The organism is Bradyrhizobium sp. LB11.1, from assembly GCF_040549385.1.
Taxonomy (GTDB): Bacteria; Pseudomonadota; Alphaproteobacteria; order Rhizobiales; family Xanthobacteraceae; genus Bradyrhizobium.
Genome location: NZ_JBEPTH010000015.1, coordinates 1 through 55,422 on the forward strand (window position 1 = coordinate 1; position 55,422 = coordinate 55,422).

The window sequence follows — 55,422 nt, forward strand, 5'->3', positions numbered from 1 at the left end:
TACGCATGGCTCCGCGCGCCGCCCTCGCATCGTCAAACCCTGACCCAGACCTACGCAAGAGCCTTGACTCAAAATGCCCCATATGAGGGTGGGCAAAGCGGAGCGTGCCCACGGCTTCTCTCGCAATCACGGACAGATGGTGGGCACGGCGCTTCGCGCCTTTGCCCACCCTACGAGATAAGCGCCTGCTGCCCTACTGCCCCACCAAGCGATCTGCAAAATACCCGATGGTCTTGCGATAAATCACCGCCCTGTTCCACTCGCGCATGGCATCGAAATTGGCCGAGCCTTCGTCATAGGGCTGGCCCATCTTGAAGCCGTTCGAGTGCAGCAGGTTTGCGGTCGAGGCGAGCACGTCGGCGACGCTGTGGCGGAGGTCGACATGGCCGTCGCCGTCGAAATCGACGCCATATTTGATGTAGGACGACGGCAGGAACTGGGTTTGGCCGATCTCGCCGGCATAGGCGCCGATGAGGTCGCGCAGCGGCAGGTCGCCGCGCTGCACGATCTTAAGCGCGGCAAGCAGCTCGCCCTGGAACAGCTCAGTGCGGCGGCAATCATGCGCGAGGGTGGCAAGCGTACGGATCACCGGCAGCTTGCCGATGTCGCCCTTGCCGAAATCGCTCTCCAGGCCCCAGATCGCGACCAGTATCTGCCGGGGCACGCCGAACTGCTGCTCGATGCGCGAGAGCAGCGCGGCATGACGCTGCAGCAGCGCGCGACCGCCATTGATGCGGCCGGCGCCGACGCGGGTCGAGACGTACTGCTCAAAACTCTTGTTGAAAGTGTAGCGCTGGCGCCGGTCGAAGGCGAGCACGGCGCCATCCTGGGTGATGCCGCTGAACGCTGCGCTGGTCGTGCCCGCCGAGACGCCGGCGGCCTGCGCTTCCGCCGTCATGCTGGCGACAAAACTGTTGAAGTCGCCGCCGCAACGCGCGGCCTCGGCCGACCCGCCGGCCAGACAGAGGATGGAAGCGACGGCGAGAGCGTATCTCAACATGCGGGAAAATCCTTGGGAATGCGCGGAAGGCGGCGCGCGATCATGCCCGGGAACTGGATTCGCGTCAAAGCGGCAAAACCACGCCAGAACCGATCACGCACTACCAGCGACTAAACAGCAGCGCTCACCCCGTCCCTGTCAGATCGAGATGACCATGCCTCTTCCCCGCCGGATGTTTGCTGTCCTCGCGTTGCTCTCGCTTCACACAATGGCCGCCGCCGCGCAGACGCGCGACGTCGCGGGCAGCCGCGACTATCCCGGCATTGGACGCTTCACCGGCAGCGTCATCACCGGTTACGTCGTCAAGGATTTCGACGCGACACGGATGCAGGCCGCCGCCTTCAGGGACGGACAGCCCACCGATGCGCGGCGGCTCGAGGGCCGCATTGTCCGCATCGCCTACCGAACCAATCCCGGCCCCTCGATCCTGGAAGTGTCGCGCAACTTCGAGACGCAGCTTGCCAAAGCCGGCTACGAGACCCTGCTGGCCTGCGACACCGACGCCTGCGGCGCGATTCCCTTTACCGAGGCGATCGACACGCTGCCGGTCCCCCAGATGTGGGTCGACGGCTTCAACTACCGCTATTTTGCAGGCCGCAAGACCGAGGGCGGTCGCGAGACCTATGCCAGCGTCATCGTCAGCCAGAACAACCAGGACATCACTGCGCAGGTCACCGTCGCGGAATTGGGCGCGATCGCCAACAAGATGGTCGACGCCACCGCGATGGCGAAAGGACTTGGCGAGACCGGTCACATCGCGCTCTACGGCATCTATTTCGACACCGACAAGGCAGCGCTCAAGCCGGAGAGCCGCCCGACGCTGGAGCAGATCGCAAAGCTGCTGACGAGCCAACCGCAGCTCAACGTCTTCATCGTCGGCCACACTGACAGCCAGGGCGCCTATGACTACAATCTCGATCTCTCGAAGCGGCGCGCGGAGGCGGTTGCAGCCGAGCTGGTGAAGAGTTTCCGGATTGCGCAAGTACGGCTGCGCGCCGCCGGCGTCGGACTGCTGGCGCCGGTCGGCTCGAATGCGACAGACGCAGGCCGTGCGCTGAACCGGCGCGTCGAGCTGGTGGCGCCGTGAGGTTTGATCCGTTGTTCCGACGCGCGACGAATGTGATGTGTGCAACGCACGAACGACATTGATCTGCGTGCGCTGGAGGGGATCTCGCGTGCATACAACGGAGCAGAAATGCCAGGTCATCATCTTCGCGCGCACGCGCTCGCGCTGCATTGCGAGAGCGTTGCGGGATGAACAAAGTATTTCGACTATCCAAGCATCTGCTTCGCGATATTGCGGGAACCCGCGATGACGTTCGCCGCATATCTGATGCGCCCGCTGCGACATCAACCCTACGACAATTCATCTTGCCATCGCAGAGCGCAAGTTATAGCCTTCTATCTCAGGTTGTTGCCCTGCCAGCCCCGGGCGACGCTGAAGACCAAAAATAAACGGCGGGCTTTATCGGCCCGCCGTTTATTGAGGTGATGGGCCGCGGCAGGGGCCAGGCCGCCCCTCCTCCGCAGAAATTGCAATCAAAACAGTCGCTCTGCCGGTGAGGCGACCGCTCCGGCTGGGCGCCGATGTCAACAAACCACCGAAGTCATTTGACTGCGGGCCCCTGATCGACGACAAGCCGCCATGGCCAAAAAACCCGGAACCAATCCCAAGGGCGAGTTCGCCTTCTTTAATGTCTTTTATGAAGACGATTCCCAGCGCTCCAACCGTCGCGTGCCCTCGGAATTGCTCGGCGGCCTCGACGGCGACGAACCCGCGCGCAGCTTCATCATGGAGCAGGACCGCGAGATCGCCGAAAAGTCCGGCCGCCCGGCGCTCGAGATCAAGCGGCTCGAGCGGGTCGGCACGAAGAAGAAGTAGGCTGCGCGAAATTCTCGTCTCGTCAGCGTAAACAAAAGCGGCGGGCCTCGGCCCGCCGCTTTCGTTTCGATGGACGCTTGGATCAATTATCCAGGAACGACCGCAGCTTCCTCGACCGCGACGGATGCTTCAGCTTGCGCAGCGCCTTGGCTTCGATCTGACGAATACGCTCTCTCGTCACCGAGAACTGTTGCCCCACTTCTTCCAGCGTGTGGTCGGTGTTCATGCCGATGCCGAAGCGCATGCGCAGCACGCGCTCTTCGCGCGGGGTGAGCGAGGCGAGGACGCGCGTGGTGGTCTCGCGCAGGTTCGACTGGATCGCGGCATCGATCGGCAGGATCGCGTTCTTGTCCTCTATGAAATCGCCGAGATGTGAATCCTCTTCGTCACCGACCGGCGTTTCGAGCGAGAGCGGCTCTTTCGCGATCTTGAGGACCTTGCGGACCTTCTCCAAGGGCATGCCGAGCTTCTCGGCGAGCTCTTCCGGGGTCGGCTCGCGGCCGATCTCGTTGAGCATCTGGCGCGAGGTGCGCACGATCTTGTTGATCGTCTCGATCATGTGCACGGGGATGCGGATGGTGCGGGCCTGGTCCGCAATGCTGCGGGTGATCGCCTGACGGATCCACCACGTGGCGTAGGTCGAGAACTTGTAGCCGCGGCGATACTCGAACTTATCGACAGCCTTCATCAGGCCGATGTTGCCTTCCTGGATCAGGTCGAGGAACTGCAGCCCGCGGTTGGTATACTTCTTCGCAATCGAAATCACGAGACGGAGGTTGGCTTCCACCATCTCCTTCTTGGCCTGGCGGGCTTCGCGCTCGCCCTTCTGCACGGAGTGCACGATCTTGCGGAACTCGACGATCTCGAGGCCGGTCAGCGCAGCAAGCTGATGCACCTCGTGACGGAGGTCCTTGATGCGGTCCTTCTCGTGGTGGACGAAATTCTTCCAGCCCTTGGCGGAAAGCTTCGAGACACGGTTGAGCCAGCGCGGATCGAGCTCCGAACCGGTGTAGTTGCGCAGAAAATCCTCGCGCGCGACGCCGTGGCTGTCGGCGAGACGCATCAGGCGGCCCTCATGCGAGACGAGGCGCTTGTTGATGTCGTAGAGTTGCTCGACGAGTGAATCGATACGGGCCTGGTTCAGGCGCAGCGACTTCACCTCGACGATGATCTCGTCTTTCAGCTTCTTGTACTTGCGCTCCTGGTGCGGCGAGAGCGACTCGTTCTGGAGCTGGTTCTGGATGTCCTGTTCCTGAAGCTTGCGCAGCTTCTTGTAGCTGTCGGCGATCTTGTCGAAGATCTCGACGACCTTCGGCTTGAGCTCGGCCTCGATGGCCGCAAGCGACATCTGGTTCTCGAACTCGTCGTCCTCGTCCATGTCGGCTTCGGCCGCAGCCTCGCCCGGATCCTTGTTGGCCTCGGCGCCATTGCCGGGGGCGGGCTGCGCGGCGCGGAACGGGGTCGGCGACGGAGGAGCTGCGGGCGGGGCGACATGCGCGGGCGCACCAGCGGCGGCAGGCTGACTGCCTTCGGCCGGCGCTTCGCCGTTCGGACCTGCGATCATGGCATTGTTCATGCCGGCCTTGGCGTCGGGACCGGCATAGGTCGCTTCGAGATCGATGATGTCGCGAAGGAATATCTTTCCTTCGTTCAATTCGTCGCGCCAGATGATGATGGCCTGGAAGGTCAGCGGGCTTTCGCAGAGGCCCGCGATCATCGCCTCGCGGCCGGCCTCGATGCGCTTGGCAATCGCGATTTCGCCTTCGCGGGAGAGCAGTTCGACCGTGCCCATCTCGCGCAGATACATGCGCACGGGATCGTCGGTGCGTTCGCCCGGCTCGCTCTTCTTGACCTCGGTGACGGCCTTCTGGGTGACCTCGACGAGCTCGTTGTCGGTCTCGTCCTCGCCGCCCTCGTCCTTGTCTTCCTCGCCTTCAGAGTCGTCGGCTTCGGTGACGTTGATGCCCATGTCCGAGAGCATGGACATGATGTCCTCGATCTGCTCGGGCGAGGTCTGGTCGGACGGCAAAACTTCATTGAGCTGATCGAAGGTCACGAAGCCGCGCTTCTTGGCCTGCTTGATCATCTTCTTCACTGCCGCGTCGGACAGATCGAGCAAGGGAGACGGCGCGTCCTGGGAGTCCTTCTCCGGCGCGTCCGCTGCCTTGTCGTCTTTTTCCTTGTCCTTCGCCTGCAGCGTCTTTGCCTTGGTGGCCATCCATTGCTCCTAAACGCGCTTCATGCGGAAGGCACATCGGCCCGCCCGCGCGAATTCACTTGAACCTGTTGCTCGACGCTCTCGCTTCGTCAGATCTCGACATGGAAAGGGCGGCGCGAACATCTGATCGCCACCCCGACCTTTCTCTCGCCGGATTTGCCTAACGCTTCGTGAGCCTCTTTGTCGCAGCGGACGCAGGTGAAGTGCCAACAGCTATTGCGCGGATTCATTCCTGACGCGTCTGTTCTGCCTGCGGCCGCCTGGGGGCCAAAGTGCTACAAGACCGTTAAGCCTCGATTAACCCTGTTTTTGCCGCCAAACCTTGGATTTGGCGAGTCTTTTAGCGGTTCCGGTCCCGGCCGTCCGCATGATTCTTTCATCACACGCTCTTCTGGAACCGGCCCGATAGCTCGCCAAAACCCTCGATCAGGGCCTCGGTGCCGTCGACTTCGCCAATCCGAGCCTTGACGTCACGCAGCCACGCCAAATTGGCCTCGCTGGGGTCTTCCCCCAAGGCCAGCTCGGCGTCCTTCAACTCTCTAAGTAGTGAATGGTACTGCCGATGCAAGGCAACGAGCTGATGCCAAGTCGCAAGAACGTCGTCCCGCGCCGCGCCCTCGCGAGCGCCCCACACGGCCGCCGTGGTGATACCGCCTTCAACTCTTTGAAGAAGCTGAGAGAATCCACCCTTTTCGATATCGGCCCGCATCTTCTCGGCCTGCTCGCCGGGGTCTGGCGAATGGTGATGATCGTTGGCGAAAGCAGCGATAATGCCGGCCCTGAGCTTGTGGGCCTCGGGATGGGCCAGCTCCAAGGCGGCGACCTCCTCAAGATGGTCGTGCAGTAGCCAGGGGTGGTTGATCAGGATTTGCAGAATCAGGGCTTCGCGCCGGGAGATGGCGCTTCTCTGTCCGCGCATGATTGGACTGGCCGCGAGCTGGGGGCTTGCCGCCTGGTAGGGGCCGGACGGAAGCACGGTCGGACCGGGGGCGCCGCGGCGGCCCTGGCTGGCGAACCCCTGGCCACCGAATCGATTCGGCTGGCCCGCACCGCGGGGCTGGAACGGGCGACCGCCCGCACCGGGGCGGAAATTGCCACGGCCGACAAAGCCGCCGCGTCCGCCTTCCGGTGCAAAGGTGCGCTGAAGCCGCTCCGCGAGATCCTGGCGATAGTAGCGCCGAACGACCTCATCGCGGATGCCGTTGGACAATTCCTTGATGCGTGCTTCCAGCGCCGCGCGGCGCTCGGGCGTTGCAAAGTTGCCGCCTTCGAGCTCGCGCGACCAGATCATGTCGGCGAGCGGGCGTGCTGCTGCGATCACCTCTTCGATCGCGCCGCGGCCGCCGGAGCGCGCGAGATCGTCGGGGTCCTGCCCTTCCGGCAGCAGCGCAAAGCGCAGGCTTTTGCCCGGCGCGAGAAAAGGCAGCGCGAGGTCGGCGGCACGATAGGCGGCCTTCTGTCCAGCGCGGTCGCCGTCGAAGCAGAGGATCGGCTCGTCCGCCATCTTCCAGAGCAGCGCGAGCTGGTTTTCGGTCAGCGCAGTGCCGAGCGGCGCGACGGCGCCGGGAAAGCCTGATGTGACCATGGCGATGACGTCGACATAGCCTTCGACCACGATCAGCGCGCTGCCGTCATGGGTGGCTTTGCGCGCGGTCTGGTGATTGTAGAGATTGTCGCCCTTGTGGAAGAGCGGCGTCTCCGGCGAGTTCAGATACTTTGCCGGAACGTCCTTCTCCAGCGCGCGCCCGCCGAAGGCGATGACGCGGCCGCGCATATCCGTGATCGGAAACATGACGCGATCGCGGAAGCGATCGTACGGCACGGGGATGTCGTCGCCGGCAACGAGGAGACCTGTCTCGATCATGTCGTCGACGGAGACGCCGAGCTTGCCCAGATGCTCCTTCAGCGCGAAACGCTCGGGCGGCGGCGGCGCATAGCCGAGACGGAACTGCAATTGTGTCGCGGGCGAAATCGCGCGGTCGGCAAGATAGCCGCGCGCTTTTGCACCGACGCGCGAGGCCAGCGTTTCCGCAAAAAACTTCGCGGCGAGCTCCATGACGTCATGCAGGGTGCGACGGCGCTGCTCCTGCCGCGCGGAATCCGGCGTCACCGCCGGCAGCGGCAGGCCGGCCATGCTGGCGAGGCGCTCGACGGCCTCGGCAAAAGGCAGGCCGTCGGTCTCCATCACGAAGGTGATGATGTCGCCGTGCTTGCCGGAAGAGAAGTCGTGGTAAAAACCCTTCTGATCGTTGACGTAGAAGGATGGTGTCTTCTCCTGCTGGAACGGCGACAGCCCCTTCCACTCCCGCCCCGCCTTCTTCAGCTTGACGCGCTTGCCCACGACTTCGGAGACCGACAGCCGGGCACGCAGCTCGTCGAGGAATTGGGGCGTGAAGCGCATGGCCATTGTCTAGCGCGAACCAGGGTGAGTCGGGCGAAGGATCAGGGATATAGGTGCGGCCGACCGAAAAGTCAGGTTTGTCAGGATTATACGCGCTGTTCACAGCCCTTTCCGTCATTCCGGGGCGCGCGGAGCGCGAACCCGGAATCCATTTCTCCCGGCGTTCCCGTGGCCTGATGGATTCCGGGCTCGCGCCAAGAGGCGCGCCCCGGAATGACGGGAAAAGCTTGAACCCCGCCCGGTTCCACGCTTCCATAGGCCATGTTCAGGACCTTTCGGGGTGGCCATAGCGGGGGCTGGCGCGTGACCTCGCTGTCATCAGTGATGGGCGAGTCCCTGCCCTTCATGCCGGCGCTGTCGGTAACCGACGGCGACGCCGTCTCGTTGCCGCTGGTGCCCTCGCGCAATGCGTGGCGGCTGGTCGGGGCGCCAAGCAGCTTGCGCTACACCGAGCGCGCGGAGAAGCAGCAGCTCGAGAACGTGCAGGCCGGCCTCGGCAGGTTGGAGGCAACCAGCGCGGCGCTGATCCCGATCCGCAAGTCGGCCGCCTGGTGGGAGCTGACGCAGGAAGAGCGACGCGAGATTTTTGAAGACAAGTCGCACCACATCGCGAGCAGTCTTCGTTTTCTGCCTGCCATCGCGCGCCAGCTCTATCACTGCCGCGACCTCGGCGAGCCCTTTGATTTCCTGACCTGGTTCGAGTTCGCGCCCGCGCATGCCTCGCTGTTCGAGGAGCTGGTCGGCATGCTCAGGCAAACCGAGGAATGGACCTATGTCGAGCGCGAGGTCGACGTCCGCGTGGTGAAGGAAGTGCTGTCGGCTTAGCGATCCAGGAAGCGCCCGGACTCGATGAAGGTGCGCTCCCTCGCCCCGTTCTTACGGGGAGAGGGTTGGGGTGAGGGGCCTCTCTCCGCACGCGAGGTCGTTGTGAGACCTGTACCCCCTCACCCGGTTTGCATCTTCGATGCAATCCGACCTCTCACCGCAAGCGGGGCGAGGTAAGGTAAGCACAGGTATCAATGATCCAGGAAGCGACCGGACTTGATGTGCGGCAGATCGGTGACGGGCCAGTTGTAGACATAGGTCCAGGCCGGCGCGGCCGTGCCATCCGGCAGCGTCACGTCGATCAGCTGCCGCAGATATTCGGTCGGCTCCAGAAAGCCCTCACCGCAGGCCTCATACATGTCGAGCTCGCGCAGGAGCTCGTCGCCTGCACGCAAGTGGAAGAGCTCACCGTGCACGACATCCGACGGCGCGTCGGACAGCAGCAGCCCCGGATAGTGCTTCACGAGAACGAGCCGACCGCGGCAGGTCCCCTCGCCCAGAAAATCCGCATGCTGCGCCAGCATCCGCGCCATCGGATGGTCGAAGCCGCGCATCAGGGTGCCGTAGACGAAGAGACGATCGGAGGTCATGGGGCTCTATAGACTCTCCACGCCGTCATTGCGAGGAGCTCTTGCGACGAAGCAATCCAGACTATTGAGCCTCCCCTAAATCGGTGGACACCTATAGCTTAGACAGCGAGAGGTGTCAGATGGCGAAACGGCAGGGACGGTCCTATTCGGACGAGTACAAGCGGCAGGCAGTTGATCTGGTTCTATCAAGCGGCCGCTCGGCGAAGTCGGTATCGAAGGAACTCGGGCTTGACGGCTCCGTACTGAGCCGATGGGTGGCGGAGCGGGACACGGTGGGAGCCGGCGGCAGCGCCGCAGCTCCCACATCGCAGGCGGTGCTGCCGTCGGCGGACCAGGCTGACGTGATTGCGCGGTTGCAGCGGGAAAATGAACAGCTGCGCATGGAGCGCGACATTTTAAAAAAGTCGATCGCGATCTTTGCTGGACCCCGGACATGAGATTCCGCTTCATCGAAGATCGCCGCGCGGACTATCCGGTCCGGATCATGTGCCGTGTGCTCGGCGTCTCGCCGGCGGGCTACTATGCCTGGCGGTCGCGCCCGGAAAGCCCCCGAGCCGCGGCCAATCGAGAGCTGCTGGAAGGCATCAAGCGGGTTCATCGCGACAGTCATGGCCGCTATGGCAGCCCGCGCATTCATGTCGAACTCAAGACACAGGGACACCATGCAAGCCGTGGCCGGATCGAGCGGCAGATGCGCTACCATGGCGTTCGAGCCATCTCGGCCGGGCCGCGACGATGCCGCACCACCGATAGATGGCTTCCCGATCGCGCCCAACTTGGTCGGCCGGAACTTCTCGGCTGCCATGCGCAATCAGGTCTGGCTCGCCGACATCACCTATATCTGGACCGGCCAGGGATGGTTGTACCTGGCGGCCATTATGGATCTGTACAGCCGCCGCATCGTGGGCTGGGCGATGGACGACCATCTGCGCGCCGAATTGCCGCTCGCCGCATTGCGAATGGCGATCAAGGGACAAAGGCCGGGCGCCGGCCTGATCCATCATTCCGATCGCGGCGTCCAATATGCTTCAACCGAGTATCGCCAATTGCTGCAAGCCACCGGCTTCCGACCTTCCATGAGCCGCAGAGCCGACTGCTACGACAACGCCCCGATGGAAAGCTTCTTCCACACGCTCAAGACTGAACTGATCCATCACCGCCAATATGCAACCCGCGATGAAGCAGAGCGCGACATCTTCGCCTACATCGAGGGCTTCTACAACCAACACCGCAGACACTCGGCCATCGGCTATATCAGCCCAGTCGAGATGGAGCTAAAATCGGCTTGAACCCTGTCCACTTTTTTAGGGGAAGATCAGTCCCTCCGCGGATGCATTTCTGGATTGCTTCGCTTCGCTCGCAATGACGAAGGAGACAGCTCTATTCACAAAGCCTCCGCTGTCAGCTCCACGCGGCTGCGTTCCTCGTCCGAAACCACCTTGATACTCACGTCCATGACGTCGAAGGCGTCCTGGGTACCGATATAGATGCCGTGCAGCGGGATTGCCTGGCGCGGGTCGCGGGCGACCGCGACGCGGATGAGGTCGCGGGTGCCGACGATGCCGTTGGTCGGATCGAACTCGATCCAGCCTGCGCTCGGCAGATAGACTTGAACCCATGCATGAGTCGCGCCGCCGCCGACATGGTGCTGCGCGATGTCTCCGGGCACGAAGATGTAGCCGGAGACGAAGCGCGCGGCGATGCCGAGACGGCGCAGCGCCTCGATCATGAACAGCGCATAGTCGCGGCAGGTGCCGGTGCCCCACTGCAAGGTATCGAACGGGGCTTGCGTGCCGGGCTCGTGACGCCTGCGGTATTTGAACTGCTTGCGGATGGCGTGCGTGATGCGGCTCAGAATCTCAAACGTCGGCGATAGCACATCGTCGTCGAGAAAGCCGCGCACCCATTCCGCGATCTTGCCCTCGGGATCGGGGTATTGCGGCGTGATGTACTGGACGAGATCGGGCAATTCCGCGTCGTCATAGACAAAGGGATAGAAGTAAGCTGGATCATCCGGCGTCAGCGCAAAGTCTTCCACCGGATTGTGTTCGACGGTGACGTGCCAGTCGAAGACCAGCCTATCCGCGCGCGCATCGAAATCGGCGATCGCGACCGAATTGCCGAAAACGTCGTGGATCCAGCGCAGTGACATCGGCTCAGGCGAGATCTTGAGCTTGCTGTCGAGCACGCGCAGATCATGACCGTCGCTTGGACGCAGCATGAATCTGTGCTCACCGAAGGCCACGGGACGATTGTAGCGATATTCGGTCTTGTGATGAACCGTCAGCAGCGGCATCGTCGGCAGATCATGGTGATTTTGGGCAGACCCATTGTTAACGATTCTTTGCCCAATCTCCGGGGCGACTGCTTTTTCCATAGGCAATCAATGGCTTTCAACACAGTCGAGGCGACGGATCAACTCCTTGGCGAGGGCGACATTCCGCCAGTGCATGAGGTGAATGCGGCTGGCACATCGCCCTTCCTGCTCACATCGGACCATTACGGCCGCATTTTGCCGCGTTCGCTCGGCGATCTCGGTGTCGCCGAGAGCGAATTGACGCGGCACATCGCCTGGGACATCGGCATCGCCGGCGTTGCCGACCGGATGGCGGAGATGCTGGATGCCCATCTCGTCGCGCAGCGATATTCGCGCCTCGTGATCGACTGCAATCGCTCACCCGGCGTGGCGAGCTCGATCCCTGTGATATCAGAGGCGACAACGATCCCGCGCAACGAGAGCATTTCGGAAGGCGACCGCGCGGCACGGCGGCGCGAGATCTTTGAGCCTTACCATCACCGCATCGACGCGGTGATCGACAGCCGGATACACACAAAGCGACCGACGGTCCTGGTGTCGCTGCATAGTTTCACGCCTGTTTATGCCGGCGTCGCGCGGCCGTGGCACATTGGCGCGCTCTACAATCGCGACATCGTGCTACCGAAGCTCCTGCTGAGACATCTGCGCGCGGAGGGCGATCTCGTCGTCGGCGACAACGAGCCCTATGCGGTGAGCGATCTCAGCGACTACACCATTCCCGTGCACGGCGAGGCCCGCGGCCTCGTCAACACCGGCATCGAAATCCGCCAGGATCTGATCGCAGATCAATCCGGCCAGCAGCAATGGGCGGAGCGGCTGGCGCGGATTTTTGCGGCGATCGAGGTCGAGCTGAAGCCGGAGCTGTTGGTCGACTAGCCACCACGTGTCGCCACGAACAGCGCGAGCACGGCAAAGATCGCGGCGATACCCCACAGCACATAGGCGATGCGGCCCTCGCCGCGGGCATCGAGCGTCGCCTCGGCGGGATTGTCGGGATTGACATGAACGTCGACGGAAGCACCATCCTGATAGCGCGACATCAGCTTCTCCAGCATTTTGTTGGAGGCCTGTGGCGTGCCGGCCGCGACCCGCGCGCATTCATTGGTGTAGCGAACGTTCTGGTAGCTGCAGGTGTAGGTCACGCGCTTGCCGAACATCTCGACGCCGCGCGCCTCGCCGGGCTCACTCGCCTCGTGATATTCCTCCATCTCCGACAGCTTGATGGTGCCCGGCATCACCGGCCAGCGCGCCGCCATCGAGGCCTGCCGCCGCACCGCCCAGCCCATCAGCGCAATGACGAGGCCGAACGCGCCGAAGCCCACGACCATGCCCGCCAGATCGGGCCGGCCGACGTGATGCGCGAGCCAGTTGTAACTCTGGTTGAGCCCGAACGCTGAGCCGAAGATGATGGCGACGACGATCGCCGAGCCGATGCCGAGGCAACCCCACAGGCCCTTGGGCAGGTCGCGCTCCAGCACGGCCTGATCGGGATGGCGCGGGTTGTAGTAGACCGTGACGATGCTGCCGGCAGGATATTTCGCGAGCTTCTCGGCGACCTGGAAATTGCCGAGGTCCTCGCCGATCGAGATGCGGTTACAGCTCAGTTTCCGGCCGCTCACCGAATATTCGTAAGCGACATTGGCGAAGTTGCGGCTTTCCATCCGGTAGCCGTCCTCGCGCTCGTCGTCGGACACCCTGACCTCGCGCAGTTCGGCGACTGACGTGACGACCTTGCCTGATACCTGCGGCCAGCTCCGCGCCTCACGCGTCTGCCAAGTCTTCACGATGGCGGCAATCAGGATCAGCGCGAGCGGCGCAAGCAGCATCGCGTAAACCAGCGGAGGCAAATTGGGCACGGCAAAACCCTTCGTCAGCGGCAATGCTTCCTTGGACGCACCGCAGCGGACGAAGGTTCAACCGGCCAGCTCGCTTCCTTAAGTCGTGCTCATTTGGCCCGGATCAGCGCCAGCCAGACGCCGCCGCCGATCATGAAGCCGCCGGACACGCGCGATATCATGCGGGTGCGGCGCGCCGAGAAAAAGCCGCGGACCTGACCGGCAAGCAGCGCGTAGATTCCGTCGGTCAGGCCGGCAAGCACCATGAAGGTGATTCCGAGCAGCAGGACCTGCGGCAGGTGATCCTTGCTCATGTCCATGAACTGCGGAATGAACGCGCCGAAGAACACCAGCAGCTTCGGGTTCGACAACGCGACCACAAAGCCCTGCAAGAGAAAGCCGCCGCGCGGGGGAGGCGGTGGCGCGTCGGCGTCGACGCCCTCAACCGGGGAGCGGATCAGCTTGATGCCGAGCCAGACCAGATAGGCCGCGCCGGCAAAGCGCACCCAGTTGAACCAGTAGCCCATCGTCGCCATCAGCGTGGTGAGGCCGACCGCAAGGACACCAATCACGATCAGCAGCCCCATCTGCACGCCGAGAATGTTGGTCAGCGCCGCGCGGGTGCCGTGGCGCAGGCCGTTGGCGATGACGAGGGTGACGATCGGGCCCGGCAACAGCGCGAGCGCAATGCAGGCAGCGACGAAGGCGAGATAGGCTTGCATGGACATCATGGGGAGGACTCGGCTTGGGGCATTTGTGGGTATTAATGCATGGCACTTACTTGCCGTCCAGCGCCGCGGCCACCCACGCTTTCATCTCCTGCGTCTCCAGGAACGCGAGCGCAGCATGCTGCATCGCGTTGGCATCGCCCCGCCCCTGCGCCGCGGCGACGAAGAGATCGCAGCGCCGCGAGACGGCAACGCCGACCGCGGCGTGGCTCGCACCGGCATAAATCGCAAGATCATAGCGCCGCGCACGACCGCGCATCTCGCCGACATGTACCACCTCGCCCGGCGCGCTCGCCGCAAAGCGCGGGGTGATCAGATCGATATCGGCGACGCGATCGACCTCGTCATCATCGGCAACGCCGCTGTCGCAATTGCAGAAGCCGCGCTTGGCGCGGACATAGAGCTCGGCGCCGTCGCAGGTGCCGCCCTCGCAGCGAAAGGCGCGGCCCGCCGGCCAGCCGTCGCGCGGGAACGGCCAGGCAAGCTCGCGCCAATGCACTGAAGTCGGCGTGGCCTGCGGCGCAAGCTGATACGCGCCGACGCCGGAGGCGCCAAGCACGATCGCCGCCACCGCTATTGTCACCGCCCGCCGCATCGTCAGTTCTTCGGCAGGCCGGCGGCGGCGCGTGCCGGACCGGTCAGCTCGAGAATATGCAGGCCAGTGTTGGCGCGGTCGACGATATAGATGTAGCCGCGGTCGTCGGTTTCGACATTGTTGGTCTGGATCGCGACCCTGCAACGCTCGCCGCCCTCGACGGGAATGCAGCGCTTGTCGGTGGCCTGCGTGATCGCCGGTATGAAATAGCCGACTTCCTTGGGATGATAGGGATCGCGAATGTCGAGCGCGCGCACGCCCGCATTGAAGAAGGCGATGAAGGCCATCTTCTTGTAGTAGATCGGCGCCATGCTCTCGTTCGAGGAATGCGAACCGAAGCGGCCGCCGCGCTGGCAGAACTGCCCGCTCGCCTCCGGGACGGTGTAGCTCGAGATCATCATCGGCCGCGTCTCGGTGGTGACGTCGGCGAACCACACCATCTGCCGCGCCTCGCCGCATTCGTTCAAAATCGCTTCGTCGACGATCATGACGATGTCGCGGGTCTTGCCGTCCTTGTCCTCGGCGAATTCCGCAACCGGCATGTCGAGCATCGGGAAGGTGGTGTGCGCGCCGTTGAACGCCGACATCGGCATCCGCGAGATTTCGGGATAGCGCAGATTGTCCGGCGTCGGCTCCTTCGGTCCGTTCAGGAGCTTGTCGCGATCGACGATCTGCAAAATGCCGCCCTTGTTGGTGCCGTAACCGAAATAGACCCGGTTGCCGTTGGGCCCGGTTGAGATCGGCCCATGCAGCTCGGTCGGTACCGCTCCGGTCGATCCAGGCTCTTGGCCGGGCAGACCGAAGTCGCGGATTTTCTGCGGGTGCGCGGGATCGCTGAGATCATAGACCTGCGTCATGCGGCGCGTGCGCCAGTCCGGCGCGCCAGACACGAGATAAGCAATGCCGGTGTCGCATTCCCACCAGCTCTTGTGCGTGTCCTTCAACCCACCGATGCGGGTGATCAGCGCGGGATTGGCGGGATCGGCGACGTTCCAGATTTCATGCGCCTCGCTGCCGAAGGTGCGCAGCATGTAGACCGCGTTGGGATCGCCCTTCGGCAAGGTCTTGCCGTCGCAGACCCGCACCATCTGCGCGCCACCCGATTCATACTTGCCTTCCTGACCAGGCAAATGCCTGAGATATTTGGGATGCGTGGGATCGGTGACATCGACGATCGAGGTGCCGTTCGGCTCCGCCTTGCCCGTCATCGGATTGATAGGAGCCGGCACGTCATCAGTGCCGCCGTGATGGCCGATATAGGCGATCCAGCGGTCGCCCTGGTGATGGATGGTCGGCTGATAGGCGCTACGCGCCTGAAGATCGTTGGTGCCCACCAGCTTCATGTTGGACGCCTCGGGCGGCGCGCCTATGGTCTGCTTCTGGGCGTGGACAACAGTGCTGCCAGCGAAAAGGACGAGGGCGGCAGCAGTCAGGACGCAACGAAACATCAAAGTCCTCCCGGAACCAATCTGCGTTGGCTGAGCTTCAAAGCTAACACAGCCGCTCGCACGCGCCAAAGACATCATCTTGACATGCAACCATTTGGTTGCCTATTATCGCCGCCATGGATGAGGTCTTCAAAGCGCTCGCCGATGCGTCGCGACGGTCGCTGTTGGACAGGCTCCACGCCATGAACGGCCAGACATTGAACGAGCTTTGCGAAGGCCTGGAGATGACGCGCCAGGCGGTGACAAAACACCTGGTCATTCTGGAAGAGGCCAATCTGGTCACGACCATCAAGCATGGTCGCGAGAAGCTGCACTATCTCAATCCGGTGCCGATCCACCAGATCGGCGAGCGCTGGATCAGGAAATTCGAGCACGGCAAGCTCGCCGCACTCAGCGAGTTGAAACGCCAGTTGGAGAAGCGCGATGAGTAAGCCGCAATTCGTCTATGTCACCTACATCGAGACCGCACCGGAAAAGCTGTGGGAAGCGCTGACGTCGAGCGAGTTCACCAGGCAATATTGGTTCGGCGCAGAAGTCCGCTCCGACTGGAAGATCGGCTCGCCCTTCGCGCTCACGCTCGACGGCGAGGTCACCGATTCCGGCGAGATTTTGGAAACCGATCCGCCGCGGCGCCTGTCCTACAGCTTCAAGCATTTGAAATACGCGGAGCTGCGCGGCGAGCCGATCTCGCGCGTCGTCTTCACCATCGAACCCTTCGGCTCGCTCGTGCGTTTAACCGTGTTGCATGACGGCTTTGTCGAGGGCGGCAAATATCTCGGCGCCGTCTCCAATGGCTGGCCGGCGATCCTGTCCGGGCTGAAGAGCCTGCTGGAGCGAGGCCAGGTGCTCGCCATCCCGCGCACGGCGCTCAACAAGGGATTCGATGCAAAATGAATCTCGACAAGTTCAAGCCGCTGACGGTCTACACAATCTACATCACCTCCACGCCTGAGAAGGTGTGGGAGGCGCTGACCTCGGCCAAGTTCAGCCGAGAATATTTTTCCGGCTTTGAGGTCGAGATGCAGCCGAAGCTCGGCGGCAGCTTCATCGTGCGCGCACCCGACGGTTCCGAGCACATCTCCGGCGAAGTGTTCGAATACGATCCGCCGAGGAAGCTGACGGTGACATGGAATGTCAATGGCCCGACCTCGTCGCAAAGCTCGGCACCACGCTCGTCACCTACGAGATCGAGCAAGCCGGCGAAGCCGTCCGCCTCACGATGAGCGAACGCCACGACCGCGAGCTCAGCGACGACATCCTCTCCGGCGGCCGCACCGGCTGGCCCGCGATCCTGTCGGGATTGAAGAGCCTGTTGGAAACGGGCAAGGCGCCACAGATCAAGATGTCACCGCCGGTGAAGATGCTGGAAGCATTGAAGGCGGTGGGGATCAAGACGCCGTAACCCAAGCAGCCATCGCGGCTCCTTTCCCGCGAAGCGGCGTGACGCCTCGGCGACGTCGTCGAAGGAGGTGCGCGTGGTGGCGCCGTTCTCGTCGACATAAACCAGCGCGAGGCGGCCGGTGCCGTCGGCGTGGCGATCGCAGCAGGCGTCCGCCATATTGAAGCGCGTCGGGATGTCCCAGCGGAAGTTGCGAGTGAGCTCGTCGTAGGTCTTGGCCTCGGTCAGCATGGCTCAGCGCACCGTCGCAAAGAACTTCCTGACGTCGCGCACGAACAGTTCAGGCTGCTCGAACGCGGCAAAATGCCCGCCCTTCTCCATCTCGCTCCAATGCGTGATGTTGTGGAAGTTCGGCTCCATCCAGCGCCGCACTGGCGTGATGATCTCCTTGGGAAACACGGCCACACCAGTCGGCACGGTCACTTTGGGCGTCGTGCGGCGCTTGCCAAAGCTCTCCCAATAGAGCCGGGCGGATGACGTCGCCGTCTCCGTCGTCCAGTAGAGCATGACGTTGTCGAGCAGCTCATCCTTGTCAAAAATGTTCTCGGGGTGCCCGTTGCAATCGGTCCAGGCCCAGAATTTTTCCAGGATCCAGGCCGCCTGCCCGCTCGGCGAATCCGTCAGGCCGTAGCCAAGCGTCTGCGGTCGCGTCGATTGCTGCTTGGAGTAGCCGGAGTCGAGATCGATGTAGTGCTTGAGCCCTGCAAGCGCCCGTTTCTCTTCCGCCGTCGGCTCGCCCTCGACCTTGGGCGCCGCGTTGAAGGCGAGCGTGATGTGGATGCCGGCGCAATGCTCCGCGTCCTGTCCACCGAGCGAGGTCGTCACTGCCGAGCCCCAGTCGCCGCCTTGCGCGCCGTAACGTGCGTAGCCCAACCGGTCCATCAGCTTCGCCCAGGTTGCGGCGATGCGGTCGACGCCCCAGCCGGTGGTCTTGGGTTTGGCCGAGAAGCCGAAGCCCGGCAGCGAAGAGCAGATCACATGGAAGGCGTCCGCGGGATTGCCACCATGCGCGACGGGATCGACCAGCGGCGCGATCACCTTCTGAAATTCGACGATCGAGCCGGGCCAGCCATGGGTGATGATCAGCGGCAGCGCGTTTGTTTCTTTCGAACGGACATGCAGGAAGTGGATGTCGAGCCCGTCAATCTCGGTTGTAAACTGCGCGAAGCGGTTGAGTTTTGCTTCACGCGCGCGCCAGTCGTAGCCATCAGCCCAATAGGCGCAGATCTCTTGGATCCATTTCAACGGCGCGCCCTGGCTCCAGTCGTCGACCAGCTCCGCCTCCGGCCAGCGCGTGCGGGCGAGGCGCGATTTGAGGTCGGCGAGGATGTCCTCGCTGATGGCGATGCGAAATGGTTTGATGGCGGTCATCGGTTGCCTCCCCATTTTCTTGTTGTCATTCCGGGGCGCGCCGCTTGGCGCGAGCCCGGAATCCATTTCGCAACAGAGCCGGTGGCACGATGGATTCCGGGCTCGACGCTTCGCGTCGCCCCGGAATGACCGGTCAGCCCGTCAGCGCGGCTTTCACCAAGCCAGACGCCTTGCCGAAATCCATTTGTCCGGCGTACTTCGCGCGCAACACCGCGATCACCTTGCCCATGTCCTTCATGCCGGCGGCGCCGGATTCAGTGATGGCGTCAGCGATCGCCTCCTTCACCTCGTCGTCGGACATCTGCTTCGGCAAGTAGGCCGAGATCACCGCGATCTCTTCCCGCTCTTGCGCGGCCAGTTCGGCGCGTCCGCCCTTGTCATAGAGCTCGACCGACTCTTGCCGCTGCTTGATCATCTTCTGAAAAACGCCGAGCAGATCGGCATCGGACAACGGCGGCTTGCCGTTGCCGCGCGCCTCGATGTCGGCGTTCTTGATGGTCGAGTTGACCATGCGCAGCGTGGAGAGCTTGCGCTCCTCCTTGGCCTTCATGGCCTCCTTGACCGCATTGTTGATGTCATCGCGCAGCATGGTCGTGATCCCTTCGAATATCCGACGCCTGATCTAGGCCGTTCGCGCCCCTGAGACAACCGGAGTTCCCAGCCATTCGGCCAGCGCCCGTGTGGTCGCCTCGGGCTGCTCCGGCTGCGGCAGATGCCCGCAATTCGTCAAAACGACGAGCTTTGCACCGGCAATACCCTCCGCCATCTCCTTCGAGAAGGCGTTGGGGATCGTGTTGTCCTGGTCGCCCGTCAGCACCAGCGTTGGGCATCTGATTGTCGCCAATGTCGGCCGAGAATCCACCCGCGCGATGATCGCGATCTGCTGGCGCAGATAGCCTTCGACGCCGACGTCGTCGCCCTGCTCATGCACGAGCTGGCGAATGCCTGCATCATCGCGTCGCGAAGGATGCACCAACTCGGGAAACATCTCCTCGCGCGCCGCGCGCAGCTCGCCACGCTTCGCTCGCTCCATCAGGCCGCGGCGGCGCGTGGTTGCTTCAGGCGTATCTGGCCGGGCTTGGGTGTTGATCAGCGCAAGCTTGACCACCCGCTCGGGCGCCTGACGCATCATCTCGAGCGCGACGTAACCACCCATGGAATGGCCGGCGAGCGCGAAGCGCGGCGGGGCCTCGCTCAGCACGCGGGCGGCGATCGCTGCGATGCTGTCGTCGCGGATATGGTTGGCAACCATCACCGGGCCGAAGCGCCAGAGCGCCGGGATCACGGGCGCATAGATCCGGGCCGAGGAGGCGAGCCCCGGAACCAGCACAATCGGGGTCGTCCGGTCCATTATTGCCTCGCAAGCCCCTGGAATTGGCGGAAATTATTCTGCCAAGCTTAAGTGTCCGAGGGGACCTGTCAAATATGCAAAAACGCATGTGAATCCGTCGTTTCCCGCTTTGACGGACGCCCCTGCGGGGACTATGAAACGCACTCATGACACAACATGAAAACGATACCGCTTGGCCGGACCACAAGCCGACCGCGCTCCTCGTGCTCGCCGATGGCACGGTGCTCGAAGGTTTTGGTCTCGGCGCCGAAGGCCAAGCCGTCGGTGAAGTCTGCTTCAACACCGCGATGACCGGCTATGAAGAGATCCTCACCGATCCCTCTTATGCCGGCCAGCTCATCACCTTCACCTTCCCGCATATCGGCAACGTCGGCACCAACGACGAAGATATCGAAACGGTGAACATGGCCGCGACGCCCGGCGCGCGCGGCGTGATCCTGCGCACCGCGATCACCGATCCCTCGAATTACCGCGCCACCAAGCATCTCGACCAGTGGCTGAAGGCGCGCGGCATCATCGGCCTCTCCGGCATCGACACCCGTGCGCTGACCGCGCTGATCCGCTCGAAGGGCATGCCCAACGCAGTGATCGCACACGCCAGGGACGGCGAGTTCGATTTGCATGGCCTGAAGGAAGAAGCGCGCGAATGGCCCGGCCTCGAGGGCATGGACCTCGTGCCGATGGTCACCTCCGGCCAGCGCTTCACCTGGGACGAGACGCCCTGGCTGTGGGACAAGGGTTTTGGCCGGCAGGACAACGCCGAGTTCAAGGTCGTCGCCATTGACTACGGCATCAAGCGCAACATTCTGCGCCTGCTCGCCGGCGTCGGCTGCAAGGTGACGGTGGTGCCGGCAACGACGTCATCTGAAGACATTCTGGCGATGAAGCCGGACGGCGTCTTCCTGTCGAATGGTCCGGGCGATCCGGCCGCGACCGGCAAATACGCCGTGCCTGTGATCCAGGACGTGATCAAGTCGGGCACGCCCACGTTCGGGATTTGTCTGGGCCACCAGATGCTCGGCCTTGCCGTCGGCGCCAAGACCAGGAAGATGCATCAGGGCCATCACGGCGCCAATCATCCCGTGAAGGACGAGACCACCGGCAAGGTCGAGATCACCTCGATGAACCACGGTTTTGCCGTGGACGAGAACACGCTGCCGAAGGGCGCGACACAGACCCACATCTCGCTGTTCGACGGATCCAATTGCGGTATCCAGCTCGAGGGCAAGCCGGTGTTCTCGGTGCAGTACCACCCCGAGGCTTCGCCGGGGCCACGCGACTCGCACTATCTCTTCCAGCGCTTTGCCGACCTGATGCGGCAAAAGAAAAGCGCGTAAGCCGCGCTGTTTCGCAATCGTTGCGACAACGTCATGCCCGGGCCTGGTCCCGGGCATTCTTGTTGGAAGGAACAGCGTCTCACGCCTTTCGTTAAAGACCATTAGGCTTTCGCAGGAGCCCAGCCATGTCCGTCGTCCGTGACTATGCCGAACCGCTCGCCATCGTCTTCGAAGACGACGGGCTGGTGCCGAACAACATCCTCCCCTTCCTGATCTACCAGGGCGCGGTGAAGCTCGATCCGAAGCGCCCCGAGGAGACCATCGAAAACCTGTTCGAAACGAACAATTGGGGCGGCACGTGGCGTAACGGCGTCTATGATTACCTGCACTACCACGCGACCGTACATGAGGTGCTCGGCGTCGCGCGTGGTCACGCCCGCGTTCGCTTCGGCGGCGATCACGGTCAGGAGCTCGACATCAAGGCCGGCGATATCGCGATCCTGCCCGCCGGTACCGGACATGAGCGCATCAACGCGAGCGATGATTTCTGCGTGATCGGCGCCTATCCGCCGGCCTCGCGGATGGAGATCACGCGGGCCACGCCGGAGAATCGCGCCAAGGCGTTGAAGACGATTCCAAACGTCGCGCGGCCGCCGGCCGATCCGGTGACGGGCAAGCACGGGGCGCTGATGCGGTTGTGGCGGTAGCGACAGGCGACGCTGCCGCAGGGTGGGCAAAGGCGCGCTCTTGCGCGCCGTGCCCAGTCCGGTTGGTGGGCACACTTCGCTTTGCCCACCCTTGCTACGGCACCGCGCTCTTACGCCTCGTTGCCGCCTTCCTGGCGGGTGGCTTCAAACAGGAACCAGGTGCGGCGCTCGGTCTCGTCGATGAAGTTCTCGAGGATGCTGGCGCTGGCGACGTCGCCGGCATCGTCGCAGACTTCGTGCGCTTTTCGCATCGCCGCGGCGACATGCTTGTTGTCCTGCATCAGCTCACGCAGCATCTCGCGCGGTGGGACGTAATCCTCGTTGTTGTCCTTGATGGTCTGGAGCTTTGCGACCTGGCCGATCGACTTCAGCGTGGCGCCGCCGACCTTGCGGACGCGCTCGGCGAGCTGGTCAGTGGTGGCGAAGATCTGGTCGGACTGCTCGTCGAGCAGTAGATGATAATCTCGGAAGTGGCGGCCGCTGATGTGCCAATGGAAATTCTTGGTCTTGAGATAGAGCGCGAACGCGTCGGCCAGAAGCACGTTGAGCGCCTCCGAGACCTTTTTGGTCGCCTGGGGCGACAGATCGGTGGGCGTATCGAGCTCGGGCGAGACCTTGCTGGGGGCTTTGCTCACGGGAAACCTTCCTGTTAGGACGCGGACATTGACGGCGCGCCGTCGCACCCCTAACGCAGGTCAGGCAGCGCGGTTCCAACATAGGAACCGCTGGGCGGGATACCATGGACGATTGGATCGATTATTACGACTCGACGCATACGATCTATGTCAGCAAGCTGCATCGCGATTTGCACTTCCAGATCATCGCGCGAGACATCATCGGCTACATTACTTCGCCCGACGCGACCGTGCTGGACTATGCCTGCGGCGAGGCGCTGTCGGCGAACCAGGTGGCATCTGCCTGCGGCCAGCTGATCCTGGCCGAACCCGCACCCGGCGTGCGCGGCCGGCTGATCGCGCGGTTTGCGCCCAACACCAAGATCCGCGTCCGCTCGCTCGACGACGTCCGCAAGATGCAAGACCAGTCCATCGACCTCGTCGTGATGAACTCGGTCGCGCAATACATGACGGCGGAGGAGCTCGATGCCGCGCTCCTCAATGCCCGGCGGATCCTGAAGCCGTCGGGCAAGCTGGTGCTCGGCGACATCCTCCAGCCGCATGTCGGCATGGCGCGCGACGTGACGGCCCTGCTCTCCTTCGGGTTGCGTCACGGCTTCCTGAAGGACGCGCTGATCGGGTTGGTGAGCACCGCGCTGTCAGATTATCGTCATCTGCGCACGCGTATCGGGCTCAAGCGCTACAGCGAGGACGAGATCACGGCCAAGTTGAAGGCGGCGGGCTTCGCCAGCCAGCGCGCTAACACCAATATCGGCCACAACCGCTGGCGCATGACCTTCAGCGCACGGCCGCCTTTGGTGCGTTAAGCATAACGACCACCTGAGGTGGCTTGTCGCAGCTCGATCGGCAATGATCGGCACGGCCCGGTGGCGGAAGCGTCTACGCGAGAGCAGTGCATCGCTCTTCATCCTGGTTCAAGTCCAGGCCGGGTCTCCACGCTTCGCCCCTTCGGGGCTACGCGTGGCGCAGCCACGCTAGACCAGCAAGGGCGAAGCGTGTCCGGCGTAGCTGGAGCGAAGACGGACTGGCCGTCCCAAACTCAATCCACCTTAACCACTTCACATTCCGACAGATGCTGAAGCCGGTCGGCGTCCTTTGCCGCTGACCTGATCACGGCGTCCAGCAAGCCCGGAAAGCGCGCCTCGAGATCCTCGCGGCGCAGCCGCATGAACCTGTTCGTACCCGCCACGCGGGTCAGCATCAGCCCGCATTCGCGTAGCTTTGCAAAGTGATAGGTGAGGTTCGACTTGCCGGCGAGCCCGTTGAAGTCGCCGCAGCAGAGTTCGCCGCTGACAGGTTCCTGCTGGGCGAGCTGATACACAATCGCCAACCGGATCGGATCGCTCAGGCAATCCAGAACCAGTGGCAGCTCGATCTGCTCGCGGGTGGGGTGGCGTGGCGTGCGGCTCATGACACGAATCATAGCGATGCTGCCATAATGTTCAATAGTTCTTGAACCAATTGACTCCCGGATCGTCATATTCGATAGTTCAATAAACATTGAATATAGGATTGTTTCCAATGAGCGTCTTCTGGCTGGCCTTGGGGGCCTTCGCGATCGGCACCGAAGGCTTTGTCATTGCAGGGCTTTTGCCGGCGATCGCCAACGACCTCTCGATTACGGTCTCGGCCGCCGGTCAATTGGTTACCGCCTACGCCCTCACCTATGCCGTGGGCTCACCGATCCTTGCGGTGGCGCTGAACAATATCGACCGCCGCACTGTACTGGCGCTCGCGCTTACGACCTTCATCGCCGGAAACCTCGCTGCGATGGTGGCGTCCAGCTACGCCCTTCTGCTCGCTTCGCGCATGCTGATGGCGCTCGGCTCCGGGCTGTGCATGCCGACCGCGCTCGCCGTCTCTGTGGCGGTTGCCTCGCCGGAACGACGTGGCCGCGCGGTGGCGCTGGTCACCTCGGGCCTTACGGTCGCGACCGTCATCGGCGTTCCCCTCGGCAATCTCGTCGGAAGCTGGCTGGGCTGGCGCGCGACCTTCGCCATGGTCGCAATGATTGGCACTGTTGCGCTCGCCGGCCTGCTGCTTGGTCTGCCCCGCGGATTGCCGCGCAACACGGCCTCGCTGGCCGATCGGCTGGCGGTGGCGCGTCACAGCAATGTCTTGATCGCGCTTCTGATCACGATTTTATGGGCGCTCGGCGGCTTCACCGTGTTCACCTATTTCGCGGTCCCTCTGCGCGGCCTCGGTTTCGACGCTTCGCGGATCAGCTTGGCGCTGCTGGTGTTCGGCGGCGCGGCCGCGATCGGGAACATCCTCGGCGGCCTGCTGGCGGACCGGCTCGGCACCATCGTCACGGCAGCGCTCGGCCTGACCGGCATGGCGAGCGCGCTTTTCCTGCATTCGCTGGTGCTAAAATTCCTCCCTGACCAAGCGCATTATGCGATCCTGGGTCCGATCTTCCTGCAGGGCATTTCGGGCTGGGCGTTCTATCCGGCTCAGGTCGCCAGCATCATCCGGATCGACCCGCGAGCCTCCATGGTCGCGCTCTCCCTTAACGCCTCCGCCATGTATCTTGGCTTTGCGATCGGGGGAGCCTTGGGCGGTGCCGTTCTTGCGGCTTGGACTCCGGCCGATCTCGGCTGGGTCGGCGGATTGGGCGTTTCAGCAGCCCTTCTGGTGCATCTCGCCCGTGGCTGGCAGGCGCGGCCGAAACCCGTCAAAATTGCCGGTTGATGGGGCGTTTTTCGGGGTTTCGCCGCCCCGAAAACTGGTCTAAGACCCACCCGCGCGCGAGGGAAGACCCCGCGCTCTCGCACAAGGGGACGCGCGGCAAGCGCGCCCTTTTTTTGTGCCCAGTTTCCAGCCCGCGAGCGGTGATGCCCAAACGTACCGACATCTCGACCATCCTGATCATCGGCGCCGGTCCCATCGTGATCGGCCAGGCCTGCGAGTTCGACTATTCGGGCACGCAGGCCGTGAAGACCTTGAAGGAAGAGGGCTATCGCATCGTCCTCGTCAATTCCAATCCGGCCACGATCATGACCGATCCGGAATTGGCCGATGCGACCTATATCGAGCCGATCACGCCCGAGATCGTCGCAAAAATCATCGAGAGGGAGCGTCACGTCGTTCCCGGCGGTTTCGCGCTACTGCCGACCATGGGCGGCCAGACCGCGCTGAACTGCGCGCTGTCGCTGCGCCGGCAGGGCACGCTGGACAAGTTCGACGTCGAGATGATCGGCGCGACGGCCGATGCCATCGACAAGGCCGAGGATCGCCAGCTCTTCCGCGAGGCCATGACCAAGATCGGGCTCGAGACGCCGAAGTCGCGTCTTGCCAATGCGTCCGAGTTGAAGAAATCCTTCCGCGACAAATACCACGCCGAGCGCGCGAAGGCATCGGGCGCAGCGCTTGAAGAACTCGAGCGGCAATGGACACTCGGCGAAAGCGACCGCCGCAAGCGCTATCAGGAATATGCGCTCGGCCAGGCGCTGATGGCGCTGTCCGAGATCGGCCTGCCCGCGATCATCCGTCCCTCCTTCACCATGGGCGGCACCGGTGGCGGCATCGCCTACAACAAGGAAGAGTTCCTCGACATCATCGAGCGCGGCCTTGACGCGTCCCCCACCAACGAAGTCCTGATCGAGGAATCCGTCCTCGGCTGGAAAGAGTTCGAGATGGAGGTAGTGCGCGACAAGAAGGATAATTGCATCATCGTCTGCTCGATCGAGAATTTCGATCCGATGGGCGTGCACACCGGCGACTCCATCACGGTCGCTCCGGCGCTGACGCTGACGGACAAGGAATACCAGATCATGCGCGACGCCTCGCTGGCGGTGCTGCGCGAGATCGGGGTGGAGACCGGCGGCTCCAACGTGCAGTTCGGCGTCAATCCGGAAGACGGCCGCATGGTCGTGATCGAGATGAATCCGCGCGTGTCGCGTTCGTCGGCCCTGGCCTCGAAGGCCACCGGCTTCCCGATCGCAAAAGTCGCGGCCAAGCTCGCAATCGGCTACACACTCGACGAGATCGCCAACGACATCACCGGCGGCGCGACGCCGGCTTCGTTCGAGCCGACGATCGATTACGTGGTGACCAAGATCCCGCGTTTCGCCTTCGAGAAATTCCCCGGTGCCTCCACCACGCTCACCACGTCGATGAAATCGGTCGGCGAGGTCATGGCGATCGGCCGCACTTTCCAGGAAAGCCTTCAGAAGGCGCTGCGCGGGCTCGAGACCGGGCTGACCGGCCTCGACGAAATCGAGATCGAGGGCTTGGGCCGCGACGACGACAAAAACGCGATCCGCGCCGCGCTCGGCACGCCGACGCCGAACCGCATTCTTCAAGTCGCCCAGGCGATGCGGCTCGGCTGGTCGAACGAGGAGATCTTCAACTCCTGCAAGATCGATCCGTGGTTCCTCGGTGAGATGCGCGGCATCGTCGATATGGAACAGAAGGTCAGAAAGCACGGCCTGCCCGGCAATGCCTTCGGCATGCGCTCCCTCAAGGCCATGGGTTTTTCGGACGCGCGTCTTGCGGTGCTCGCCGAGACGACTGAGGCCGAGGTCACGACCAAGCGCCACGCGCTCGGCGTTCGGCCCGTCTACAAGCGCATCGATACCTGCGCGGCCGAATTCGCTTCGCCCACTGCCTACATGTACTCGACCTACGAGTCGCCATTTGCCGGCAGCGTCGCCGACGAGAGCACGCCGTCGGACAAGAAGAAGGTCATCATCCTCGGCGGCGGCCCGAACCGGATCGGCCAGGGCATCGAGTTCGACTATTGCTGCTGTCACGCCTGCTTCGCGCTGCATGACGCCGGCTACGAATCCATCATGGTCAACTGCAACCCGGAAACGGTGTCGACCGACTACGACACCGCCGACCGGCTTTATTTCGAGCCGCTCACCGCCGAGGACGTGCTGGAGATTATCGCAAAGGAGCGCACGAACGGCACGCTGCACGGCGTGATCGTGCAGTTCGGCGGCCAGACGCCGCTGAAGCTCGCGCGTGCGCTGGAAGCCGCCGAAGTGCCGATCCTCGGCACCTCGCCCGATGCCATCGACCTTGCCGAAGACCGCGACCGCTTCAAGCGCGTGCTCGACAAGTTGCGGCTGAAGCAGCCGAAGAACGGCATCGCCTATTCGGTCGAGCAGGCGCGACTGGTCGCAACCGATCTCGGCTTGCCACTGGTGGTGCGTCCCTCCTATGTACTCGGCGGCCGCGCGATGCAGATCATCCGCGAGGAGAACCAGCTCGGCGACTATCTGCTCGGCACACTGCCGGAACTGGTGCCGGCCGACGTCAAGGCGCGCTACCCGAACGATAAGACCGGCCAGATCAACACCGTGCTCGGCAAGAACCCGCTGCTGTTCGACCGCTATCTGTCCGATGCCACCGAGATCGACGTCGACTGCCTGTGCGACGGCAAGGACACCTTCATCGTCGGCATCATGGAGCACATCGAGGAAGCCGGCATCCATTCCGGCGATAGCGCCTGCTCGCTGCCGCCGCACTCGCTCGACGCCAGGATGATCGAGGAGCTGGAGCGGCAGACACGAGAACTCGCGCTCGGCCTCGACGTCGTCGGCCTGATGAACGTGCAATACGCGATCAAGGACGGCGAGATCTACGTGCTCGAAGTCAATCCGCGCGCTTCGCGCACGGTGCCGTTCGTCGCCAAGGTCGTCGGCACGCCGGTCGCGAAGATCGCAGCGCGCATCATGGCCGGCGAGAAGCTCGCCGACTTCAAGCTGAAGAAAGCTGACTTCAAGCACGTCGGCGTGAAGGAATCGGTGTTTCCGTTCGCCCGTTTCCCCGGCGTCGACACCGTGTTGGGTCCGGAGATGCGCTCGACCGGCGAGGTCATGGGCATCGACCGCTCCTTCGCGGTGGCATTCGCCAAAAGCCAGCTCGGCGGCGGCACGCGGGTGCCGCGCAAGGGCACGGTGTTCGTGTCGGTGCGCGAGAGCGACAAGACGCGCATCGCCGAGGCGGTGCGCGAATTGCATTCGCTCGGCTTCAAGGTGCTGGCGACCTCCGGCACGGCGCGCTTCCTGACCGACGAAGGCATCCCGACCGAGAAGGTGAACAAGGTGCTTGAGGGGCGGCCACATATCGTCGACGCCATCACCAATGGCGACGTCCAACTGGTCTTCAACACCACCGAGGGCCCGCAGGCGCTTGCCGACAGCCGTTCGCTGCGGCGCGCGGCCCTCTTGCATAAAGTGCCGTATTACACCACTCTTTCCGGGGCTGTGGCGGCCGCGCAGGGCATCCGCGCCTATCTGGGCGGGGACCTTGAGGTTCGGACCCTGCAGAGCTACTTTTCGGAAACCTGATCGCTAGCGAAGGCCAAGCCTTGAGCGGTTAAGCCTCCGCTAAGTGACTGGCGATGAAGCCACAATGACCGGAGGAACTGTCCGGCCATGTGGTTGTTCTGTTCCGGCGCCAAGCCCACATAACGTTTCGGTGGCGTTATATTCAGCCCCGGAAGCACTGACGAATCAAGGTCGCCGCGCCCTCTGCTTTTGTCGGGCGCGCGACTGAAGGACGAGAGAAGAGATGGAAAAGGTTCCGATGACAGCGAGCGGCTTTGCCGCGCTCGGGGAAGAATTGAAGAAGCGCCAGTCCGAGGACCGTCCGCGGATCATCGAGCATATCGCGGAGGCACGCTCGCACGGCGATCTGTCCGAGAACGCGGAGTACCATGCCGCGAAGGAAGAGCAGTCCCACAATGAAGGCCGCATCGCCGAGCTCGAAGACAAGCTCGCGCGCGCCGACATCATCGACATTTCCAAGCTCTCCGGCGATACCATCAAGTTCGGCGCGACCGTGACACTGGTCGACGAGGACACCGAGAAGAAGACGGTGTGGCAGCTCGTCGGCGAGGTCGAGGCCGACGCCAAGAAGGGCCGCATCTCCATCACCTCGCCGCTCGCGCGCGCGCTGATCGGCAAAAAGAAGGGTTCGACCGTCGAGGTCAACGCGCCCGGAGGCGCCAAGGCGTATGAGATCACCAAGGTGGAGTGGCGGTAATCCACTCCGCAAAAGCTGCCTGAAAAGCCGCGCTCTGCGCGGCTTTTCTGTTTCGCGATGTGTCCAGCGCGCGATTGTGAACTGCACCGTCCTCCGTCATGCTCGGCGCCTCCGTCCGAGCAAGGGAGGACACGATGGACATCGATCGCATTGCCGCGCAAAGCCAGCCTTATCTGCTCAGCCTCTTCCGCTTCATCACCGGGCTACTGTTCTTTCACTACGGCGTGGCCAAGCTGTTCAAGTTTCCGCCGGTCGAGATGTTTTCCGAGGTCACGCCGTTGTCGCTGTGGGGCGTGGCCGGCATGTTCGAATTCGTGCTCGGCGGCCTGCTGATGATCGGCCTCTTCACGCGGCTGGCAGCCTTCATCCTCTCGGGTGAGATGGCCTTCGCCTATTTCATCGAACACCTGCCGCACAGCTTCTTTCCCGTCGTCAACGACGGCGCACTGGCGATCGTGCTGTGCTTCGCCTGCCTCTTCCTCGCCGCTGCCGGCGGCGGCCCGTTCAGCGTGGACGCGATGCGCCGGACCTGACTCGTTACCGCCGTCCCTTCACGTCGAGCGGCACGGCTGCTTCGTATTTCGAGTTATGCAGCACCAGCGACGTCCGCACGTTGCGCACATGTGGGGCGGCGGTCAGGTGGGTGACAAAATCCTGGAAGGTCGCCATGTCGGGCGCGACGCATTTCAGGATGAAATCGACCTCGCCGGACAACATCCAGCACTCCCGCACCAGCGGCTCGGCGCGGACGAACTCCTCGAAGGCGCGCAAATCCGCTTCGGCCTGGCTGGAGAGGTGCACTGCGGCGAACACCGTGACGTCGAAGCCGAGCTTTCGCGCATCCAGGAGCCCGCGGTAACCGTGGATGTACCCCTCCTCCTCCAGCGCCCGGACCCGGCGCAGGCATGGCGGGGGCGAAATACCGACCCGTTTTGCGAGCTCGACATTGGTGATTCGGCCGTCCGCCTGGATCTCGGCGAGAATTTTGAAGTCGATCTCGTCTAGGTTCCGCGACACGTAATTGGAACTCCTGGCCTTAGCGGCGGTATTGGGTGGGTTTGCGGCAATCCTCATAGCCAGTCTGAGCCAAATGAGCAATTTTATTGCGCGTGCAGCGCAATCGACTTTTGTTCCTTGTTGGAAAAATCCGCCGAGAGGGAATGCAATTCTTGCATAGCTCACCAGAAGGCTTAGATTAGCTCTGATATTTCAGCGCCTCCGCGAGGCCTCCCGGCAACTTCCGCGCCCGCGCTGCAAATCCCCCGTGAAAGGCGTCCATCGAAATGTCCGCTCCTGTTCATGCAAAGGTCGTCATCATTGGCTCCGGCCCCGCCGGCTACACCGCGGCGATCTACGCCGCGCGTGCGATGCTTGAGCCGATCCTGATCCAGGGCATGCAGGCAGGCGGCCAGCTCACCATCACCACCGACGTCGAGAACTATCCGGGCTTCGCCGACGTGATCCAGGGCCCCTGGCTGATGGAACAGATGGAGAAGCAGGCGGTCCATGTCGGCACCAAGATCGTCACCGACCTGGTCACCAAGCTGGAGACCGGGCATCGGCCGTTCCGCCTCACCTGCGACTCCGGCGACGTGTATCTCGCCGAAGCCGTGATCCTCGCCACAGGCGCGCAGGCGCGCTGGCTCGGACTGCCCTCCGAGGCGAAATTCCAGGGCGGCGGCGTATCTGCCTGCGCCACCTGCGATGGGTTCTTCTACCGCAACAAGGACGTCGTGGTGGTCGGCGGCGGCAATACAGCGGTCGAGGAAGCCCTGTACCTCACCAACCATGCCTCGCAGGTCACCATCGTGCATCGTCGCGATCACTTCCGCGCCGAGCGCATCCTGCAGGAGCGCCTGTTCAGGCACCCGAAGATCAAGGTGATTTGGGACGCCGCCGTCGACGAAATCTGCGGCAACGAGAACCCGAACAAGGTCACCCATGTGCGCCTGAAGAACGTCAGGACCGGCGCGCTGACGGATTTGAAGACCGACGGCGTCTTCGTCGCCATCGGCCACGCGCCGGCGACGGAGCTCGTGAAAGACCAGATCAAACTGAAACCGTCGGGCTATGTCGAGGTCGCAGCGAACTCGACCGCGACCTCCGTGCCCGGCCTGTTCGCCGCCGGCGACGTCGCCGACGAAACCTATCGCCAGGCCGTGACGGCCGCCGGCCTCGGTTGCATGGCAGCCCTCGAGGCCGAACGATTTTTGGCCCTGCGCGCCAGCGAGCGCGCGGCAGCGGAATAACGATCATGCCTCGAACACGCGACGGATTTACGGATATGGATTGGGATAAGCTGAAGGTGTTTCACGCGGCGGCGGAAGCGGGCAGCTTCACGCATGCGGGCGAGCAGCTCGGCCTGTCGCAATCGGCGGTGTCACGCCAGGTCTCGGCACTGGAGCAGGAGCTCTCGGTCTCGCTGTTCCACCGCCACGCCCGCGGCCTGATCCTCACCGAGCAGGGCGACCTACTGTTCCGCACCGCGCATGACGTGTTCATGCAGCTGCAGGCGGCGCGCGCGAAACTGACCGACAGCCGCGAGCGGCCAAGCGGCGATCTCAAGATCACCACCACCCCGGGCGTCGGCATCAACTGGCTGATCCCTCGGCTCGGCGAATTCACCGCGCTCTATCCGGAGATCCGGATCTCGCTGATCGTCACAGACGAGGAGCTGGATCTTTCGATGCGCGAGGCCGACGTTGCGATCCGCACCCGCAAGCCGACGCAGCCGGATCTCATCCAACGCAAGCTGTTCGCGATGGGCTTCCACGCCTATTGCTCGCCGGACTACATCAAGCGCTTCGGCACGCCGCGGACGCTGGAGGAGCTCGACTCCCACCGCATCATCACGCTGTCCGACGGCAACTTCGCGCCGCACCTGCAGAACCGCAACTGGCTGATCGAAGCCGGCCGCAACGGCTCGGGTCCGCGCGAAGCCTATTTCAAGGTCAACAACATCCTTGGCCTCGTGCGCGCCTGTCAGCAGGGCCTCGGCATCGCGGCGCTGCCGGACTATTTGATCGAAGAACAGAGTCGCCTCGTACAACTGTTCGGCGAATCGGACTCGATCCAGCTCGATACGTACTTTGTTTATCCCGAGGAGCTGAAGACGGTCGCGCGCGTGCAAGTGTTCCGCGACTTCGTGGTGAGCAAGGCACAGCGCTGGCCGTCCTGATTTCCGCATGACTGACATGCGGCCTCGGCTGTTGCTGCAGGCCGCTCGTCAAGCCCATACTGCTTGCACGCTGAGCCTTCGCGTTGCGCATTTGTCCCCCTCCTCCAGTGGCGCGGGAGTTCAGTAATCCCTCTTGGAAGGTGATTGTGTCGGCCTCACGTGGCCAATACCTTAAGCCGGGCCCTCTGGGTCCGGCTTTTTTTCTGTCCAGTTTGGCTTTCACCTTCCGCGTGTATTGACAGTTTTGGGCATACCCCGCATCATTTCCAAATGATCACGAAGTCGTGCGCAATCGTTTCGAAAAAAGGCCCCCATCCGGGGACCTCGGAATCTTGCGCGCGCTAGGCTGACTTCGTCATCGCTGCCAAATCCCGAAAACCCCGCCGCCTGGACGGGGTTTTTTCATGTGCCCTCCGTCTCAGGTTTTTTCCGAGAAGGAGATAAAAACATGACTGATTTGCAATCCCACATGCATGGGCTCTGGCTGCCGCTGGTGACGCCGTTTCGCGATGGTCGTCTCGACGAGACATCGCTGCGGCGGTTGACGCGGCACTACTGCGCACAGGCGATCGACGGCTTCATCCTGGGGGCGACTTCCGGCGAAGGCATGACGCTGCGCGACATTGAGCTCGAACGGCTCGTCGCCATCGTGCGCAACGAGATGGCCGCCGGCCGCCGCAGCGTGCCGATTGGACTCGGGCTATCAGGCGCGGATACCTCGCGGCTGAAGGAACGGCTCGATGAGACCGCGGACTGGCCGATCGACTTCTACCTGATTGCGCCCCCCTATTACGTGCGGCCGTCGCAGCGCGGCATCCTTGCGCATTTCGAGGCGCTGGCCGATCACGCCGCCTGGCCGCTCGCGCTCTACAACATTCCCTATCGCTGCGCCGTCGGCATCACCAACCAGACCCTGCTGCGGCTCGCCGAGCATCCCAACATCATCGGCCTGAAGGATTGCGGCGCGAGCCGCGAGCAGTCGTTCGCATTGCTGCGGGACCGGCCGAAGAGTTTTCGCGTGCTGACCGGCGAGGATGCCAACTATTTCGAGGCGCTCAGCGACGGCGCCGATGGCGGCATTTTGCTGTCAGCCCATCTCGAGACCGCGACCTTTGCCGCCGTCCATGCCGAGCTGAAGAGCGGCAACCAGGATGCAGCAGAGGCACGCTGGCATGAGGTCGCGGAGCTGACGCGGCTGTTGTTCACTGAACCGAGCCCGGCGCCGGCGAAGTACTGGCTTTGGCGGACCGGCCTGATCGACAGCCCCGAAGTGCGCCTGCCGATGGTGGAAGTGAGCAGCGAGCTTGCAGCCACACTCGATCGCGAGATCGAGCGGCGCGTGAAAGTCGCGGCGTAAGGTCTTCCCCTCGCCTCTCCCCGTCAGAACGGGGAGAGGGAGGGGAAGAGCGTGGCCGTGGTTAACCGGACGCGAATGGACTTCGCATCCGCCGCATGGCGCATCCACGCCTCGTTTACGCAACGCGCCTATCGTCCCGCTGCAAAGTCTTCAAACAGGGGGAATGACCATGGGGCAACGGGTCCGTCCGACGGCGGCTGAAATGTTCGCGCCTGCCGATCTTTTGCAGGGAATCCTGGTGGTGTCGTCGTTCGGCTTCTGGGCGGTGATCCTCGGCCTGATGCCGGTGCTGCTGTTTCGCGTCTGGCTCGCCTGACGAGGAGAGATCGCTTGCATGGTTAAGCCGAAGTCACAAATGCGCTCAAAATGCGAGCGCCACCGCAAGCCGGAATTTTAAAACACCCCGCGTATCGTTTCCCCATAAGCGAAGAAATCGCGGGGGCGATCTTGAACAATCAGAATGATGCGGCGTCGCATTACGACGCCGGACAGCAGGGCTTTTCCACCGAAGACATCATCTGGGCCGTCGGCATCTGGTCGGTGATCCTGACGCTGTCGCCGCTCATCGTGTTCTACATGTTGATGGTGGCTTAGTTCATTTTCTACCGGGCTCAGAAACGCAAAACGCGCGGGACACCGCGCGCTTTTTGTCCGGGGAAATGATTGATGAAATTATGCCGCCTGCTTGTGCATTGCGCCGGAAGCCGACGCCGTGCCGCGAATAGCTTTCACTGAACGCTCGATCGCCGCCCACAGCCTTGCAATTTCCTGAGCTGCACGGCTCTCGGCCTGATACTCACGCGCGCCTTCGCCGTGGCTGAGTGCCATCAACAAATCGGAACGATTGGTGATCTGACCGCCCCACACCGGAGCGCGGAACTTTGCCAGCGCCTCGCGGGCGATGGTGACGATCGGGCTTTCGGACTCGTCACGGCGCGCCGGCGCACCGTTGAGCACGACCGCGTAGGGCTTGCGCGCCGCGCGGCACATCTGAATGGTTTCCTGCACCGCGTTGACGTCGAACACGCCGGGACGCGCGGGGATCACCACCATGGTGGCGTTCTTGATCGCGTCGTCGACGACGGCCGAGAGGTTCGGCGGCGTGTCGATCAACACCCATTCATAACCGTCGCGCTTGGCAGCGGAGACGATGCCGCTGACCGAGTTCACCGCCGACTTGATCGGCGGCTCGTTGGTGCCACGCAGCTTGTGCCACAGCGTGAGCGAGCCTTGCGGATCCGCGTCGACAAGCATCACCTGCTTGCTCGCCTTGATCTGCGCAGCGAGATGTGCGGCCAGGGTACTCTTGCCCGAGCCGCCTTTACGCGATGCAAAAACAATAACGTTCATACCTCTGGCCTCCAGATTGACCCCAGACGGCGAAAATGAATCACCGCGCTGATTCGGGAAAGAAAAATTTATCAGGAGTTGCGTCAGAGCCACGAAATAACAAGAGGTGTTGGCTTTTGAGTCACACTGCTGCGTGCGACGACGGACACGGACCGTCATGAATCGCCGTTCGCACGGGCAATCGTGCGTTTTCCAGGCAATCACGCGGGAAAAAGTCGGACTACAACCTCGCCGCGCAAGGCTCGCCCGGGTTTGGCCCATCGGGCGCGACTGCAATTGCTGCAGGCTCACGCGCGAGATATGCGAACAAAACGAGTCCGGAGGCTATCGCGTGGCTGTTGCCCCCCTGAGTCATTTTGCCGCGAGGGAACGCGACGGCTAGCCGTCGTCCATCTTTTTCTTCCTGGGCTTCGACTTGGATTTCTTCGCCACGATCGGCTTGATGTTGGTGGGGGCACCGGCGCGGACCGCGTCCGGCTCCGGCCCGCGGCGGAAGAATGCCGCGCATTGCGGCGAGAGCTGCGATTTCTTGCGGATCATGCAGGCGGTGATGGCATCGACGTTCGGGACGAACTCGCCGCACAGGTTCATCGCATCCGGCGTGCAGGCCTGCTGCTGCTCCGGCGTGTAGGCGAAGCCTGTGCCCGGCTGGACCAGAACGGCGAGCGCAACCCCGAAGGTCGCAGCGGCCATGAACTTTCCAAAGCGAAACGCCAGCATCGATCCCCCCAAAGTGTCGAGTCGGAGCAGGAGTGTGGGTGAACGGGCGTTCGTTGGCAACGAGGGCCGAGGCGAATACGGGGGGCTGTGCGGTCTCGGCAACAGGCAGGTTCGGCCCCGGAGCAGCGGTACGGCCGCCAAGCCAAAACACGAAAACAACCCCATGCACAGTAGCCAGGTCACGGCGGCGTTTGCGGATTCCACGGGGTCGCGCCAAATTTGCGGATTTTACGAATTCTGTTTGACACGTCGGGCAAAACACCGGCATGATGGCACGATCGAGAAGCGCGTGGGGTGGTGGGCCTGATCTCCCCGTGAGGGGAGGACCGCATGGCCACCGTGTTGATCGTCGCGCCGGTGTTTGCACTGATCGCGGCCGGCTATGCGGCGGTGCTGTTTCGCTTCGTCTCCGCGGGCGCGCACAAGGGCATCTCCGAATTCGCCTTCAGCATCGCGATCCCCGCGCTGCTGTTTCGCACCATCGTCGTGTCGGAATTCCCCGATGTCAGCCCGTGGCGGATGTGGGGCGCCTATTACGGCGCGCTCGCCCTCGCCTGGATCGCGGCGCTGATGATCTCGGTGGTCTTGCGCGAACGGCGCGAGGATCGCGAGGACGGCGTCGTGTTCGCGATCGGCTCGGTCTACGGCAACATCGTGATGCTCGGCATTCCCCTCGTGCTCTCGGCGCTCGGCAACGAGGCCGCGGGCCCGATGTCGCTGATCCTGTCGGTGAACACGCCGCTGCTCTGGCTCTGCGGCATTTTGCAGATGGAGCTCGTCAGCCGCAAGCGGACGGGCTCGGTGCTTTCGGTCATCCGGCCCGTGCTCGCGGATCTCGCGCGCAATCCGCTGATGCTCGGCATCGGCTTCGGCGTGGTCTGGCGCTTGACCGGTCTCGGCCTCAATCCCGTCGTCGACCGGACCATCGAACTGCTCGCGCAGGCGGGATCGCCGGCCGCGCTGATCGCGCTCGGCATCACCCTGTTTCGGTTCGAGGTGAAGGGCGAGATGCTGAGCGTCGTCGTGATGAGCGCGCTCAAGCTGCTGGCGATGCCGGCGGTGGCGTTCGTGCTGGCGAAGCTGCTGGGCCTGCCGCCAGTCGCAGCCGGCGTCGTCGTGCTGTTCGCGGCGATGCCGACCGGCGCGAACGCGTACATCTTCGCGGTCCAGTATCAGCGGCTGGTGAACCCGGTGTCCGGCGCGGTCGCGCTGGGGACGCTGCTGGCGGCGGTGACGCTGCCGGTGGTGGTCATGGTGGTGGCGGGGGTCAGGTAGAGACCGCTACATACGCCAGGGCAAAGAGCCACATTGGGGCCGGCGCGAGCTGAGGAGGGATCGTGGCTCGAACGGAAAAGCCGCAGTGCGGTTCCAGCCCCACTGCGGCCCATCCCGACAACTAAAAATTGGCCTGTACTTAAATCTCGCCGGTGTTCACACAGTAGAACACCCCGTTCCGAAAATGGACTCCGTACAACTACCGGATTCCGTCGTTCCGAGGATTGCACCTGGAGAGCGAACATGGCACGGCTCGCGTTCCAGCCCCCCAATACTCCCGGCCGCCGATCCAATTGCGGATTAGAGCGCCGGGAGTGCTAAAGCGCGATGAGATTTGGATGAATCGTCATCGCGCTTTAGGTGGTTGTTTGCGCATGATCTTTCCGGAAAGCCGCTTCGCACTTTTCCGGATCATGCTCCAGCCCCGCCAGCGTGCCGTCATCGTCATTCTACGTCGTGGAGACGATTGACTTGTCCTCCCGTTCGATCCGCTCGCAGAAGCGGATCATGTTTCCAAAGGGATCGATGACGCCGGATTCGATCGTCCCCCACTCGGTCGTCTCCAGGCCCGGGCGCATGTAGCGGTAACCCTTCGCGTTGATCTCGCGATTGAACTCACGAACACCCTGCATCATGACCCGCAGTTGCACGCCCGGCGAGCCATCGCCGTGATGTTCACTCAGATGCAGGACAAGCCCGTTTCGGGAAATCTGCCGGTACAGCGGAGCGTTGTCGTCGAACCGATGGTCCCAATCAACGCAAAAGCCCAAGAAGCCGAGGTAGAACTCGTCAGCTTTCGAAACGTCGAAGATCCGCAGGATCGGGATGACCTGCTGGAATTGGATGGTATCCGCCATGATGCCTCTCCGTTTGATGGTGGTGATGGCGCGGTGAGCCCCTGTTATGATTTTGCCGTTGCACGCAACGGTAGCTAATCTACGATGATACCCATAATCTACGATGATACCCATCGGAGGAGGCGGATATGGGACATCGCGAGGAAATGCTCGACGTCATCAAGCGCGCTTACGCCGCGCGTGGTGATGGTGACGCAGCGGGCCTGGTGGCAACTTTTCATCCCGAGGGCCTGTTCAACCTGGTGGGCGACAAAAGCGCGCTGCACCTGACCGGAAGTGTGCAGGGGCACCCGCCACTGCTTGTGGCCTTCGGTCAGTTCATCGAGCATTTCGACTTCGAAAAGCGCGAGATCCTGACTGAGCTGATTGAGGGGAATCATGCTGCAATACGATCCCGCGTCGTCATCCGATACCATCCAAGCGGGAAAGTTTTCAGCACCGAAGTCCTGGACCTCTTCAAATTTCAGGATGGCAAAATCATCGAGCTGATTGAGTTCGCGGACACTGCGCAAATCAAGGCCATCATCTCCTGACGCGCGATGAGACTGGATCGGGATTACGGTGACACGACTGGACTGCATCCCTTAAGTGAGACACGATAATTACAGTGACAGCGGGGAGTTACGCTGACAGTGCACAAAATTGAAGTCGCTGGCGTCTTGGTCGTGGGGGTTTAGTGCACTGTCACCGCAATTCCTGCACGGAGCCTGCATCGCGGACAACAGGAGGGCAATACGACAATTACCCCAGGGCTTTGCTCTCCGAAATACCCAGCAGGCTAGCGAGCCGCACGCGCGGCTGGACAAGATCTTCCAGGGTGTAGCCGTCGAGGACATCGGTGAATGCCGCGCGTGCCTTCTCCAACGCTCGCCTCAAAACGCAGCACGGGCGAATGACGCAGGGAGCATCGAGAGGCTTGAGGCACGCCACGATCGCCATATCCGGCTCGGTATAGCGCACCACCTCGCCAAGACCGATTGCCTTCATCGGCTTGGCCAGGCGTAGCCCACCACCTCTGCCGCGGACGGTCTCGATATAGCCCGCGACGCCCAATTGGTGGGCCACTTTCATCAAATGGTTCCTGGAGACACCAAAGCTGTCGGCAATCTCCGTGATCGTCGCCAGCCGATCTTCCTCAAGAGCAAGATACATCAGCACCCGCAGGGCGTAGTCGGTATAGACGGTCAGGCGCACGCGCTTCCTTCTCCTCCGCGAACCACGATCAAAAAGATGTATCATTGATATTGCTTTGCCGCAAGAGCGGGATTATAAGCAGTATCTAAAGTACGTCTTATAGAAGGAATAACCCCGATGAAAAGGACCGTTCCGATCAGCGACGTCGTGGCGTGGCCATTTCTGCTGCCCGGAAACCTCGCCTGCAGGGCTCTGGGTCTCGCCAGGCACCGAGATCTGGTCCGCATGCTCTTCAATTCCCTCTTCTGGACTGTCCTCGGCGTTCTCGTTGTGGTGCTCGCGACATGAACTCCTCCGCGGCGAAATTCAAACATGTCTCCGAGTACGGCATTCGCCAACTCGTCGATGCCTTCTACGCCAAGGTTCGCCTCGATCCCGAACTCGCACCAATTTTTGAGCGCGCCATCCCCGGTGACTGGCAACCGCATCTGACCAAGATGTACGCCTTCTGGTCCTCCGTCATGCTCACCACCGGGCGCTACAAGGGCAATCCCGTCGTCAAGCACCTCGTCATTCCAGGTATTCAGCCTCCGCTGTTTGAACGCTGGCTGGCGCTGTTCGACGAGACCTGCCGTGAACTGTTTGAAGATGCCGTCAGCGAGGAGTTTCGTTCCAAAGCCGAGCGCATCGCCGAGAGTCTGAAGCTTGCGCTGTTTTATCGGCCAGGCCGTCCATGGCCGCCGGAGCAAGCGCCATGACCTTTGTCGTCACCGACAACTGTATCAAATGCAAATATATGGATTGCGTCGAGGTTTGCCCGGTCGACTGCTTCTACGAGGGCGAAAACATGCTCGTGATCAATCCCGATGAATGCATCGATTGCGGTGTTTGCGAACCGGAGTGCCCGGCCAAGGCCATCTTTCCCGACACCGAGCCGGGTCTCGAAAGCTGGCTCAAGTTGAATGCTGAATATGCCCCGGTCTGGCCAAATATCACGATCAAGCGCCCGGAGCCGGCGGACGCAAAGGCCTTCGATGGCGTAGCCGGCAAGCTGGATCAGTATTTCTCGCCAAATCCCGGCCAAGGCGACTAGACGAGCGTTTCCTTGGTTCGAATCATATCAGGCGGCCTCGCCGAGTTGATAGGACCAAGTATGGATGACCTGATGGCGGTTCACGTCGTCGATGCCGGCTACGATGCGCTGCTTCAGTTCGTGTTTTGATGTCACCCGCCTGATCGAGGACTTCTTCTCCAAGTTTGCTCGCTCGGTGTTGCGTCACATCTGGCTTATTGAAATCGCTGGTACAGTTGGGTGGGCTCGAACCACCGACCTCCTGTTCCACAGACAGAAAACTGTAGCCTCCGCATTTGCGCCCCTCCACGCGGAATTTTTAGTTATCTAGTAATTTCAGTTGCAGAGCTCGCTAAAGCTGCGCTGTCGTTCGCCCCGTTTTGTGCTACCGTGGTAGCTATGTGGTAGCTAGAAACACGAACAATGCGCGCATGGCATCGGCAAGTATTACGATCAGGGCTGTACAGGGCCTTGCCCAGGGCGAAGCCATCTGGGATGCAGGGCACAAGGAGGCGGTGCGAGGCTTTGGCGTGCGGCGTCAGCGCGATCGAGCAACCTACGTCCTCAAGTACCGGTTGTTCGGCCGCCAACGGTTCTTCACGATCGGCCCGCACGGGTCACCCTGGACGCCAGAGAAGGCGCGCCGGGAAGCCAAGCGATTGCTGGGAATGGTCGCGGAGGGGAAAGACCCGGCTGACACCAAAGCGGAAGCGAGCCTCCAAGCAGCGGACACACTCCGCAAGATCACTGGCGAATACCTCGGCATTGCCAAGAAGAAGCAACGGCCCCGGACGTATTCCGAGATCGAACGCTACTTGTTGATCGCGTGGAAGCCCTTGCACTCAGTATCGGTATTCAAGATCACTCGCCGTCATGTTGCAGCGCGAGTCGCGGAGATTGCAGCGCAACGAGGGGCGGTCTCCGCCGCCCGTGCTCGGACGGCCCTGTCCACACTGTTCAATTGGGCTATTCGAGAGGGGCTCGATATTCCTGGAAATCCGGTGCTCGGCACCAACCGTCCCGAACAGCCGAAATCCCGAAACCGAGTGCTATCCGACGCAGAGCTAGCGGCGATTTGGCAGGCCTGCAGAGATGACGACTATGGGCGTATAGTGCGCTTGCTGCTCCTCACGGCTCAGCGGCGCGATGAAGTCGGTGGAATGCAATGGCCGGAGCTAGATACCTCGGCCGAGCGCTGGGTCCTGCCTAGCGCTAGGTCCAAAAATCATCGTGAGCACGAGCTGCCGCTCGTCCCAGCCGCCTTGGCCCTGTTACCGCCCCGGCAGGATGATCGCGACTGCGTCTTTGGCGATGGTCCTCGCCGAAAGGGCGATAAACATCGTGGGTTCTCTGGCTGGTCCAAATCGAAGGCCGCGCTTGATACGCGCATTCTTGCCGCGCGGAAGATGGTTGACGAACATGCTAAGCCCCTACCCAATTGGACCCTGCATGATCTTCGTCGGACGGCTGCAACCGTAATGGCGGATCGGTTGGGCGTCCTTCCGCATGTCGTAGAAGCGATCTTGAACCACGTAAGCGGCCACCGGGCGGGCGTAGCGGGAATTTATAATCGGGCTCGTTATCGAGCCGAAATGCGATATGCACTGGAAAGCTGGGCTGAACATCTAGCTCGGACGTTGCGGCCTCTCACCATCGCAACACCGCCATAAAGAGGACATTCTGTTGCAGGTAGCGTTTTCCAAGCAGTACTCGCACCACGCCAGATTGGGCTTCCTCGCGAAATAGAACAAGCACGGCGTCAAAGACAGCTCATGATCGCACTGCTGACGAAGCGCCCGCCCGATCGATCCGCATGTAGCAACATTCTGCTGAGGATCAAAGGGATACAGGCGATTCGCGTGGCAGATGAGACGGAGGACCTTCACCGTTCACGCCAATGCGCTTGGGATGCTGTACCAAAATCGGTGATCTCGAAGTTTCAAGTAAGGGCATTATGGCTACTCTTTCCGAAATGAGAATGGGGCAGCTTAGCGATCGATTGAGCAACGCAGCTGCCCTTCAGATTCGCTTAGGCATGGCCCGCGCTAACATGCATGCAAGCGCCTTGATAAAGCGGCTAATTAAGTTGAGTACGACTTGGCGGTCACGCGCCTGGGCTTGACCCACCGAAAATGTGCATTCGTCGCACGGTGATGGTGGCCAAAAGCGACCTCAGCTCGCCGGGCGCGGCAATCCCAACAAGTCACGCAGGGTCGAACCGTCGTACTCGCTTCGGAACAGGCTGCGGCGCTGCAGCTCCGGCACGAGGCCGTGGACCAACTCCTCCAAACCACCTGGAAGATATGGGACCTGCAACATGAAGCCGTCGCATGCGTCCGCCTCGAACCACTCCTGCATGCGATCGGCCACCGAACCAGGCGTGCCGGCAAATCCGCTGGTGGTTCTCCCCGCACCGTAACGCTGCCCCAGCTCGGCGATGCTTAAGCCCGAGCGACGCGTCAATTCGGAGACCTCGCGGTAGTGCCCTTCGACGCCGGGAACGTCGAGGTTCTCAGGCAGGACCTGATCCTGTGGGAAGCGCGAGAGGTCGACGCCAAGATGATAGGACAATGTCGAGAGACCGGACTCGGGATGAGATAATTCGTGGAGCTCGTCATGCAGCGCCTTCGCCTGCTTGTCCGTGTCGGCAATGACAGGGACGATGCCGGGTAGCACCTTGATCGTGTCCGGGTCACGGCCGAAACGGACCGCGCGGGCGCGCAGGTCTTTGCGGAACTCGACGGCGACGTCGATCAGGCCCGGGGTCACGAAGATGATCTCGGCCCATCGCGCGGCGAAGTCACGGCCGCGATGGGAAGCCCCGGCCTGGATGAAGACCGGGCGCCCCTGCGGCGACCGGCTGACATTGAGCGGGCCTTGCACGTTGAACCATTTGCCGGAATGGTCGATCCGGTGCACCCGGGCAGGATCGGCGAACAGCGGCGTCTGGCGATCACGGACCAGCGCACCATCCTCCCACGAATTCCACAGCTTGGTCACGACCTCGAGAAATTCGTCGGCGCGCTCGTAGCGCCCCTCGCGCGAGAGCTGCTCGGTCAGGCCGAAATTGCGGGCCTCCGCCTCCTGAAACGAGGTGACGATGTTCCAGGCGGCGCGACCGCCGCTGAGATGATCGAGCGTTGCGAGCGCCCGCGCCAGCACATAGGGCTGGGCGTAGGTTGTCGAAATGGTCGCGCCAAGACCGAGATGCTTGGTCGCGCCCGCGATGATCGAGAGCACCACCAGCGGATCGAGCCGTAGCGCGCCCAGCGCGCCGTAGCGGAGCTGGCTGTCCAGGCTGCCGCCCAGTGTGTCCGGGATTGCAAGGATGTCCGCGATGAAAAGAAGATCGAACCGCCCCTGCTCCAGCAGCCGGCCGATATTCTGGTAGTAGGCGGCGGATAGCAAGTCGCCGTCCGCCTCGGGATGCCGCCATCCGGCGTGGCTGCCGGAGACGGGACCCGCGGAGACAAACGCAGCAAGGTGCAGTTTCTTGTCAGGCATGGGTCAGCTCACAGTCCATGAGATCTCGACGGGCCCGCCACGTTTAAGTGTGTTGTAGATCGGGCAGTTGGCCGTGAAACCGGCAACCAGCGTCTCGGCTTCGCCTGCCGTTACACCGGACAGGCGCACGGCGATGCGAATCCATTCGTACTGCGTCGGATCAGTGGCGTGGCGCTGGAACGAGACTTCCGATCCTGCTTCGCGCAGCACGATCCCTCGTTCTTTCGCCGTCTTCTGGATCAGCCCGAGCGAGCAGGAGCCGACCGACGACAGCAGCAATTCACCGGCGTTGATCGCCTCGCCGGGGCCGCCGACGGCGACACGCTGGTCGGAGATGAAGTGGGTCGTTCCTGCGCTGAGCAAATAGCGGCCGAACTGGCCGATGGTGGCAGAGGTGATCGACACCGTCTCGCCGACTTGAGCGTTCATCATGCTTCTCTGTGTTGTTGGTTGGCCGTCGCTGCTTATGCGCCGAGCTCCAGCGCGACGGCCTTCTTCGCGGCATCGAACTGCGTGCCAAGCAGAAACGATCGAACGTCGACCTTGTTCGGCAGGACACCGAGCGCGCGGAAATTGTCGGCGAGATCCTGGGTCGACGCGGCCGCTGCTTCATCGATCGGTTTCAGCGCGACCGCGGTCGACTCGGACAGCCTGGCATCGCGGACGAGCTTTTCGTAGACGGCCTGTTCAGTCCCATTTGGCGGAAGGCCGCCTTGCGACGCCCAGAGCGCAACGGATTCAGCGGGATGCGCGAAGATATAGGCCTGAGTTTCCCGAATGATTTTCACGAATTTGGCGAAGAGCTGTGGATACTTCATAGCGACGTCGCTGCGTGCGACGTAGAAGGCATAGTCATAGGTCTTCACGTCGGGCAGCAGACGCGCCTTGCCGCCGAGCTTTGTCAACGCGAGCGCCGTGGCCGGCTGCCAGTGAATCCAGCCGTCGATGCTGCCCTGCGCGAATGCCGTGAACGCATCTGCCCCGCTCAGGCTGACGGCCGAGACGTCAGACAATCGGAGGCCGGCGGTCTCCAGATATTTGATCAGGCTGTAGGTACCCGTTGTTCCATTCTGATGGGCGATCTTCTTGCCCTTCAGATCGGCCGCGGTCTTGATCGCGGAATTGGCCTGCACAAGAAATTCGACTTCGTCGACGGGCAGCGGATAGGCCGCGAGCGGCACGATCGGAACGCGCGCCGGAACGGCGTTTACGACCGCGGTTGCGGTTGCGAACGTGAAATCGACCGAGCCGGCCTTGATCGCCTCCATCACCGGAAGGGATGCCGTGAAGCCGGGTTGCCAGACGATCTTGGTTCCGAGCTCCTGCCAGAGATTACGGCCACCCACGCCTGCCCGCAGCGACGCCCAGACGCCGGTGCGGCTGTCTCCGATGACTGCGACGGTCAGTTGTGACGGTGCCAGGTCGGCCGCCTTCGCGCACGGTATTCCACCCAAACCTGCAGAGGCCGCGGCAAGTCCCGCGCCGACCGACAACACCGTTCGCCGCGAGATGCCAGCGCGATCGCTTGTCGAGTCACTCAAACTCATATCATCATCCTTTCGTCTGTTCACGCAACGGCAGCCAGGTCGCGCTCGGCCGTCAGCAGACCGTCGAGCAGCTCTTCCTTGAGGGTCGCCAGCGCCGGATCGCCGCGATGCCGGGGACGCGGCTGATCGAAGATCAGGTCGCGCGCGATGCCGCCGTCCTTGACCAAGAGCACGCGATCGGAGAGCAGCAACGCTTCCTCGACGTCGTGCGTCACCAGCACGACGGTGCGCGGACGCGCGGCGAGCAATTGCTCCAGCAGCAACTGCATCGCGGCCCGGGTGATGGCGTCGAGCGCACCGAACGGCTCGTCGAGCAGCAGCAGGTCCGGCTCGTGGATCAACGCCCTCGCTAGCGCAACACGCTGGCGCTGGCCGCCCGACAGCCCGATCGGAAATTCGCTTTCGCGCCCCCGCAACCCGACCGCGTCAAGGATGCGCCCGGCGTCCTGCTTCCTGCCCTTGATGCCCAGCAGCACATTGCCGAGCACGGTCCGCCACGGCAGCAGACGATCCTCCTGGAACATCAGGCGCACGTCCGCCTTGCGGCCCGTCGCGCGGAGCTCGATGCGGCCGCGCCAGGGCGCGTCCAGCCCTGCGACGAGGCGCAGCAGCGTCGACTTGCCGGCTCCGCTCGGCCCGATGATCGAGACGAACTGGCCGGCGGCGATGTCAAGATCGACGCCGTTCAGGACCGTGCGGCCGACGAATGACTTACCGACCGAACGCAGGCTGACGCTGGCTCCGTTCATGCCTTCACCCGATCCGCATAGTTCGGGTGCCAGCGCAACAGCCGCCGTTCGATCAAGCGCGTGACGAGATCCGACAGCCAACCTGCGATGGCGTAAAGGACGATGGCCAGCACGATGATGTCGATGCGCAACAGCTCACGGGCGTTCTGCACGAGATATCCAACGCCGTCCCGCGACGCGATCGTTTCACCCACGACCAGAGTGAGCCAGGCCACGCCGAGCGCATAGCGCATGCCGACCAGGATCGGCTGCAGCGCCGCCGGCAGAATGATCGACCAGACCAGTTCGGCGCGGCCAAGGCCGTAGGATTTTCCGAGTTCGACCAGCTTGGGATCGACATTGCGGATGCCCCCGACCGTGTTGATGTAGACCGGGAACAGCGACCCCATCGCAACGAGAATGAGCCGCGGTTCCTCGCCGATTCCAAACCAGAGGATCATCAGCGGCACCAAGGCCAGGTGCGGAATGGTGCGGATCATCTGCAGCGAGCGATCGAAAAGATCGTGCAGCGGCTCGAACAGCCCGACGGCCAGACCGAACAGCAGCCCACCGAAGGCGCCGATGCTAAAGCCGATCGCGACCCGACGAAGGCTGACAAGGATGTCGTGCTGCAATTCGCCGCGCTCCGCAAGCTGCCGTGCAGCGTCCCAGATGTCGGATGGAGCCGGCACGATCGCCGTGGACACGATCCCCGTCGCCGACAAGAATTGCCAGACCAGGAGCAGGCCGAACGGCAGAAGCCAAGGTAGAAAGAAAGAGCGCCACGTCAGGCCGTGCGTGCGCGATCCCGACATCTCCGACGGACGCGCAACGTCGGCCACCACCGTCATCACGGATTGGCCGGCATGGGGGAGTGATCCCGTACGACCCGCCGCAGGCGACGCTGTCACACCGGCAGGTCTGGAAAGTAACGACGCATCCGTCATGAATTCGAACTTGCTCCGTCTCACCTGAGACGTCGCCACCTTCGCAAACTCCGGCGCGCAATTCGATGGTAGCAAAATTCATTTTTCGCGCGCCGGCATCAATGCCGTTCTACGGCGCTCGACCTTCTGCAGAATGTCCTTTCAATTTAACGATGCCCTGCGCGACATAATGCGGCTGAGAGGATTTCTCGAAGCTGAGCTCAGACTAACGCGCGACCGAGGCGGCAATTGTTGGCGTGTTCAGTCTTATACCAACCTCAATTGAGCGTTTGCACCAGAAACAAACCGACTGTCGCGCTCACTGGCCCTATCCGGAGGCATTTGTTGTCCGTCTCACGCGAAATTTGGAATGGCCACGTCTCTTCATTTCGCTTCCCCTGTGCATCTTCTTAGATCCGCAAATCGTGACCCGATCGACCCACCCATCATCAGGAGCTATCCATCACCGCGCGCTTCTCTTCGCTCTCGCATTCCCGACGACCAGTTCCTCCGAAAAACGGCTCCATCCCACATTCGTCGCGAAAGTATGTCGGAAGTACCGGCCATAGGCGCGCCGCCCTTTCTCTTCGCTCTCCCTCAGGAAAGCTTGCGACAACGCTATCCTGCATCTTCTTGGTTCGCACATGTTGCAACGACGGGAAATAGGCGAGGTCGCGGTCATCGTAGTCGTGACGCCAGTTTTCGACTTTACGTGGCTTAAGCGCGCCAATCAGCCGGAGGAAGCTGGCCTCAACGGCGCATGCAAGCTTTCCTCCACCTATATCTCGACACGTTCGATCTCGGGATTCATCTGACCTTCGGCCATTCCATCAAGCCTAGCGGCACCGGCTATTTGCCTGCGAAGGCGCCAAACCCCGGTATCGCATCAAGCCAGCCGATTGAGCTTCCGAAACACGGGCGATGCAGCGCACGTGCTGTCAATGAAGCACTCGACGAACCTCTCGTTGTCATCCGCAGGTATGGAAGCCGGTAGAAGTCGCGCATCACGGCAACGTTACCGCATCTGTCTGGAATGGCCCCGAGGCCCTTTCAGACGATACAAAATGCGTTATCCTTGCCGAAACCGAATGCTTGGAATGCCGATCGAATTTCAGCTCGGCTTTCTGGTCATCTGGAACTCAAGTTCGGTCCATGATAAATTAGCGCTTGAAACCTTAGGGGAAAGCGCTTGTGGCGAATCCAGGTATGAGAGGCCGACCGATCGAGCCGTGGGTGCGAGTGCGCAGGAGCGGGCGTACTTGGAGAGGCAAGTCCGTCGTCACCGTGTAGCGCGGTCGCTATCTGAGTGATGCCGCGCGCATCCTGCGGTGCCCGGAAGGATTGCCAAGCAAGTCTGTGGCTGCCGAACTCGGCCTCCACGAACACACCGTTGGCAAGTGGCGTCGCCGACTTTTGAGAAGCGCTGTGATGGCCTGCTTGACGAGGCACGCCCTGGCCGCCCTCGAACCATCAACGACGATCAGGTTGCCGCGGTGACCGAGCGGACGTTGCGGACGACGCCAGCCGGTGCGACGCACTGGTCGATCCGCTCGATGCTGCGGAAACCGGCTTTTCCCACACCACCATCCGCCCAATGTGGGCGGCGTTCGGTTTGCAGCCGCACACTAGCCAGACATTCAAGCCATCGAGCGATCCGCTGTTCGTCGACAAGGTACGGGACATCGTCGGGGTTACCTGTCCCCGCCGAACCGAGCCCTTGTCCTCAGCATCGATGAGAAAAGCCACATTCAGGCACTCGATCGCGAGCAGCCGGTCTTGCCGATGATGCCCGGGCACACCGAGCGTCGTACGCACAGCTATGTGCGGCATAGTACGACCACGCTCTTGCCGCGCTCGATGTCGCCTCGGGGTTCGTCATCGGCAAATGCTACATGCGCCAGCGGGCAGTCGAGTTCTTGAAGTTTTTAAAAGGATCGATGCTCAGTCCTGAAGGCCTCGATGTCCATATCGTCATGGACAACTACGCCACCCACAAGACACCCAGGATCAAAGCGTGGCTCGCCCGTCGGCCGTATCATGTCCACTTCACGCCGACTTCCGCGTGGATCAATCAGGTCGAACGCTGGTTCGCTGGGCTCACCCGAAAGTAGATCCAGCGAAGTGTTCACATTTCCGTCAGGCAGCTCGAGGCCGACATGCGTACCTTCATCGACCTGCATAACAAAATCCCAAGCCCTTCAAATGGACCAAGCCTGCTGACCAGATTCTGGCTTCCGTCAAACGCTTCTGCCACAAAGCCCAGCAAACCTTATGTGGCGAACTTTAGATTGACGTGACTAGTGTCAAATCGCATTCAGAAAAAACCGCATCACCGAGTTGCTGCTAACCGAGGAGCTGCTACCCCGCAACTTTCGGCGGTAGCAGGAGGGATGGGACGCGGATACTTAAGACGCATTGGCCTTCCGCGAAATGACCTCGCCAAGCTTGCGATTCTCTGTCTTGTCGATCCAGTTCGATACGAGGCGGAAGTTCTGGTCGAAAAGTCGAAAACGCGCCGAACCTCGATCTTCAGCGCGGTATCCTGCCGGGCACGCGGCCGACATCCTGCCCAGATCGCGCGGCTTGGCGACATTGGCGCGGTACGTCGAGGGGGGCGATCGGCAGGATCTTGCAGATCGGCTCGACCCCATGCGCCCCACGATGATCGTCGATGAAGGTGATTATTCTATGGACCGGCGGTCGACCTCGTTGGCCTGCCCAACCGCGCGGTTCTCCCGTCCAGCGCCTTCAGCTTCTCGGCCATCTCAGTCGGAACGCCGGCCCGCTGCCCGCTGTCGACTTCGGCGTTCTTGACCCTGTCATGCAGCGTCTGCGGCATGCAGCCATCTTGGCCGCAATCGAGGTAACCGCCGTCCAGCGCGACGGGACTCGCTCGCGCGATCCAGAACAATCCGAACCGCACGGGCCCGTACCTCGGGTGAAAACTTGTTCGTCGTCTTGCTCGTCATGGCTCCCTCTCTTAGGAGTTGGAGCCCCGGCAACCTGGGGCGGTTCAAGGTCACGGGTTGCTGATGCGCGAACGACGATCGGGCCGGCATTGACCCGAAGCACCGACACGGCTGATGTTCGCCGGCCTTCTTATCGTTGCACGATCGCAAATTGACGCTCCCCTTACCCATCACAGTATGGACGAAAACCTCGCGGCCAGCGCGCTAGGGTTTAGGCCCGTACAGAACATCACATCAAACGGTCTCGTCGATGTTCTCAAGCCTTGATGTACAACGAAGAAGGCCGGACGGTGATCGGCAATTGGCTCCCGGTTTTGCTGCAAGATGACGTCGGCGCCACCAGCCGGTCAACGAAACTGGCGATATGCGCTACCCTTTACCTCCCCTTTACGATTTTCGAAGCCACGCATTTGGAGCGCAGGTAAGATTAACGCCAAACGCGTCGGTGTAGTAAGTATCCACCAAGAATCCTGATTGCTCCATCATTTGCAAGCCATCGATCACCTCTTTATTTGCTTCTATGGGAACATCTTCGATTACATAATAGTCTCCCGACGCTAAAAACTCTTTGAGATAAGAAAATATCGAAAATACTTGAACGTGGGCGTCGTCGACCACGAGCCAAGGATGAGGTAACTGCATCAACAGCCTTTTGTCCAAAGTCTCGACTTGTGAAAGGTCAACCTGATGAAATTTGAGGAATGGATGTTTTGCGTTTTCATGGATACGGTCGATGTTCAAGTCAAAGGAGTGAACAAGAAGGCCGAGGTCGATAGCGGGCAGCGGACCGGCATTGCGACCGACACGGCCGAGAAGCTAAGGCGCTCGAACGGGAGAACCGCGAGCTTCGGCAGGCCAACGAGATCCTGCGCAAGGCAAGCGCCTATTTTGCGATGGCGGAGCTCGACCGCCGGTCCAAGCCATGATCGCCTTCATCGACGATCATCGTGGGGCGCATGGGGTCGCGCCGATCTGCAAGGTTTTGCCGATCGCCCCCTCGACCTACCATGCCCATGTCGCCAAGCGGCGCGATCCCGCCAGGTTGTCGGCGCGCGCCAGGCAGGATGCTGCTGTGAAGATCGCGATTCGACGCGTCTTTGACGAGAACTTCTCCGTCTACGGCGTGCGCAAGGTCTGGCGCCAACTCAAACGCGAAGGCTTCGATGCCGCCCGTTGCACAGTGTCGCGGCTGATGCGGGACATGGACCTACAAGGGGTCATCCGCGGCAAGCCCGTCAAAACCACGATCAGCGGCGCCATGCCCGCTGGATCGCGTCAATCGCCAGTTCAAGGGGCCAAGACAGCACGTTCTCTGGCTCTCCGACTTCACCTATGTCGCGACCTGCACGGGCTTTGTCTACGTCGCCTTTGTGATCGACGCCTATGCCCGCAGGATCGTGGGCTGGCGAGCCTCGCGCACGGCGCATGCAGGCTTCGTGCTCGATGCGCTGGAGCAGGCATTGCATGATCGACGGCCGGTCCATCGTGGCCGGCTCGTGCATCATAGCGACAGGGGTAGCCCAATACGTTTCCATTAAGTACACAGAGCGCTTGGCTGAAGCTGGTGTCGAGCCTTCTGTCGGTAGCGTCGGAGACTCCTATGACAATGCTGTCGCCGAAACCATCAACGGTCTCCATAAGGCCGAAGTGATCCATCTGCGCGGCCCATGGCGCAGCTTCGAGGCCGTCGAGATTGCGACGCTGGAATGGGTGGATTGGTTCAACAACCGAAGGCTCCTCGAGCCCATCGGCAACATCCCGCCTGCCGAAGCCGAGCAACGCTACTACGCCATGCTGGAACAACCCGCCACGGCGGCATGACCTAAACCAAATGGCCTCCGGCAACCCGGGGCGGTTCAAAAGGGAGCCTAACATCAGGCTCCCTGCTGTCGGCCTAGCGACCGCCCACATGAACCCGACCAGTTCACGGGCGAAAACAGTTGCGGACCACCGTCGTGGTTTATCGCTTGCAGCCAGCTTACTGTAGCGGGCCGTCAAGCGGCTCCGTGCTTTCCACGCAATCTCGTGCAAGCTTGGCGATACCCATTCGATCCGGTATATGCTCGCCCATTTGGACTATCGTCGGTCCCCCTCGATGGCTGCGAGCGCCACCTTCGCCTTGAAAGCCGCAGTGTGGTTGCGCCGTGCTCGTCTGCTCATCGTCTCTCCTGATTCGCGGGTCAATCTTGCCCGCCGTCAGGCAGAAACTCCACTTATCGCGCTGTTCAGATTTGCGGGACCAGCTCAGTTGCCCGCCGTCAGGCAGAATCTCCACTTAGGGTCCTGTTCAGATTTCCCGAGCCGGCTCTTAAGGGCTTAGTTACATTTGGGAGCACCTGTCGCCACCATCATTCACCTCTCCAAGAACTGCGAAGTCGCCAATGACGCGTATGGCGGGAATGTGAGGTGGTTTTCTATGCTCAACTTGAACAAACAATGTGATGGGGACAGCAAGAATACGGTCGGACCACTCATCGACATAACTACTAACCCTGGTGGGTTCACGCGATAACTGGCTTTGCTATGGTCGCATGCCGACGCAAGTTGGGACAGAATGGCCGGTTCGCTTCAATTTGAGGGCTCCAGTCCCATTCGAGGCAGCAACCCGACCTCTCTGTACAAATGGAACGACAGGCACCAAGCAACTTACGTTACTCGGTGCGCTCGAACATGTAGCATAGGACGTAAGCGCAAATGCTCGACAGCTCGAACGAACGTACGCATACGACGAAGGCCGCCTGATTGGCGCGTGCGCGCGAACACAGCGAGAGGTCAGGCAGCCTGCTGATCGGCGGCCTTGTCGACCTGACGCAGGAGCTTCCATTCCCAGGGCAGCAGCTCGTGCAGACGCGATGCGGGATGATCGGCGATACGGGCCAAGACGTCGGCGAGCCAGGCCTTGGGATCGACGTCGTTGAGGCGACAGGTCGTGATCATCGTCAGCATGATGGCAGCACGGTCGGCACCACGCTCGCTGCCGGCGAAGGTCCAGTTCCGCCTTCCCAAAGCGATGCCTCTCAGTGCACGCTCAGCGCAATTATTGGTCAAGCAGATCCTGCCATCGTCGAGGAAGCCGGCGAATCCGTCCCAGCGCCTAAGCATGTAGTTGATCGGCTTCAGGACCTCGGAGGAACGCGAGAGGGTTTCGCGCTCGCGGAGCAACCAGGAATGCATGTCGTCGAGAAGCGGCTTGCTCTTCTCCTGGCGCACGGCGCGCCGCTCGTCGGCGCTAAGGCCATTGACGGCGCGCTCGATCTCGAACAGCGCGTCGAGGCGCCTGACCGCCTCTAGCGCGATCGGAGAGACCGGTTTGCCCTTCTTGCCTTCGCGAGCATTTTTCTCGATATCAGCCAGCTCAAAGAAGCCCCGCCGCGCATGGGCCAGGCAAAATGCCGGTGTAATCGGCTGCGCCTTCTTCTGCGGGTCAAACAGCGGCTCGAAGCCGCTGTAGCAATCGGCCTGCAGGATGCCGGCGAAGGCGGCCAGATGTCTCTGCGGATGCTCGCCTCGTCGGTCGCTTGAGGCGTAATAGACCGCCGCAGGCGGCGCAGGCCCCGCGAACGGCCGGTCATCCCGCACATACGTCCAGATCCGGCCAGTCCTGCACTTGCCCTTCGCCAGGATACGGATGGTGGTGTCATCGCCATGAAGGCGCTCGGCGGCGAGCACATGGCGTTCGATCAAGTGGAACAGCGGCATGACGGCGAAGGTCCCGTGGCCGACCTGGTCGGCCAGCGTCGATAACGACAGCTCGATCCCCTCGCACTTGAAGCGCGCGCTCTGGCGATTGAGCGGGATATGCATGCCGAAGTTGTCGAACAGGATGGTCGCCAGCAACTGCGGGCCGATGAAGCCGCGCGGCGTGGCATGGAACGGCGCCGGTGGCTGGCTGATCTTCTCGCAATCGCGGCAGGTGAACTTCTCGCGTACCGTCTCGATGACCTTGAAGCGGCGCGGGATCTCCTCCAGCGTCTTGGTCACATCTTCGCCGACCTTCGCCAGCCGCGATCCACCACAGCAGGCACAGGTCGTTGGTGCCTCGATGACGAGGCGCTCGTGTTCGATATCGTCCGGCCACGGCTTGCGCACCGGTCGCTTGCGCACGAAGGGACGGACGTCCTGCGTCTTCGCAGCTACGGCCTGTGCGGCAAGCTCATCCTCGCTCGCTGTGGTAACAAGTTCTTCGAGTTCCAACTCCAACTGCTCAAGCAGGCGTGCCGAGCGCTCGGATCGCTGCCCGTGCAGTTCGCGTTTGAGCTTCTCGATTCGTAGCTCAAGCTGCGCGATCAGCGCCTCGTTGTCCGACAACTCCGCCCGCGCACTGGCAGCCATCGCTTCGGCTCGCAGCCGCGCCTCACGCTCGGCTTGCAGCGCCGCCAAAGCACTGACAAGGTCCGATGGAAGATCGTCCGGCTTCGATATCATGAAGCCATTGAATCAGATCGAGCCGCAGATTCAAACCGTAAAAACGGTTATCCCACTCGCGTCGGACGCTGAGTTTCTTGAGGATGGCGCCAGTCGATGCCGGACAGCAGATAGGAGAGCTGCGCCGGCGAGATCGTCACCGATTCACCGGCTACCGATGGCCAGATGAACCTTCCTCTCTCGAGTCTTTTGGTGAACAAGCAGGCGCCCTGGCCATCGTGCCAGATCATCTTCACAAGATCGCTGCGCCGACCGCGAAAGACGAACAAATGACCGCTGAGCGGGTCTTTGCGCAGGACCTCCTGCACTTGGAGCGCCAACGACGGAAAGCCTCTGCGCATATCCGTGTGGCCGGTCGCGAGCCACACGCGTGCGCCGGTCGGAACCGGGATCATCGTCGCACCAGAGCATCGAGAACTCGACGCAGCGCGTCTCCATCAACGTCGCCATCGACCCGGATGCGGTGCCCGCCACCAAGATCAATCTCGATGATGCCCTGGCTCTTCCGTCGACGCGCCGTCATCGTCAATGGCACTTCGGCCACCTCCCGAGGCAGTACGGGCGGCCCAATCTCGACCGGCATGAACGGCGCGATACTCGTATGGCTTTGCTTGCAAAGGTCTTTGCGCCACCTGAACAGCTGGCTCACATGAAGGCCGGCCATGCGAGCCACCTCGGAAACACTGGCTCCGGGCTCGAGCGATGCTGCAACCAGCCGTTCCTTCTCATCCTGCGACCACCGCCGCCGCCTCTCGACCGATGCGATCACCTCTGTCCGCGAAATCGTCATAGCGCTTCTCCTAGG

Annotated in this window: 52 protein-coding genes, 5 pseudogenes and 2 other annotated features; of the genes and pseudogenes, 27 read left to right on the top strand and 30 right to left on the bottom strand. The window is 62.2% G+C overall.

From position 1 onward, the window contains the following. Positions 1-193: 193 nt before the first annotated feature. Positions 194-1,000, bottom strand: a complete 807-nt coding sequence (locus ABIA96_RS29690) for a lytic murein transglycosylase (protein ID WP_354140590.1) — start codon at positions 998-1,000, stop codon at positions 194-196. A gap of 148 nt (positions 1,001-1,148) precedes the next feature. Between ABIA96_RS29690 and ABIA96_RS29695 the strand changes: the two genes are divergently transcribed. Both ABIA96_RS29695 and ABIA96_RS29700 read left to right on the top strand, forming a co-directional pair. Further along, a complete protein-coding gene (locus tag ABIA96_RS29695) occupies positions 1,149-2,087 on the top strand; it encodes an OmpA family protein (RefSeq protein ID WP_354140591.1) in 939 nt (312 codons plus the stop codon). Positions 2,088-2,645: 558 nt separating this feature from the next. Then, entirely contained in the window at positions 2,646-2,882 is a 237-nt protein-coding gene (locus ABIA96_RS29700; RefSeq protein ID WP_354140592.1) for a hypothetical protein, read from the top strand. A gap of 82 nt (positions 2,883-2,964) precedes the next feature. On the opposite strand, the gene rpoD is transcribed toward ABIA96_RS29700, so the two are convergent. Next, complete coding sequence (gene rpoD / locus ABIA96_RS29705) at positions 2,965-5,100, bottom strand: RNA polymerase sigma factor RpoD (RefSeq protein ID WP_354140593.1); 2,136 nt, start codon at positions 5,098-5,100, stop codon at positions 2,965-2,967. A gap of 379 nt (positions 5,101-5,479) precedes the next feature. Then, positions 5,480-7,501 (bottom strand): DNA primase, encoded by a 2,022-nt coding sequence (gene dnaG, locus ABIA96_RS29710; RefSeq protein WP_354140594.1) that lies wholly within the window; start codon positions 7,499-7,501, stop codon positions 5,480-5,482. Between the two features lie 261 nt (positions 7,502-7,762). On the opposite strand from dnaG, the gene ABIA96_RS29715 reads away from it, so the two are divergent. Continuing rightward, entirely contained in the window at positions 7,763-8,326 is a 564-nt protein-coding gene (locus ABIA96_RS29715) for a chlorite dismutase family protein (protein WP_354140595.1), read from the top strand. 191 nt (positions 8,327-8,517) lie between these two features. On the opposite strand, the gene ABIA96_RS29720 is transcribed toward ABIA96_RS29715, so the two are convergent. After that, the gene (locus ABIA96_RS29720) at positions 8,518-8,916 is read right to left on the bottom strand and encodes a gamma-glutamylcyclotransferase family protein (RefSeq protein ID WP_354140596.1); all 399 of its coding nucleotides are present in this window, start codon (positions 8,914-8,916) and stop codon (positions 8,518-8,520) included. Positions 8,917-9,035: 119 nt separating this feature from the next. Here ABIA96_RS29720 and ABIA96_RS29725 point away from each other — a divergent pair. Beyond that, positions 9,036-10,205, top strand: a pseudogene (locus ABIA96_RS29725) (IS3 family transposase). A gap of 95 nt (positions 10,206-10,300) precedes the next feature. Here the strand turns inward: ABIA96_RS29725 and ABIA96_RS29730 are convergent. Next, on the bottom strand, positions 10,301-11,212 hold the full coding sequence (locus ABIA96_RS29730; protein WP_354140597.1) for a transglutaminase family protein: 912 nt from the start codon (positions 11,210-11,212) through the stop codon (positions 10,301-10,303). 90 nt (positions 11,213-11,302) lie between these two features. On the opposite strand from ABIA96_RS29730, the gene ABIA96_RS29735 reads away from it, so the two are divergent. Further along, on the top strand, positions 11,303-12,109 hold the full coding sequence (locus ABIA96_RS29735) for an N-formylglutamate amidohydrolase (RefSeq protein WP_354140598.1): 807 nt from the start codon (positions 11,303-11,305) through the stop codon (positions 12,107-12,109). Here ABIA96_RS29735 and ABIA96_RS29740 read toward each other — a convergent pair. The 4 genes from ABIA96_RS29740 to ABIA96_RS29755 form a co-directional block, all read right to left on the bottom strand. Beyond that, on the bottom strand, positions 12,106-13,089 hold the full coding sequence (locus tag ABIA96_RS29740) for a DUF3592 domain-containing protein (protein ID WP_354140599.1): 984 nt from the start codon (positions 13,087-13,089) through the stop codon (positions 12,106-12,108). The genes ABIA96_RS29735 and ABIA96_RS29740 overlap by 4 nt on opposite strands. 89 nt (positions 13,090-13,178) lie before the next feature. After that, on the bottom strand, positions 13,179-13,796 hold the full coding sequence (locus ABIA96_RS29745; RefSeq protein ID WP_354140637.1) for a LysE family translocator: 618 nt from the start codon (positions 13,794-13,796) through the stop codon (positions 13,179-13,181). Positions 13,797-13,845: 49 nt separating this feature from the next. Continuing rightward, positions 13,846-14,391 (bottom strand): hypothetical protein, encoded by a 546-nt coding sequence (locus tag ABIA96_RS29750; RefSeq protein WP_354140600.1) that lies wholly within the window; start codon positions 14,389-14,391, stop codon positions 13,846-13,848. Positions 14,392-14,393: 2 nt separating this feature from the next. Beyond that, positions 14,394-15,839 carry an LVIVD repeat-containing protein gene (locus ABIA96_RS29755; protein ID WP_354140601.1) on the bottom strand — a complete coding sequence of 482 codons (1,446 nt, stop codon included), beginning with the start codon at positions 15,837-15,839 and terminating at the stop codon, positions 14,394-14,396. A 116-nt stretch (positions 15,840-15,955) separates the two neighbouring features. On the opposite strand from ABIA96_RS29755, the gene ABIA96_RS29760 reads away from it, so the two are divergent. The 3 genes and pseudogenes from ABIA96_RS29760 to ABIA96_RS29770 all read left to right on the top strand — a co-directional run bounded on the left by ABIA96_RS29760 (position 15,956) and on the right by ABIA96_RS29770 (position 17,241). Continuing rightward, positions 15,956-16,270 carry an ArsR/SmtB family transcription factor gene (locus ABIA96_RS29760; protein ID WP_354140602.1) on the top strand — a complete coding sequence of 105 codons (315 nt, stop codon included), beginning with the start codon at positions 15,956-15,958 and terminating at the stop codon, positions 16,268-16,270. Continuing rightward, positions 16,263-16,733, top strand: coding sequence for an SRPBCC family protein (locus ABIA96_RS29765; protein WP_354140603.1), 471 nt, complete (start codon positions 16,263-16,265; stop codon positions 16,731-16,733). The genes ABIA96_RS29760 and ABIA96_RS29765 overlap by 8 nt, the downstream gene beginning before the upstream one ends. Beyond that, positions 16,730-17,241: pseudogene (locus tag ABIA96_RS29770) on the top strand (SRPBCC family protein). Before ABIA96_RS29765 ends, ABIA96_RS29770 begins: the two are co-directional and overlap by 4 nt. A 27-nt stretch (positions 17,242-17,268) precedes the next feature. On the opposite strand, the pseudogene ABIA96_RS29775 reads toward ABIA96_RS29770, so the two are convergent. The 4 genes and pseudogenes from ABIA96_RS29775 to ABIA96_RS29790 form a co-directional block, all read right to left on the bottom strand. Then, positions 17,269-17,469 (bottom strand): annotated as a pseudogene (locus ABIA96_RS29775) (AMP-dependent synthetase); the annotation flags it as partial. 3 nt (positions 17,470-17,472) lie between these two features. Continuing rightward, positions 17,473-18,609 (bottom strand): epoxide hydrolase family protein, encoded by a 1,137-nt coding sequence (locus tag ABIA96_RS29780; RefSeq protein ID WP_354140604.1) that lies wholly within the window; start codon positions 18,607-18,609, stop codon positions 17,473-17,475. Positions 18,610-18,742: 133 nt separating this feature from the next. Next, on the bottom strand, positions 18,743-19,198 hold the full coding sequence (locus tag ABIA96_RS29785) for a GatB/YqeY domain-containing protein (RefSeq protein ID WP_354140605.1): 456 nt from the start codon (positions 19,196-19,198) through the stop codon (positions 18,743-18,745). Positions 19,199-19,231: 33 nt separating this feature from the next. Further along, a complete protein-coding gene (locus tag ABIA96_RS29790; protein ID WP_354140606.1) occupies positions 19,232-19,960 on the bottom strand; it encodes an alpha/beta fold hydrolase in 729 nt (242 codons plus the stop codon). Positions 19,961-20,106: 146 nt separating this feature from the next. Here ABIA96_RS29790 and carA point away from each other — a divergent pair, with 146 nt between their 5' ends. Next, positions 20,107-21,297 carry a glutamine-hydrolyzing carbamoyl-phosphate synthase small subunit gene (gene carA, locus ABIA96_RS29795; RefSeq protein ID WP_354140607.1) on the top strand — a complete coding sequence of 397 codons (1,191 nt, stop codon included), beginning with the start codon at positions 20,107-20,109 and terminating at the stop codon, positions 21,295-21,297. A 125-nt stretch (positions 21,298-21,422) separates the two neighbouring features. Further along, complete coding sequence (locus ABIA96_RS29800; protein ID WP_354140608.1) at positions 21,423-21,944, top strand: cupin domain-containing protein; 522 nt, start codon at positions 21,423-21,425, stop codon at positions 21,942-21,944. A 110-nt stretch (positions 21,945-22,054) separates the two neighbouring features. Here ABIA96_RS29800 and ABIA96_RS29805 read toward each other — a convergent pair whose 3' ends face one another. Beyond that, positions 22,055-22,579, bottom strand: coding sequence for a Dps family protein (locus ABIA96_RS29805; protein ID WP_354140609.1), 525 nt, complete (start codon positions 22,577-22,579; stop codon positions 22,055-22,057). 104 nt (positions 22,580-22,683) lie between these two features. Here ABIA96_RS29805 and ABIA96_RS29810 point away from each other — a divergent pair, with 104 nt between their 5' ends. Then, the gene (locus tag ABIA96_RS29810; protein WP_354140610.1) at positions 22,684-23,385 is read left to right on the top strand and encodes a class I SAM-dependent methyltransferase; all 702 of its coding nucleotides are present in this window, start codon (positions 22,684-22,686) and stop codon (positions 23,383-23,385) included. Positions 23,386-23,618: 233 nt separating this feature from the next. On the opposite strand, the gene ABIA96_RS29815 is transcribed toward ABIA96_RS29810, so the two are convergent. After that, positions 23,619-23,990 (bottom strand): ArsR/SmtB family transcription factor, encoded by a 372-nt coding sequence (locus ABIA96_RS29815; RefSeq protein ID WP_354140638.1) that lies wholly within the window; start codon positions 23,988-23,990, stop codon positions 23,619-23,621. 110 nt (positions 23,991-24,100) lie between these two features. On the opposite strand from ABIA96_RS29815, the gene ABIA96_RS29820 reads away from it, so the two are divergent. The 4 genes from ABIA96_RS29820 to ABIA96_RS29835 all read left to right on the top strand — a co-directional run bounded on the left by ABIA96_RS29820 (position 24,101) and on the right by ABIA96_RS29835 (position 30,108). Further along, the gene (locus ABIA96_RS29820; protein WP_354140611.1) at positions 24,101-25,270 is read left to right on the top strand and encodes an MFS transporter; all 1,170 of its coding nucleotides are present in this window, start codon (positions 24,101-24,103) and stop codon (positions 25,268-25,270) included. Between the two features lie 143 nt (positions 25,271-25,413). Beyond that, complete coding sequence (gene carB / locus ABIA96_RS29825) at positions 25,414-28,878, top strand: carbamoyl-phosphate synthase large subunit (RefSeq protein ID WP_354140612.1); 3,465 nt, start codon at positions 25,414-25,416, stop codon at positions 28,876-28,878. A 223-nt stretch (positions 28,879-29,101) separates the two neighbouring features. Beyond that, on the top strand, positions 29,102-29,575 hold the full coding sequence (greA, locus tag ABIA96_RS29830; RefSeq protein ID WP_354140613.1) for a transcription elongation factor GreA: 474 nt from the start codon (positions 29,102-29,104) through the stop codon (positions 29,573-29,575). A 134-nt stretch (positions 29,576-29,709) separates the two neighbouring features. Next, positions 29,710-30,108, top strand: a complete 399-nt coding sequence (locus ABIA96_RS29835; RefSeq protein WP_354140614.1) for a DoxX family protein — start codon at positions 29,710-29,712, stop codon at positions 30,106-30,108. 4 nt (positions 30,109-30,112) lie between these two features. Here the strand turns inward: ABIA96_RS29835 and ABIA96_RS29840 are convergent, their stop codons facing one another. Beyond that, positions 30,113-30,592, bottom strand: coding sequence for an Lrp/AsnC family transcriptional regulator (locus ABIA96_RS29840; RefSeq protein WP_247439793.1), 480 nt, complete (start codon positions 30,590-30,592; stop codon positions 30,113-30,115). 266 nt (positions 30,593-30,858) lie between these two features. Between ABIA96_RS29840 and trxB the strand changes: the two genes are divergently transcribed. The 5 genes from trxB (at position 30,859) to ABIA96_RS29865 (ending at position 34,704) form a co-directional block, all read left to right on the top strand. After that, a complete protein-coding gene (gene trxB / locus ABIA96_RS29845) occupies positions 30,859-31,824 on the top strand; it encodes a thioredoxin-disulfide reductase (RefSeq protein ID WP_354140615.1) in 966 nt (321 codons plus the stop codon). Between the two features lie 5 nt (positions 31,825-31,829). Continuing rightward, positions 31,830-32,753, top strand: coding sequence for a LysR family transcriptional regulator (locus ABIA96_RS29850; RefSeq protein WP_187436649.1), 924 nt, complete (start codon positions 31,830-31,832; stop codon positions 32,751-32,753). Between the two features lie 448 nt (positions 32,754-33,201). Next, positions 33,202-34,110: a 4-hydroxy-tetrahydrodipicolinate synthase family protein gene (locus tag ABIA96_RS29855; protein ID WP_354140616.1), complete on the top strand. Its 909-nt coding sequence runs from the start codon at positions 33,202-33,204 to the stop codon at positions 34,108-34,110. A gap of 169 nt (positions 34,111-34,279) precedes the next feature. Beyond that, positions 34,280-34,426: a hypothetical protein gene (locus ABIA96_RS29860; RefSeq protein ID WP_354140617.1), complete on the top strand. Its 147-nt coding sequence runs from the start codon at positions 34,280-34,282 to the stop codon at positions 34,424-34,426. 131 nt (positions 34,427-34,557) lie between these two features. Further along, the gene (locus ABIA96_RS29865) at positions 34,558-34,704 is read left to right on the top strand and encodes a hypothetical protein (RefSeq protein WP_354140618.1); all 147 of its coding nucleotides are present in this window, start codon (positions 34,558-34,560) and stop codon (positions 34,702-34,704) included. Between the two features lie 78 nt (positions 34,705-34,782). On the opposite strand, the gene ABIA96_RS29870 is transcribed toward ABIA96_RS29865, so the two are convergent. Next, a complete protein-coding gene (locus tag ABIA96_RS29870; protein WP_094972989.1) occupies positions 34,783-35,460 on the bottom strand; it encodes an AAA family ATPase in 678 nt (225 codons plus the stop codon). 378 nt (positions 35,461-35,838) lie between these two features. Then, positions 35,839-36,180 carry a hypothetical protein gene (locus ABIA96_RS29875; protein ID WP_354140619.1) on the bottom strand — a complete coding sequence of 114 codons (342 nt, stop codon included), beginning with the start codon at positions 36,178-36,180 and terminating at the stop codon, positions 35,839-35,841. Positions 36,181-36,510: 330 nt separating this feature from the next. On the opposite strand from ABIA96_RS29875, the gene ABIA96_RS29880 reads away from it, so the two are divergent. Next, positions 36,511-37,455: an AEC family transporter gene (locus tag ABIA96_RS29880; protein ID WP_354140620.1), complete on the top strand. Its 945-nt coding sequence runs from the start codon at positions 36,511-36,513 to the stop codon at positions 37,453-37,455. Positions 37,456-37,904: 449 nt separating this feature from the next. Here ABIA96_RS29880 and ABIA96_RS29885 read toward each other — a convergent pair whose 3' ends face one another. Beyond that, positions 37,905-38,312 (bottom strand): glyoxalase superfamily protein, encoded by a 408-nt coding sequence (locus ABIA96_RS29885; protein WP_354140621.1) that lies wholly within the window; start codon positions 38,310-38,312, stop codon positions 37,905-37,907. Positions 38,313-38,440: 128 nt separating this feature from the next. On the opposite strand from ABIA96_RS29885, the gene ABIA96_RS29890 reads away from it, so the two are divergent. Further along, a complete protein-coding gene (locus tag ABIA96_RS29890) occupies positions 38,441-38,845 on the top strand; it encodes a nuclear transport factor 2 family protein (protein WP_354140622.1) in 405 nt (134 codons plus the stop codon). A 208-nt stretch (positions 38,846-39,053) separates the two neighbouring features. On the opposite strand, the gene ABIA96_RS29895 is transcribed toward ABIA96_RS29890, so the two are convergent. Next, a complete protein-coding gene (locus tag ABIA96_RS29895; protein ID WP_354140623.1) occupies positions 39,054-39,506 on the bottom strand; it encodes an Rrf2 family transcriptional regulator in 453 nt (150 codons plus the stop codon). Between the two features lie 284 nt (positions 39,507-39,790). Between ABIA96_RS29895 and ABIA96_RS29900 the strand changes: the two genes are divergently transcribed. Both ABIA96_RS29900 and fdxA read left to right on the top strand, forming a co-directional pair. Then, the gene (locus ABIA96_RS29900; protein WP_354140624.1) at positions 39,791-40,204 is read left to right on the top strand and encodes a group III truncated hemoglobin; all 414 of its coding nucleotides are present in this window, start codon (positions 39,791-39,793) and stop codon (positions 40,202-40,204) included. Then, positions 40,201-40,539 (top strand): ferredoxin FdxA, encoded by a 339-nt coding sequence (gene fdxA / locus ABIA96_RS29905; protein ID WP_354140625.1) that lies wholly within the window; start codon positions 40,201-40,203, stop codon positions 40,537-40,539. Before ABIA96_RS29900 ends, fdxA begins: the two co-directional genes overlap by 4 nt. 27 nt (positions 40,540-40,566) lie before the next feature. Here fdxA and ABIA96_RS29910 read toward each other — a convergent pair whose 3' ends face one another. Continuing rightward, positions 40,567-40,701, bottom strand: a complete 135-nt coding sequence (locus ABIA96_RS29910) for a hypothetical protein (protein ID WP_354140626.1) — start codon at positions 40,699-40,701, stop codon at positions 40,567-40,569. Between the two features lie 248 nt (positions 40,702-40,949). Between ABIA96_RS29910 and ABIA96_RS29915 the strand changes: the two genes are divergently transcribed. Further along, positions 40,950-42,188 carry a tyrosine-type recombinase/integrase gene (locus ABIA96_RS29915; protein ID WP_354052476.1) on the top strand — a complete coding sequence of 413 codons (1,239 nt, stop codon included), beginning with the start codon at positions 40,950-40,952 and terminating at the stop codon, positions 42,186-42,188. Between the two features lie 502 nt (positions 42,189-42,690). On the opposite strand, the gene ABIA96_RS29920 is transcribed toward ABIA96_RS29915, so the two are convergent. From ABIA96_RS29920 to ABIA96_RS29940, 5 genes are read right to left on the bottom strand one after another with little or no spacing between them, the layout of a single operon-like run. Continuing rightward, positions 42,691-44,022 (bottom strand): LLM class flavin-dependent oxidoreductase, encoded by a 1,332-nt coding sequence (locus ABIA96_RS29920; RefSeq protein ID WP_354052475.1) that lies wholly within the window; start codon positions 44,020-44,022, stop codon positions 42,691-42,693. 3 nt (positions 44,023-44,025) lie between these two features. Then, entirely contained in the window at positions 44,026-44,451 is a 426-nt protein-coding gene (locus tag ABIA96_RS29925; protein ID WP_354052473.1) for an OsmC family protein, read from the bottom strand. A gap of 35 nt (positions 44,452-44,486) precedes the next feature. Continuing rightward, on the bottom strand, positions 44,487-45,569 hold the full coding sequence (locus tag ABIA96_RS29930; RefSeq protein ID WP_354140627.1) for an ABC transporter substrate-binding protein: 1,083 nt from the start codon (positions 45,567-45,569) through the stop codon (positions 44,487-44,489). A gap of 20 nt (positions 45,570-45,589) precedes the next feature. After that, positions 45,590-46,318, bottom strand: a complete 729-nt coding sequence (locus ABIA96_RS29935; RefSeq protein WP_354052469.1) for an ABC transporter ATP-binding protein — start codon at positions 46,316-46,318, stop codon at positions 45,590-45,592. After that, entirely contained in the window at positions 46,315-47,148 is an 834-nt protein-coding gene (locus ABIA96_RS29940) for an ABC transporter permease (RefSeq protein ID WP_354052468.1), read from the bottom strand. The genes ABIA96_RS29935 and ABIA96_RS29940 overlap by 4 nt, the downstream gene beginning before the upstream one ends. 1,266 nt (positions 47,149-48,414) lie before the next feature. Here ABIA96_RS29940 and ABIA96_RS29945 point away from each other — a divergent pair. Beyond that, a pseudogene (locus tag ABIA96_RS29945) lies at positions 48,415-49,510 on the top strand (IS630 family transposase). 323 nt (positions 49,511-49,833) lie between these two features. Continuing rightward, positions 49,834-49,950 (bottom strand) — a sequence feature (AL1L pseudoknot). Between the two features lie 629 nt (positions 49,951-50,579). Here the strand turns inward: ABIA96_RS29945 and ABIA96_RS29955 are convergent. After that, positions 50,580-50,933 carry a hypothetical protein gene (locus ABIA96_RS29955; protein WP_354052559.1) on the bottom strand — a complete coding sequence of 118 codons (354 nt, stop codon included), beginning with the start codon at positions 50,931-50,933 and terminating at the stop codon, positions 50,580-50,582. Positions 50,934-50,948: 15 nt separating this feature from the next. On the opposite strand from ABIA96_RS29955, the pseudogene ABIA96_RS29960 reads away from it, so the two are divergent. After that, a pseudogene (locus ABIA96_RS29960) lies at positions 50,949-52,013 on the top strand (IS3 family transposase); the annotation flags it as partial. Next, positions 51,073-51,189 (top strand) — a sequence feature (AL1L pseudoknot). Its footprint overlaps the pseudogene before it by 117 nt. A gap of 951 nt (positions 52,014-52,964) precedes the next feature. On the opposite strand, the gene tnpC reads toward ABIA96_RS29960, so the two are convergent. The 3 genes from tnpC to tnpA are packed head-to-tail and all read right to left on the bottom strand — an operon-like array spanning position 52,965 to position 55,407. Continuing rightward, a complete protein-coding gene (tnpC, locus tag ABIA96_RS29965) occupies positions 52,965-54,617 on the bottom strand; it encodes an IS66 family transposase (RefSeq protein WP_354140628.1) in 1,653 nt (550 codons plus the stop codon). A 47-nt stretch (positions 54,618-54,664) separates the two neighbouring features. Next, positions 54,665-55,012, bottom strand: coding sequence for an IS66 family insertion sequence element accessory protein TnpB (gene tnpB / locus ABIA96_RS29970; protein WP_354053412.1), 348 nt, complete (start codon positions 55,010-55,012; stop codon positions 54,665-54,667). Next, a complete protein-coding gene (gene tnpA, locus ABIA96_RS29975) occupies positions 55,009-55,407 on the bottom strand; it encodes an IS66-like element accessory protein TnpA (RefSeq protein ID WP_354053413.1) in 399 nt (132 codons plus the stop codon). The genes tnpB and tnpA overlap by 4 nt, the downstream gene beginning before the upstream one ends. Positions 55,408-55,422: the final 15 nt, after the last annotated feature.

What these genes read in the sequence shown, in the direction of transcription:
- ABIA96_RS29695 (WP_354140591.1), top strand. Translation starts at nt 1,149, where the DNA reads ATGACCATGCCTCTTCCCCGCCGGATGTTTGCTGTCCTCGCGTTGCTC.
- tnpB (WP_354053412.1), bottom strand. Translation starts at nt 55,012, where the DNA reads ATGATCCCGGTTCCGACCGGCGCACGCGTGTGGCTCGCGACCGGCCAC.
- carB (WP_354140612.1), top strand. Translation starts at nt 25,414, where the DNA reads ATGCCCAAACGTACCGACATCTCGACCATCCTGATCATCGGCGCCGGT.
- ABIA96_RS29855 (WP_354140616.1), top strand. Translation starts at nt 33,202, where the DNA reads ATGACTGATTTGCAATCCCACATGCATGGGCTCTGGCTGCCGCTGGTG.
- ABIA96_RS29700 (WP_354140592.1), top strand. Translation starts at nt 2,646, where the DNA reads ATGGCCAAAAAACCCGGAACCAATCCCAAGGGCGAGTTCGCCTTCTTT.
- ABIA96_RS29890 (WP_354140622.1), top strand. Translation starts at nt 38,441, where the DNA reads ATGGGACATCGCGAGGAAATGCTCGACGTCATCAAGCGCGCTTACGCC.
- ABIA96_RS29690 (WP_354140590.1), bottom strand. Translation starts at nt 1,000, where the DNA reads ATGTTGAGATACGCTCTCGCCGTCGCTTCCATCCTCTGTCTGGCCGGC.
- ABIA96_RS29750 (WP_354140600.1), bottom strand. Translation starts at nt 14,391, where the DNA reads ATGCGGCGGGCGGTGACAATAGCGGTGGCGGCGATCGTGCTTGGCGCC.
- ABIA96_RS29870 (WP_094972989.1), bottom strand. Translation starts at nt 35,460, where the DNA reads ATGAACGTTATTGTTTTTGCATCGCGTAAAGGCGGCTCGGGCAAGAGT.
- ABIA96_RS29850 (WP_187436649.1), top strand. Translation starts at nt 31,830, where the DNA reads ATGCCTCGAACACGCGACGGATTTACGGATATGGATTGGGATAAGCTG.
- ABIA96_RS29715 (WP_354140595.1), top strand. Translation starts at nt 7,763, where the DNA reads ATGTTCAGGACCTTTCGGGGTGGCCATAGCGGGGGCTGGCGCGTGACC.
- ABIA96_RS29935 (WP_354052469.1), bottom strand. Translation starts at nt 46,318, where the DNA reads ATGAACGGAGCCAGCGTCAGCCTGCGTTCGGTCGGTAAGTCATTCGTC.
- trxB (WP_354140615.1), top strand. Translation starts at nt 30,859, where the DNA reads ATGTCCGCTCCTGTTCATGCAAAGGTCGTCATCATTGGCTCCGGCCCC.
- rpoD (WP_354140593.1), bottom strand. Translation starts at nt 5,100, where the DNA reads ATGGCCACCAAGGCAAAGACGCTGCAGGCGAAGGACAAGGAAAAAGAC.
- tnpA (WP_354053413.1), bottom strand. Translation starts at nt 55,407, where the DNA reads ATGACGATTTCGCGGACAGAGGTGATCGCATCGGTCGAGAGGCGGCGG.
- ABIA96_RS29920 (WP_354052475.1), bottom strand. Translation starts at nt 44,022, where the DNA reads ATGCCTGACAAGAAACTGCACCTTGCTGCGTTTGTCTCCGCGGGTCCC.
- carA (WP_354140607.1), top strand. Translation starts at nt 20,107, where the DNA reads ATGACACAACATGAAAACGATACCGCTTGGCCGGACCACAAGCCGACC.
- ABIA96_RS29760 (WP_354140602.1), top strand. Translation starts at nt 15,956, where the DNA reads ATGGATGAGGTCTTCAAAGCGCTCGCCGATGCGTCGCGACGGTCGCTG.
- ABIA96_RS29835 (WP_354140614.1), top strand. Translation starts at nt 29,710, where the DNA reads ATGGACATCGATCGCATTGCCGCGCAAAGCCAGCCTTATCTGCTCAGC.
- ABIA96_RS29720 (WP_354140596.1), bottom strand. Translation starts at nt 8,916, where the DNA reads ATGACCTCCGATCGTCTCTTCGTCTACGGCACCCTGATGCGCGGCTTC.
- ABIA96_RS29860 (WP_354140617.1), top strand. Translation starts at nt 34,280, where the DNA reads ATGGGGCAACGGGTCCGTCCGACGGCGGCTGAAATGTTCGCGCCTGCC.
- greA (WP_354140613.1), top strand. Translation starts at nt 29,102, where the DNA reads ATGGAAAAGGTTCCGATGACAGCGAGCGGCTTTGCCGCGCTCGGGGAA.
- dnaG (WP_354140594.1), bottom strand. Translation starts at nt 7,501, where the DNA reads ATGCGCTTCACGCCCCAATTCCTCGACGAGCTGCGTGCCCGGCTGTCG.
- ABIA96_RS29785 (WP_354140605.1), bottom strand. Translation starts at nt 19,198, where the DNA reads ATGCTGCGCGATGACATCAACAATGCGGTCAAGGAGGCCATGAAGGCC.
- ABIA96_RS29880 (WP_354140620.1), top strand. Translation starts at nt 36,511, where the DNA reads ATGGCCACCGTGTTGATCGTCGCGCCGGTGTTTGCACTGATCGCGGCC.
- ABIA96_RS29820 (WP_354140611.1), top strand. Translation starts at nt 24,101, where the DNA reads ATGAGCGTCTTCTGGCTGGCCTTGGGGGCCTTCGCGATCGGCACCGAA.
- ABIA96_RS29730 (WP_354140597.1), bottom strand. Translation starts at nt 11,212, where the DNA reads ATGCCGCTGCTGACGGTTCATCACAAGACCGAATATCGCTACAATCGT.
- ABIA96_RS29930 (WP_354140627.1), bottom strand. Translation starts at nt 45,569, where the DNA reads ATGAGTTTGAGTGACTCGACAAGCGATCGCGCTGGCATCTCGCGGCGA.
- ABIA96_RS29885 (WP_354140621.1), bottom strand. Translation starts at nt 38,312, where the DNA reads ATGGCGGATACCATCCAATTCCAGCAGGTCATCCCGATCCTGCGGATC.
- ABIA96_RS29735 (WP_354140598.1), top strand. Translation starts at nt 11,303, where the DNA reads ATGGCTTTCAACACAGTCGAGGCGACGGATCAACTCCTTGGCGAGGGC.
- ABIA96_RS29915 (WP_354052476.1), top strand. Translation starts at nt 40,950, where the DNA reads ATGGCATCGGCAAGTATTACGATCAGGGCTGTACAGGGCCTTGCCCAG.
- ABIA96_RS29790 (WP_354140606.1), bottom strand. Translation starts at nt 19,960, where the DNA reads ATGGACCGGACGACCCCGATTGTGCTGGTTCCGGGGCTCGCCTCCTCG.
- ABIA96_RS29925 (WP_354052473.1), bottom strand. Translation starts at nt 44,451, where the DNA reads ATGAACGCTCAAGTCGGCGAGACGGTGTCGATCACCTCTGCCACCATC.
- ABIA96_RS29780 (WP_354140604.1), bottom strand. Translation starts at nt 18,609, where the DNA reads ATGACCGCCATCAAACCATTTCGCATCGCCATCAGCGAGGACATCCTC.
- ABIA96_RS29900 (WP_354140624.1), top strand. Translation starts at nt 39,791, where the DNA reads ATGAACTCCTCCGCGGCGAAATTCAAACATGTCTCCGAGTACGGCATT.
- ABIA96_RS29800 (WP_354140608.1), top strand. Translation starts at nt 21,423, where the DNA reads ATGTCCGTCGTCCGTGACTATGCCGAACCGCTCGCCATCGTCTTCGAA.
- ABIA96_RS29745 (WP_354140637.1), bottom strand. Translation starts at nt 13,796, where the DNA reads ATGTCCATGCAAGCCTATCTCGCCTTCGTCGCTGCCTGCATTGCGCTC.
- tnpC (WP_354140628.1), bottom strand. Translation starts at nt 54,617, where the DNA reads ATGATATCGAAGCCGGACGATCTTCCATCGGACCTTGTCAGTGCTTTG.
- ABIA96_RS29810 (WP_354140610.1), top strand. Translation starts at nt 22,684, where the DNA reads ATGGACGATTGGATCGATTATTACGACTCGACGCATACGATCTATGTC.
- ABIA96_RS29765 (WP_354140603.1), top strand. Translation starts at nt 16,263, where the DNA reads ATGAGTAAGCCGCAATTCGTCTATGTCACCTACATCGAGACCGCACCG.
- ABIA96_RS29815 (WP_354140638.1), bottom strand. Translation starts at nt 23,990, where the DNA reads ATGAGCCGCACGCCACGCCACCCCACCCGCGAGCAGATCGAGCTGCCA.
- ABIA96_RS29940 (WP_354052468.1), bottom strand. Translation starts at nt 47,148, where the DNA reads ATGACGGTGGTGGCCGACGTTGCGCGTCCGTCGGAGATGTCGGGATCG.
- ABIA96_RS29875 (WP_354140619.1), bottom strand. Translation starts at nt 36,180, where the DNA reads ATGCTGGCGTTTCGCTTTGGAAAGTTCATGGCCGCTGCGACCTTCGGG.
- ABIA96_RS29755 (WP_354140601.1), bottom strand. Translation starts at nt 15,839, where the DNA reads ATGTTTCGTTGCGTCCTGACTGCTGCCGCCCTCGTCCTTTTCGCTGGC.
- fdxA (WP_354140625.1), top strand. Translation starts at nt 40,201, where the DNA reads ATGACCTTTGTCGTCACCGACAACTGTATCAAATGCAAATATATGGAT.